Source organism: Flammeovirga sp. EKP202 (genome assembly GCF_014534745.1).
In the GTDB taxonomy this organism is placed as follows: domain Bacteria; phylum Bacteroidota; class Bacteroidia; order Cytophagales; family Flammeovirgaceae; genus Flammeovirga.
This window is the reverse complement of the sequence record NZ_JACVVP010000042.1, coordinates 1-57,671: the sequence shown is the minus strand read 5'-3', so window position 1 is coordinate 57,671 and position 57,671 is coordinate 1. Positions and strand designations below refer to the sequence as shown.

The 57,671-nt window shown below is 34.7% G+C and carries 48 protein-coding genes, 2 tRNA genes and 1 riboswitch; of the genes, 20 read left to right on the top strand and 30 right to left on the bottom strand.

Features of this window, described 5'->3' with window-relative positions; translation table 11 throughout:
• Nucleotides 1-316: 316 nt before the first annotated feature.
• Nucleotides 317-721: a methylmalonyl-CoA epimerase gene (mce, locus tag IC221_RS21475; protein ID WP_062621209.1), complete on the bottom strand. Its 405-nt coding sequence runs from the start codon at nucleotides 719-721 to the stop codon at nucleotides 317-319.
• Nucleotides 722-1,171: 450 nt separating this feature from the next.
• Between mce and meaB the strand changes: the two genes are divergently transcribed.
• The gene (meaB, locus tag IC221_RS21470) at nucleotides 1,172-2,197 is read left to right on the top strand and encodes a methylmalonyl Co-A mutase-associated GTPase MeaB (RefSeq protein WP_188170927.1); all 1,026 of its coding nucleotides are present in this window, start codon (nucleotides 1,172-1,174) and stop codon (nucleotides 2,195-2,197) included.
• Nucleotides 2,178-2,516 carry an arsenate reductase (glutaredoxin) gene (arsC, locus tag IC221_RS21465; RefSeq protein WP_188170926.1) on the top strand — a complete coding sequence of 113 codons (339 nt, stop codon included), beginning with the start codon at nucleotides 2,178-2,180 and terminating at the stop codon, nucleotides 2,514-2,516. The genes meaB and arsC overlap by 20 nt, the downstream gene beginning before the upstream one ends.
• 148 nt (nucleotides 2,517-2,664) lie before the next feature.
• Here arsC and IC221_RS21460 read toward each other — a convergent pair whose 3' ends face one another.
• The gene (locus IC221_RS21460) at nucleotides 2,665-3,906 is read right to left on the bottom strand and encodes a hypothetical protein (RefSeq protein ID WP_188170925.1); all 1,242 of its coding nucleotides are present in this window, start codon (nucleotides 3,904-3,906) and stop codon (nucleotides 2,665-2,667) included.
• Nucleotides 3,907-3,981: 75 nt separating this feature from the next.
• Between IC221_RS21460 and IC221_RS21455 the strand changes: the two genes are divergently transcribed.
• The 4 genes from IC221_RS21455 (at nucleotide 3,982) to IC221_RS21440 (ending at nucleotide 9,263) form a co-directional block, all read left to right on the top strand.
• Nucleotides 3,982-4,839: an N-acetylmuramoyl-L-alanine amidase-like domain-containing protein gene (locus IC221_RS21455; RefSeq protein WP_188170924.1), complete on the top strand. Its 858-nt coding sequence runs from the start codon at nucleotides 3,982-3,984 to the stop codon at nucleotides 4,837-4,839.
• A 64-nt stretch (nucleotides 4,840-4,903) separates the two neighbouring features.
• Nucleotides 4,904-5,101, top strand: a riboswitch (cobalamin riboswitch).
• 19 nt (nucleotides 5,102-5,120) lie between these two features.
• The gene (locus IC221_RS21450; RefSeq protein WP_188170923.1) at nucleotides 5,121-6,287 is read left to right on the top strand and encodes an ABC transporter substrate-binding protein; all 1,167 of its coding nucleotides are present in this window, start codon (nucleotides 5,121-5,123) and stop codon (nucleotides 6,285-6,287) included.
• A 3-nt stretch (nucleotides 6,288-6,290) separates the two neighbouring features.
• Nucleotides 6,291-8,162 (top strand): TonB-dependent siderophore receptor, encoded by a 1,872-nt coding sequence (locus IC221_RS21445; RefSeq protein WP_188170922.1) that lies wholly within the window; start codon nucleotides 6,291-6,293, stop codon nucleotides 8,160-8,162.
• Nucleotides 8,163-8,174: 12 nt separating this feature from the next.
• Nucleotides 8,175-9,263, top strand: a complete 1,089-nt coding sequence (locus IC221_RS21440) for a DUF5074 domain-containing protein (protein WP_188170921.1) — start codon at nucleotides 8,175-8,177, stop codon at nucleotides 9,261-9,263.
• Between the two features lie 275 nt (nucleotides 9,264-9,538).
• Here IC221_RS21440 and IC221_RS21435 read toward each other — a convergent pair whose 3' ends face one another.
• The gene (locus IC221_RS21435) at nucleotides 9,539-9,997 is read right to left on the bottom strand and encodes a T9SS type A sorting domain-containing protein (protein WP_188170920.1); all 459 of its coding nucleotides are present in this window, start codon (nucleotides 9,995-9,997) and stop codon (nucleotides 9,539-9,541) included.
• 12 nt (nucleotides 9,998-10,009) lie between these two features.
• Nucleotides 10,010-14,482 carry a di-heme oxidoredictase family protein gene (locus IC221_RS21430; RefSeq protein WP_188170919.1) on the bottom strand — a complete coding sequence of 1,491 codons (4,473 nt, stop codon included), beginning with the start codon at nucleotides 14,480-14,482 and terminating at the stop codon, nucleotides 10,010-10,012.
• 464 nt (nucleotides 14,483-14,946) lie between these two features.
• On the opposite strand from IC221_RS21430, the gene IC221_RS21425 reads away from it, so the two are divergent.
• Nucleotides 14,947-15,888, top strand: a complete 942-nt coding sequence (locus IC221_RS21425; RefSeq protein WP_188170918.1) for a nitronate monooxygenase family protein — start codon at nucleotides 14,947-14,949, stop codon at nucleotides 15,886-15,888.
• Nucleotides 15,889-15,985: 97 nt separating this feature from the next.
• Nucleotides 15,986-17,491: an NAD(P)H-hydrate dehydratase gene (locus tag IC221_RS21420; RefSeq protein ID WP_188170917.1), complete on the top strand. Its 1,506-nt coding sequence runs from the start codon at nucleotides 15,986-15,988 to the stop codon at nucleotides 17,489-17,491.
• Between the two features lie 247 nt (nucleotides 17,492-17,738).
• On the opposite strand, the gene IC221_RS21415 is transcribed toward IC221_RS21420, so the two are convergent.
• Nucleotides 17,739-18,395, bottom strand: a complete 657-nt coding sequence (locus tag IC221_RS21415; protein ID WP_188170916.1) for a hypothetical protein — start codon at nucleotides 18,393-18,395, stop codon at nucleotides 17,739-17,741.
• A 110-nt stretch (nucleotides 18,396-18,505) separates the two neighbouring features.
• Between IC221_RS21415 and IC221_RS21410 the strand changes: the two genes are divergently transcribed.
• A complete protein-coding gene (locus IC221_RS21410; RefSeq protein WP_188170915.1) occupies nucleotides 18,506-19,381 on the top strand; it encodes a hypothetical protein in 876 nt (291 codons plus the stop codon).
• Nucleotides 19,382-19,455: 74 nt separating this feature from the next.
• On the opposite strand, the gene IC221_RS21405 is transcribed toward IC221_RS21410, so the two are convergent.
• The 7 genes from IC221_RS21405 to IC221_RS21375 form a co-directional block, all read right to left on the bottom strand.
• Nucleotides 19,456-20,472 (bottom strand): pirin family protein, encoded by a 1,017-nt coding sequence (locus IC221_RS21405; RefSeq protein WP_188170914.1) that lies wholly within the window; start codon nucleotides 20,470-20,472, stop codon nucleotides 19,456-19,458.
• 176 nt (nucleotides 20,473-20,648) lie between these two features.
• Nucleotides 20,649-22,067 carry a TrkH family potassium uptake protein gene (locus IC221_RS21400; RefSeq protein WP_188170913.1) on the bottom strand — a complete coding sequence of 473 codons (1,419 nt, stop codon included), beginning with the start codon at nucleotides 22,065-22,067 and terminating at the stop codon, nucleotides 20,649-20,651.
• 521 nt (nucleotides 22,068-22,588) lie between these two features.
• Nucleotides 22,589-23,233, bottom strand: a complete 645-nt coding sequence (locus IC221_RS21395) for a 7-carboxy-7-deazaguanine synthase QueE (RefSeq protein ID WP_188170912.1) — start codon at nucleotides 23,231-23,233, stop codon at nucleotides 22,589-22,591.
• A 107-nt stretch (nucleotides 23,234-23,340) separates the two neighbouring features.
• Nucleotides 23,341-24,231 (bottom strand): bifunctional methylenetetrahydrofolate dehydrogenase/methenyltetrahydrofolate cyclohydrolase FolD, encoded by an 891-nt coding sequence (gene folD, locus IC221_RS21390; protein WP_188170911.1) that lies wholly within the window; start codon nucleotides 24,229-24,231, stop codon nucleotides 23,341-23,343.
• Between the two features lie 127 nt (nucleotides 24,232-24,358).
• A complete protein-coding gene (locus tag IC221_RS21385; protein ID WP_044200525.1) occupies nucleotides 24,359-24,664 on the bottom strand; it encodes a hypothetical protein in 306 nt (101 codons plus the stop codon).
• 345 nt (nucleotides 24,665-25,009) lie between these two features.
• Nucleotides 25,010-25,609 carry a YdeI family protein gene (locus IC221_RS21380; protein WP_188170910.1) on the bottom strand — a complete coding sequence of 200 codons (600 nt, stop codon included), beginning with the start codon at nucleotides 25,607-25,609 and terminating at the stop codon, nucleotides 25,010-25,012.
• 107 nt (nucleotides 25,610-25,716) lie between these two features.
• A complete protein-coding gene (locus tag IC221_RS21375) occupies nucleotides 25,717-26,811 on the bottom strand; it encodes a serpin family protein (protein ID WP_188170909.1) in 1,095 nt (364 codons plus the stop codon).
• A gap of 340 nt (nucleotides 26,812-27,151) precedes the next feature.
• On the opposite strand from IC221_RS21375, the gene lysA reads away from it, so the two are divergent.
• Nucleotides 27,152-28,417 carry a diaminopimelate decarboxylase gene (gene lysA / locus IC221_RS21370; protein WP_188170908.1) on the top strand — a complete coding sequence of 422 codons (1,266 nt, stop codon included), beginning with the start codon at nucleotides 27,152-27,154 and terminating at the stop codon, nucleotides 28,415-28,417.
• 66 nt (nucleotides 28,418-28,483) lie between these two features.
• Here lysA and IC221_RS21365 read toward each other — a convergent pair whose 3' ends face one another.
• Nucleotides 28,484-29,077, bottom strand: coding sequence for a hypothetical protein (locus tag IC221_RS21365; protein ID WP_188170907.1), 594 nt, complete (start codon nucleotides 29,075-29,077; stop codon nucleotides 28,484-28,486).
• Between the two features lie 195 nt (nucleotides 29,078-29,272).
• Here IC221_RS21365 and IC221_RS21360 point away from each other — a divergent pair, with 195 nt between their 5' ends.
• The 3 genes from IC221_RS21360 (at nucleotide 29,273) to IC221_RS21350 (ending at nucleotide 33,221) form a co-directional block, all read left to right on the top strand.
• On the top strand, nucleotides 29,273-29,617 hold the full coding sequence (locus tag IC221_RS21360; protein ID WP_044200536.1) for a CidA/LrgA family protein: 345 nt from the start codon (nucleotides 29,273-29,275) through the stop codon (nucleotides 29,615-29,617).
• A complete protein-coding gene (locus IC221_RS21355; protein ID WP_223241453.1) occupies nucleotides 29,617-30,315 on the top strand; it encodes an LrgB family protein in 699 nt (232 codons plus the stop codon). The genes IC221_RS21360 and IC221_RS21355 overlap by 1 nt, the downstream gene beginning before the upstream one ends.
• 257 nt (nucleotides 30,316-30,572) lie before the next feature.
• Nucleotides 30,573-33,221, top strand: coding sequence for a carboxypeptidase-like regulatory domain-containing protein (locus tag IC221_RS21350; protein ID WP_188170906.1), 2,649 nt, complete (start codon nucleotides 30,573-30,575; stop codon nucleotides 33,219-33,221).
• A gap of 51 nt (nucleotides 33,222-33,272) precedes the next feature.
• Here IC221_RS21350 and IC221_RS21345 read toward each other — a convergent pair whose 3' ends face one another.
• The 5 genes from IC221_RS21345 to IC221_RS21325 all read right to left on the bottom strand — a co-directional run bounded on the left by IC221_RS21345 (nucleotide 33,273) and on the right by IC221_RS21325 (nucleotide 39,084).
• Nucleotides 33,273-33,854: a CPBP family intramembrane glutamic endopeptidase gene (locus IC221_RS21345; RefSeq protein ID WP_188170905.1), complete on the bottom strand. Its 582-nt coding sequence runs from the start codon at nucleotides 33,852-33,854 to the stop codon at nucleotides 33,273-33,275.
• Between the two features lie 75 nt (nucleotides 33,855-33,929).
• Complete coding sequence (locus tag IC221_RS21340; RefSeq protein ID WP_188170904.1) at nucleotides 33,930-35,336, bottom strand: hypothetical protein; 1,407 nt, start codon at nucleotides 35,334-35,336, stop codon at nucleotides 33,930-33,932.
• A 143-nt stretch (nucleotides 35,337-35,479) separates the two neighbouring features.
• Nucleotides 35,480-36,640, bottom strand: a complete 1,161-nt coding sequence (locus IC221_RS21335) for an ABC transporter permease (RefSeq protein ID WP_188170903.1) — start codon at nucleotides 36,638-36,640, stop codon at nucleotides 35,480-35,482.
• Between the two features lie 7 nt (nucleotides 36,641-36,647).
• Entirely contained in the window at nucleotides 36,648-37,604 is a 957-nt protein-coding gene (locus IC221_RS21330) for an HlyD family secretion protein (protein ID WP_188170902.1), read from the bottom strand.
• 4 nt (nucleotides 37,605-37,608) lie between these two features.
• Nucleotides 37,609-39,084, bottom strand: a complete 1,476-nt coding sequence (locus IC221_RS21325) for a TolC family protein (protein ID WP_188170901.1) — start codon at nucleotides 39,082-39,084, stop codon at nucleotides 37,609-37,611.
• A 346-nt stretch (nucleotides 39,085-39,430) separates the two neighbouring features.
• On the opposite strand from IC221_RS21325, the gene IC221_RS21320 reads away from it, so the two are divergent.
• Nucleotides 39,431-40,627, top strand: coding sequence for a DUF819 domain-containing protein (locus tag IC221_RS21320; RefSeq protein WP_188170934.1), 1,197 nt, complete (start codon nucleotides 39,431-39,433; stop codon nucleotides 40,625-40,627).
• 444 nt (nucleotides 40,628-41,071) lie between these two features.
• On the opposite strand, the gene IC221_RS21315 is transcribed toward IC221_RS21320, so the two are convergent.
• A complete protein-coding gene (locus IC221_RS21315) occupies nucleotides 41,072-42,130 on the bottom strand; it encodes an AI-2E family transporter (protein WP_188170900.1) in 1,059 nt (352 codons plus the stop codon).
• Between the two features lie 196 nt (nucleotides 42,131-42,326).
• On the opposite strand from IC221_RS21315, the gene IC221_RS21310 reads away from it, so the two are divergent.
• Complete coding sequence (locus tag IC221_RS21310) at nucleotides 42,327-42,734, top strand: hypothetical protein (protein WP_188170899.1); 408 nt, start codon at nucleotides 42,327-42,329, stop codon at nucleotides 42,732-42,734.
• A gap of 50 nt (nucleotides 42,735-42,784) precedes the next feature.
• On the opposite strand, the gene IC221_RS21305 is transcribed toward IC221_RS21310, so the two are convergent.
• The gene (locus IC221_RS21305; RefSeq protein WP_188170898.1) at nucleotides 42,785-43,645 is read right to left on the bottom strand and encodes a hypothetical protein; all 861 of its coding nucleotides are present in this window, start codon (nucleotides 43,643-43,645) and stop codon (nucleotides 42,785-42,787) included.
• 131 nt (nucleotides 43,646-43,776) lie between these two features.
• On the opposite strand from IC221_RS21305, the gene IC221_RS21300 reads away from it, so the two are divergent.
• Nucleotides 43,777-45,036, top strand: a complete 1,260-nt coding sequence (locus IC221_RS21300; protein ID WP_188170897.1) for a DUF418 domain-containing protein — start codon at nucleotides 43,777-43,779, stop codon at nucleotides 45,034-45,036.
• A 68-nt stretch (nucleotides 45,037-45,104) separates the two neighbouring features.
• On the opposite strand, the gene IC221_RS21295 is transcribed toward IC221_RS21300, so the two are convergent.
• The 7 genes from IC221_RS21295 to IC221_RS21265 all read right to left on the bottom strand — a co-directional run bounded on the left by IC221_RS21295 (nucleotide 45,105) and on the right by IC221_RS21265 (nucleotide 50,138).
• Entirely contained in the window at nucleotides 45,105-45,926 is an 822-nt protein-coding gene (locus IC221_RS21295) for a maleylpyruvate isomerase N-terminal domain-containing protein (protein ID WP_188170896.1), read from the bottom strand.
• 111 nt (nucleotides 45,927-46,037) lie between these two features.
• Nucleotides 46,038-46,892 carry a DUF4437 domain-containing protein gene (locus IC221_RS21290; RefSeq protein WP_188170895.1) on the bottom strand — a complete coding sequence of 285 codons (855 nt, stop codon included), beginning with the start codon at nucleotides 46,890-46,892 and terminating at the stop codon, nucleotides 46,038-46,040.
• A 68-nt stretch (nucleotides 46,893-46,960) separates the two neighbouring features.
• Nucleotides 46,961-47,725, bottom strand: a complete 765-nt coding sequence (gene map / locus IC221_RS21285; RefSeq protein ID WP_188170894.1) for a type I methionyl aminopeptidase — start codon at nucleotides 47,723-47,725, stop codon at nucleotides 46,961-46,963.
• Nucleotides 47,726-47,957: 232 nt separating this feature from the next.
• Nucleotides 47,958-48,401 carry a 50S ribosomal protein L9 gene (gene rplI, locus IC221_RS21280; protein WP_188170893.1) on the bottom strand — a complete coding sequence of 148 codons (444 nt, stop codon included), beginning with the start codon at nucleotides 48,399-48,401 and terminating at the stop codon, nucleotides 47,958-47,960.
• A 31-nt stretch (nucleotides 48,402-48,432) separates the two neighbouring features.
• Nucleotides 48,433-48,687, bottom strand: coding sequence for a 30S ribosomal protein S18 (gene rpsR, locus IC221_RS21275; RefSeq protein WP_169659400.1), 255 nt, complete (start codon nucleotides 48,685-48,687; stop codon nucleotides 48,433-48,435).
• The gene (gene rpsF, locus IC221_RS21270) at nucleotides 48,687-49,055 is read right to left on the bottom strand and encodes a 30S ribosomal protein S6 (protein WP_188170892.1); all 369 of its coding nucleotides are present in this window, start codon (nucleotides 49,053-49,055) and stop codon (nucleotides 48,687-48,689) included. The genes rpsR and rpsF overlap by 1 nt, the downstream gene beginning before the upstream one ends.
• A gap of 135 nt (nucleotides 49,056-49,190) precedes the next feature.
• Nucleotides 49,191-50,138 (bottom strand): GTP-binding protein, encoded by a 948-nt coding sequence (locus IC221_RS21265; RefSeq protein WP_188170891.1) that lies wholly within the window; start codon nucleotides 50,136-50,138, stop codon nucleotides 49,191-49,193.
• A gap of 193 nt (nucleotides 50,139-50,331) precedes the next feature.
• On the opposite strand from IC221_RS21265, the gene IC221_RS21260 reads away from it, so the two are divergent.
• A complete protein-coding gene (locus tag IC221_RS21260) occupies nucleotides 50,332-51,366 on the top strand; it encodes a guanosine monophosphate reductase (protein ID WP_188170890.1) in 1,035 nt (344 codons plus the stop codon).
• Nucleotides 51,367-51,451: 85 nt separating this feature from the next.
• Here IC221_RS21260 and IC221_RS21255 read toward each other — a convergent pair whose 3' ends face one another.
• The 3 genes from IC221_RS21255 to IC221_RS21245 all read right to left on the bottom strand — a co-directional run bounded on the left by IC221_RS21255 (nucleotide 51,452) and on the right by IC221_RS21245 (nucleotide 56,679).
• On the bottom strand, nucleotides 51,452-52,645 hold the full coding sequence (locus IC221_RS21255; RefSeq protein ID WP_188170889.1) for a thioredoxin family protein: 1,194 nt from the start codon (nucleotides 52,643-52,645) through the stop codon (nucleotides 51,452-51,454).
• Nucleotides 52,646-53,003: 358 nt separating this feature from the next.
• Nucleotides 53,004-54,206: a thioredoxin family protein gene (locus tag IC221_RS21250; protein ID WP_188170888.1), complete on the bottom strand. Its 1,203-nt coding sequence runs from the start codon at nucleotides 54,204-54,206 to the stop codon at nucleotides 53,004-53,006.
• A gap of 133 nt (nucleotides 54,207-54,339) precedes the next feature.
• A complete protein-coding gene (locus IC221_RS21245; protein WP_188170887.1) occupies nucleotides 54,340-56,679 on the bottom strand; it encodes a TonB-dependent receptor in 2,340 nt (779 codons plus the stop codon).
• 147 nt (nucleotides 56,680-56,826) lie between these two features.
• Between IC221_RS21245 and IC221_RS21240 the strand changes: the two genes are divergently transcribed.
• The 3 genes from IC221_RS21240 (at nucleotide 56,827) to IC221_RS21230 (ending at nucleotide 57,669) form a co-directional block, all read left to right on the top strand.
• Nucleotides 56,827-57,288: a DoxX family protein gene (locus tag IC221_RS21240; RefSeq protein ID WP_188170886.1), complete on the top strand. Its 462-nt coding sequence runs from the start codon at nucleotides 56,827-56,829 to the stop codon at nucleotides 57,286-57,288.
• Nucleotides 57,289-57,484: 196 nt separating this feature from the next.
• A tRNA-Met gene (locus IC221_RS21235) sits at nucleotides 57,485-57,558 on the top strand.
• Nucleotides 57,559-57,595: 37 nt separating this feature from the next.
• Nucleotides 57,596-57,669, top strand: a tRNA-Met gene (locus IC221_RS21230).
• Nucleotides 57,670-57,671 lie beyond the last annotated feature (2 nt).

Genomic DNA, 57,671 nt, shown 5'->3' with positions numbered 1-57,671 from the left:
TTGTCAAATATTTAACTACACTTTTTACAGTGTATCTAATTCATTTTACTGTGATGTAAGAAAGTCAAGGCAATAACCGTCCAGCCCTGTATTTCTACAGGTTTAAAAAAATCAATTTTAATCTACTGTTAAGATAGCATCGTTAAGCCTTTATGGGAGAACGATTACTGCTCATGACGTGCCTTAGCCTCTTTTTCTTACTTTTAGTAGTTGTGTCATTTAACTACTGAGGTTTGGGTAACTTTCTTTTATTCTAAGAGGTCACCCATTTGGTTACACTACTTTATGTACTTGGTAGGTATTCAAAAGTAATAGCTTATTTCTTCTCGCAAAGTTCAGTAAGAACTCCATGAGTTGATTTTGGATGCAAGAAAGCAATATCTAATCCCTCTGCTCCTTTTCTTGGTGTTTTATCTAATAAACGAACGCCTTTTCCTTCAGCATCTTCAAGATTCTTTTCGATATCTTTTACTGCAAATGCTAAGTGGTGCATACCTGGTCCTTTTTTAGCGACGAATTTTCCGATTGGACCATCTTCTGATGTAGACTCTAAAAGCTCAATTTTAGTATCCCCTACTTTAAAGAAAGCAGTTTTCACTTTTTGCTCTTCTACTTCTTCAATAGCATAACATTTAAGCCCTAATACTTCTTCGTAATACTTAATTGACTCTTCTAAGTTTTCTACTGCTACACCAATGTGCTCAATGTGTGATATATTCATTTCTTGTTGCTTTTAATAGTAAGTAATAAAAAAGGCGTGATAAGCTTGTTGACCTTTATTATGTATCGTAAAAGTCATACAAAAAGAAATTGTTTGTGATAACATTCATCATCTAAATAAAGATTAAAATCATAAAAACTGTTTCACTTCAAAAAAACAAAGGATTTAAATATATTTATTAATCTGAATATCAGCTGTTTATATTAGAGATAAATATCATCTTTCGCCTTATTTAGAAATAGTAAAAAAAATTAAAAAATATTAGAAATTGTATTATGAACACAATTAATACCTTTTTAGAAGAATTGTATGTAGCTTTGTAAAGGTAAAAACAGTGATAGGCTTCTTCTCATTTATTATAATATACACAAATACCCAGTTCCTAATTTATAGCATATAAATAGATTGGGCTAAATGAATTATTCAACATAAAACCGTTCTTCTTTTACCATGAGATATAAAAGAAAAAAAAGACTTAGTGCACAGGAATATGCTGATGGCATTATAAGTGGTAACAGAATAATATTAAGTAGAGCCATTACAATTATAGAAAGTAAACTCCCTGCCGACGTTATTTTGGCAGAAGAAATACTTGAACTTATTCTTCCGCATACTGGTAATACACTTAGAGTGGGTATTACAGGGGTTCCTGGTGTTGGTAAAAGTACCTTTATTGAATCTTTTGGGAAATATATCACTTCAAAAAACATGCAATTGGCGGTATTGACCATTGACCCAAGTTCACAAATCAGTGGTGGTAGTATTTTGGGGGATAAAACCCGAATGGAAGAATTATCCAATGATCCATTAGCATATGTTCGTCCTTCTGCAGCAGGAAGTGCTTTAGGAGGTGTAAATCATAAAACAAGAGAAACTATGTTGCTTTGTGAAGCGGCAGGTTTTGATGTTATTTTAATAGAAACAGTAGGTGTTGGTCAGTCAGAAACTACCGTGAAAGGTATAGTTGACTTCTTCTTACTATTGATGCTTGCTGGTGCAGGTGATGAACTCCAAGGTATCAAAAGAGGTATTATGGAAATGGCCGACGCAATTGCAATTACAAAATGTGATGGTGATAATGTACATCGTGGCAAAATGGCAAGAGCAAGTTATCAGAATGCATTGCACTTGTTCCCTCCTGCTGAATCAGGCTGGGCTCCAAAAGTAATGACCTGTTCTTCTGTACAGAATGAAGGCTTGGATGAAATATTGGAGAATATCTTGAAGTTCGAGAAAGAAATGAAAGAGAAAGGCTTCTTCCAATCCAACCGTCAGAGTCAGAACTTACACTGGATGCACGAAACTATCGACAACCACCTCAAAAGAGCGTTCTATACCAATGAGTCAGTAGAAGGAAATCTAAATCATTTGGAGAATCAAGTAATTCAAAATAAATTGCCGGCGATTGCAGGTGCAAGAAAGTTATTGGAATTATTTAACCAAACGAGAACAGAAAATGATAAAAATATGGCATAATCCAAGATGCTCGAAAAGTAGGGAATCTTTGAATTTATTGATGGAAAATGGCGAAGAGGTTGAAGTGAGAGAATATTTGAAAGATGCTCCTTCGAAAGCTGAAATTGAAGAAATTCTTTCGATGCTAAACATCGCACCTCTGGCCCTTATCCGTAAAGGAGAAGCCATTTATAAAGAAAATTTCAAAGGCAAAGAACTTACCGACGAAGAATACATCAATGCCATGGTAGAATATCCAAAATTGATCGAAAGACCTATCGTTATTAAGGATAACAAAGCTGTTATCGGTAGACCACCTTCATTGGTATTGGATTTATAAAATATTTCAAGGGAAAAGGTTCAAGGGATTACTCTTGAGCCTTTTTTGATGGCTATATTTTGAGATTTAAGACTCTAATTGTTTAACAAGAGCATAAAAAAGCCAGTCCTTTTTCAGAACTGGCCTCAATATTAAAAAGAAAAACTTCTTAGTCTTCCTCTACATAATTGTAAGATGGTGTTGATGGTGCAGTCATTTGCTCTTTTTTAAGCAATTCTAATTTCTCCTTCTCTTCTTCAAGCTGATAACGAATTTCACTCTTCTGTTTCGCTAATTCTGCATCTCTTTTCTTCTTCTCCTCACATGTACCTGCATACCAATGTCCCACTCCTGCTTTATAAGCATTGTAAGGGTTTTTGTAATCTTCTCCATCACAACCACAAACTGGGTCTTCAGAGAAGTTATAAGTCACTTTTCTATCTTCACCTTCTGGTATTTTACAACTAAAGGATCTCAATGTCTCAATGTCTTTCTGGGCTAAAGGAAGAGACGTTTTCATTGTACGAGTACACTTCGTTGGAAAATAAACTGTTTTATCAAATTGATAAGCATGGGCGTAAACCAGGAACTCATCACCCTCAAAATAAACAAAATCACATGAAGAATAATCAGCCCTTAAATATACTTTTCTTGAAGGATACAAAGAGCCTTTCCAATATTCTGAAACGACCATACCTATTCGATCGTAACCTTCTTCCATGGCTTGTACTTCAAATACTTTTCCTACAAAAACAGCTTCAGATTCCTTGTAGGCTTGCTCAATTGAAACACTTTCTCTTATACAATCACAAGGAATAAATTTATCATCCACCCATTGTCCTTGTTCAGTATCACCATTGATGTAAAGCATGATCCCTTTTCCGTTTCGTTTTCCTTTGGACCAGTTTCCTATGTATTGAGAACCATTGGCGTAGTAGTGAATACCTTCACCACTCACTTCATTTTGGATCCAAGTCCCTTCGTGTCTTTCACCTGATTTGGTAACTAAAACACCTCTACCATGCATTTTTCCATCTAAGAAACCACCTTGATAGATATCTCCATTTGCCCAATGGTAAATACCCAATCCATACGGTACTCCTTTATCAAAATTACCTTCATAACTATTACCGTTCGCAAAAACAAGTTTTCCTTTCCCCTCCATCATGTCATTTCTCCACTTTCCTTGATAGACAGTACCGTCTTCCCATGTATATGTACCGTATCCGTGTCTCTTACCATCACCATTAAACTGCCCCACATACTTATCTTTATCTGGATTCTCGCTAATCTGAGCTTCAACATAAGAGAATTGTAGCGTAAATAATATTGATAGAAGTAAAGGGAAAATCGATTTTCTATTTGTAAAAATAAAATCTAAAGAGGTTCTTTGTTTATTAAAGATTGTCATAATTTAGTATTGATCGATATTTAATGACGATTGAAATCAAAATATTTCATTCTGCTAAAATGCTAAAAAAATAATATGTTCAGATATTTCTTCTCCTTTATTATTACATTATTTATCACTTTTTCACTTCAAGCTCAAATTGTTTGCTCAAATGCCAGCAAAATCGCTTTGGATAAAAAAATTGAGGAACTTAATAAAATGAAAGTAGACACTTTTAATATTCCTCTAAGGGAAGGTAATATTGCCCGTATTTTTTTAGACACTCCTTATTTAGAAAAGACACTCGAAATAGGAAAAAAGGAGGAATTAGTGATCAATTTTGTAGGTTTTGATTGTACAACTTTTGTTGAAAGTGTCACAGCAATGAACTTACTTTTTAATCATGCCCCTTCATTAAGAAACTTAAATCATTATGCTACTATCCTAGAACGTTTAAGGTATAGAAATGGTCAATTGACAGGATATGGCAGTCGATTGCATTACTTTACAGAATGGGTATTAAACAATCAGAAAAAAGGAATTTTGAAGGATATGACACTAGAGATTGGTGGTCAAATGTACAATAAAAAGATCAATTTTATGAGTACGCATATATCCTCTTATAAACGATTAATTGATAATGACTCTGCCGTCAATACTATAAGAGTCGCAGAAACTACGATTAATCAGCAACCACTGTCGCAAATTTACATCAAAGATATTGCGGCTTATGAAGATAAAATTCAAGAAGGTGATATCATTGCTTTAGTCACTAAAATTAATGGTTTGGATGTCTCTCATGTTGGAATTGCCGTGAAAAAATTGGATAGAATTCATCTTCTTCATGCTTCACAATCCTCTGGTAAAGTAGTCATTACCAACAAACCATTGGCAGAATGGTTAAAAAATAGTAAACTAAATACGGGTATCACTGTAGCTAGGCTTAACCCCTAATTTAATATTCATTAATATATTTTTATTAATAATTATTGATCAAAATCACTCCAAATAATAATAGTTACAGATAGGAAACTAAAAATCTATCTTTCATATTTGCACATGTAAACAAAGGGAATTTGGTGTAAATCCAAGACAGTCCCCGCTACTGTAATTCTCACCTATTGGGTTAGGTTGATGATTGGCCACTTTCATTTTTGATGGGAAGGCACATTGTAAAAGAAGAGTCAGGATACCTTTTTTACTGTTTTATCTTCGGGTGCAAAGTATTTTTTACAATGAGTCAGTTATCCAATAAATTAGTTGTTATAATCGCCTTACTATTTACATTAAGTTGTAATACCACCGAACAAGGCAACACTAATTCTGCTAAGCAGCAACAAGAGACAGCGTCTACTATCAGTAGTCCTGTACAATATGCAAAAACATTCAACTTAGAATATAAAGAAGGTTACAAACTCCTTCATCTCATTGACCCTTTCTCTGAATATAAAAAAACAAGTACGTTTGTTTTGCTTCCTCACGGTGCAAAAACTCCACAAGGATTTAAGAAAAATCAAATCATAAGAATTCCTGTCAAGAAGGTAATCACGACTACCACTGCTCAAACCTCAATGATGGAAGAGTTAGGTAGTATTGACTGCATCAAAGGTTACATTTCAAAAGACTACATGTATAGTCAAACCGTTGTAGACCGTATGGAAAGTGGAGAAATCATAACAGTTGGCTACGACATTGCGAATAACACCGAGAAAATCATTGCTTCAAGTGCTGATTTGGTAATGGTAGTAGGCAGTAGCACTACTAATTCTTCTTCTTTCCCTATCCTCAATAAAGTCAATATTCCAGTATTAGCCAATACGGACTGGCAGGAAAACCATTTATTGGGCAGAGCAGAATGGATTAAGGTATTTGGTGCACTTTTGAATAAAGAAAAAGAGGCCAATGCGATTTTTGAAAAAGTAGAACGTCAGTACAAATCCTATATAGAAGTTGCTAAAACGGCTAAAACACATCCTTCTGTTATTTCTGGCTTACCTTACAAAGGGATGTGGTCAGTGCCTGGTGGAAAATCTTATTTAGCCATTGCTTTTGATCAGGCTTCAGCAGATTACCCTTGGGCTGCAACTACACAAACAGGAAGTATTCAACTTGATTTAGAAGGTGTTTATGCCAAAGGCGGACATGCCGATTATTGGTTAAATGTAGGTCAACTCACTACGTTAGAAGCACTTCAAAATAGTGACTCAAGGTATTTGAAATTTAATGCCTTTAAAGAGAAAAATGTTTATAATAACAATAAAAGGTTAAGAAACGGAATGGCTAACGATTATTGGGGAACAGGTATGGTACATCCCGAATTGATCATTGCCGACCTTATTAAAATCCTCCATCCTGATCTTCTCCCGGATCACCAACTTTTCTTCTATCATAAATTAAAGTAGAAAATGAAATTCTATATTTTCATGACATTCCTTCTACTATGCTTTTCTCAAAGCTATAGTCAGACCTATAAATTGCCAGATAGGGAGTTAAAAGAAGTTGAAATTGTATCGAAATCCATGAAATATTACAGTCAGGGTTCGAATATTCAAACCATTGATAGTACAGAAATTCAATTTCACAATGAAGGAACTCTTGCTGCTTTATTGAGAGATAAAGCTTCAGTATATATCAGAGAATATGGTGCACCTGGGCAATTGACAACAATCTCAATGCGTGGTATGTCTCCCACAAATACTGCAATAATGTGGAATGGTATCAATTTAAATTCCATGACATTGGGGCAAACAGACATGTCAACAATCAATACATTCTACTTTGATAATGTTGATCTTCAATACGGTGCTAGTTCTGCTCAATATGGTACTGGAGCAGTCGGTGGTTCTATTATTTTAAAAGATAACATACATTGGGACGCTCAAAAAAATCATTTTGAGATACAAACAGCTTACGGAAGTTTTAATCAACAATTTTATGGTTTTAAAGGAGAATACGGAGGGAAAAAGTGGCGACACAAAACTGTAGGACTCTACCAAAAATCAGACAATGATTACCGTTTTTATAATGAATATCATAAAGAATATCAAAACGTAAACAATGCTGATTTTGAACATTACGGTATCTTACATGAAACACATTTTAAGCCGACTGAAAATCAAGAATGGTCTATAAACCTTTGGTATACCAAAGATGATAGAAGTATTCAACCTATAATGATTGAGAATATGCTGCCTAATGATGGTTTTATGGAAAACACGGCATTTAGAGGGCTCATCAACCATCAATTACATACTAAAAAGTGGACTCATGTAAGTAGTGTAGCCTATATAAAAGATGAGCTTTTCAGCGGAGGTGATGATATCATAGCAACAGAACGTATACAGGCAGATTATAGAGGAGAAACATCATTGAGTAATTCTATTTCATTGCAAACAGGCTTTTATGTGATGAATATATGGCCCAATGTACACGCATATGATTCAAAGACTGAAGAATTCAGAGCTTCAGTATTTTTAGCCTTGCGTTATGACATCACTAATCGATTTACAGTATCTACAGTCTTAAGGCAAACATTCGTTTCAAGTTTAACTCCTCCATTTACGCCATCTCTTGACCTTTCGTATTCGTTCTTGAATGAATACGGTAAATCTCTAACACTAAAGAGTTCTGTAGGTCGAAGTTATAGAGTACCAACCATGAACGAGAGATATTGGGGAGAAAAGTCTAATCCTGACATTGAACCTGAGGATGGTTTTAATGTTGACTTAGGTCTTGATTATTCTCAAGATTTCTCTGGAATTACGATGAATGCTAATGTTACTGGTTTTTATCTGAGAACTTATAATAAAATTCTTTGGGTACCGGGTAATCCTGCCTATGCCAAGAATATTAAAAATACAAGGTCATTTGGTATAGAATCTAATGTAAATGTAAGTAATCAAAATACAGATGAATTGTTAAAATGGAAAGCCGGAATAGCTTATACGTTTACGGATGCTCAGAATACTGATAAAAACAAGCAATTAATCTATGTCCCTAAACACCTTTTTAAAGCCTTTGTTAGCCTAAATTATCATGGATGGGGATTAAATGTTGATCACAATTATGTTGGAAAAAGAACGACATCAAGTGATTTCCATAATTTAGATGCCTATCACCTTATCAACCTTGGATTCAGCAAGTTAATTCAACTACAAGAAAATAATTTAATGTTGACATTAAAGGTCAACAATCTCATGAACGAGACTTATCAGAATTACGAAGAATACCCAATGCCGGGGATCAATTATATGTTAAAAGCAAATATCACTTTTTAATAAAGAAAGAATATGAAAAACAATTACAAATTTCAACTCGTCTTTGCGTTTATCGCTATACTGTTCACATCATGTATTGATGATAAAGAAACTACTCCTTATGTACCTGGTTCAGAAGGATTCCATGTAGGGCACTCAGGTGCTTTTGGTAAACCAAAAACATCATCAGTATCTGCAGTTTCAATGAGTGATAGTGATACGACATTTTCACACTTAGCCTATATGAGTGCAAATGGTGAAGAACTAGGCGGTAACATTGAAGGTTTTGATTCAAATGGTCAACTTACAGTGATCACAACTGCTTCAACAAGTCAAATCATTGTATGCGACACGAAAACTTTAGAAAAGAAATTTGTTGTAACAGATAGTGTTGACAACCCAAGATATACTGCATTTGATGGTAATAGAGCTTATGTTACAGTTTGGGGGCCTATTCAACCAGACTACAGCTATATTAGACCAAAAGTATTGGTTATCAATCTTACTACTGGTGAACTAGAAGACTGGTTCTCTGTAGGTTCAAATCCTGAAGGTATTGCTATTAAAGATGGAAAAATCTATGTAGCTGCTTCTTACACTCCAAATGTAGAAGTTTATAACCTTTCTGATTTAACTGCAGCTCCTGAATTAATCACTATTGATGCATCTCCTCAACACTTTGCATTTGATGCGGATAATAACTTATGGGTATCAGCAGTAAGTGCTTGGAGCTTTCCTGTTGAGAGTGAAGACATTGGTTTAGCTAAATTGAACACAACTGATAATTCTTTAGAAACTTTAATCAACTACACTGGTATTGGTGGAGAAGGTTACATCAAAGCCTCTACTGACGGATCAACAATCTTTGGTATTGGTGCAGAACCATGGCCATCTTCAACAACAGAAGTTGTTGAGTTTGATTTATCAGGTAAAAAATATGATACAATTATTTCAGGTGAAGGCTTTAAAGGAGTGGGACAAAACCCTGCGTCGAAAGACATTTATGTTGCTGTCACGCCTGATTATGAAAATAGTGGTTTAGTGAAAGTATATTCTGAAACTGGATCTGAGAAAGCATCAATGGAAGTTGGTCTTGCTCCTTTCCACTTTATTTTCTACTAAAAAGATATTTTGTCAAATATTAAGTGTATAAGAGCCTAGGGGTTTTATTCCTAGGCTCTTTTTATTACCCCACCTTTCAAACTCCCACCACTTATAAAGTGATGAGAGTAAAAGATGAAACTTATTGATTTGTTATATCAAAATTCTGTTTAACGTAACTGTTCTACTGTTTAGAATAATTGATACGTCACAAGCTAAATTATTGTCAACTTTCAATCACCCTTTCGAAGTAGAGCAAATCTTCTGATCCCTAAATAATTTAGTTGACAATAGGACTAATAGCTCACTATTAACCTTTTGGTGATTGTCTTGCCTGTTTTACTGGTGAAGGTCATGACATAAACACCGGAAGGCAATGTCATTTTATCCCCAATCATAAAACTTCTCTTTTCATTGATTTCAAAAGTTGAAATTAACGTTCCCAAAGGAGAATAAAGTTTTACATTTCCACTCAATGCGGACAATGATTCTACATTAAACTTACCAAATCGATTGGGATTAGGGTAAATATTTAAATCAAAAGCATTTAGGTCTTCTGATTCAGCACTACTCTTTATTCGAGCAGAGGAAGAGGTACAAGCTAAATCAGCTTCCGCTTGTGTCTCAAAACATTGATCACACCCTTGTATTGGTCTACAAGGAGGACATTTCACCGTGATTGAAGCAACATCTTGGGCAACAACTGTCCCAATAGTGCTCATCAAAAAAATGGAGAGATATATTATTATTTTCATTATTGATATCGATTAAAGAGATTCTACAAATTTTACTACCGCTTGTTTTTCTTCAGTTGTCAAAGCCTCATAAGCTGCTCTTGCTCCTGCTGCTTCACCTCCATGTTGCATAATTGCTTGATCTGTTGTAGTGGCTGATCCATTGTGCATAAACAAGAGGTTTCTACCATTTCGTTCTAGAAGTTGTAAGTTGTAATACAATCCCCAAAGAGCAGGAGTTCTGTAAGATCCGCCTGTACCAACATCGTGTAATTTCATATCAGTGTAAGGGCGAATCACTAAATCTCTAAACTCTTTTGGAGCATCATTTCTCGTTTTCTGAGTTTCAGTATGACAGCCTGCACAACCCGCTTCTAAGAATTTAATATGACCTAACCCTACTGCAGGATCATCATAAACACCTTTAGACCTTGTCGGTACCGTTAAGAATTTCGTGTAGGCCACAATTAAATCGACATCCTCTTGTGTAATCTGATTTGGATCACTTGCGTCAATACCATGATCATTTAATAATGCTGCTACTGTCTGACTTTCTACCGTAGGTTGAGAACCTTCCCAAGTTAATCCCACTTCTGCCCCTGCAATCCATTGGAGTAAACCAACCCCATACACTGGTGGAGGAAGTAACATTCCTTTCGGTGTACTAACTAATTCTGATCCTCTACCATCTCTAAAGTGACATGTTCCACAAGTTGTAGATCCAATTTTCACCTCTCCCAGTACTCTATTGTCTTGCTGACCATCACCTTGTCCTCTATGTCGTACTCCATGGAATAAGTGATGTCCTTCTAAGAAATCATCTACATCATCATCGTCCTCTAAAGTGATCAGGTGCTGTGTGAAGACTGCATCTTGTTCCTCTTTCGTGAACTGTCCAGAACCTGATAAAATCATATTACTAGAGGCTTTCCCTGCCATGGATAAACGTGGATCACCAAATGTATTGAAACCTTGTCCTACCACATAGTTCTGGAATGTATTGTAGTGTTGCGCTCCTTTGCTCCATGGCACTCCGTCTACCAAAGCAGTAACGGCGGTAATTTCATAAGAAATGATATTACCATAATTCACGGTATTAATATCTGACCAAGGGTAAAGGTCTCCTCCTTCATCCAAAGTTGGACCACCTGGTGCTATATATGCGGAATATGAAGGTGTTGAAGCACCGCCTTTCGCCAAAAACTCCATTCTTCGGACAGGGATTCTGTTTCCTCCTTCCCAAATCAGTTTATCTTTATCAGGTAGGTTGTCTTGATCTTTGTGACGTATGGTGTAATCTTTTGTAGAATATAAGAACTGCTCAAAACGGACATTATCTGAACCATCTGTTACCACTGTTTCGTATCGATCCAATGTTCTTAATAATGAGCCATTGTGTGAGGCATCGAATATAGCCTCTGTAATACCATCCTGAGGATGAGGGTGTCTGAAACGCATCCAACTTGCTCCTTTTGAAGTGATTGTTGGTCGATTATCTGGGTCTACTCTTTCTCCTTTAGTTGTAAATAGACCTGAGTAATGCCAAATATCAGCCGGATCATAGGTATTCATCTGCGTATTACGCTTATAACGGAAGAAGTAGTAATAATCTCCTGCTCCTACACATTCTTCTGGTACTTTTGCTTGGAAATTATCTCCTAATTCAGCAGTATAAAATGTTACTTGGTTACATGAGCAATGCATTTCGAAAGAACCTGCATTGGTTTGCATCTGATCCAAAACACCTGGACCAACATTTACTGAAACCTCTGTTAAATCTTCACTCAAATCAAAAGACCATCCATGCTCCCTAGCCGGGCTTCCAATAGTTGGTGTTGGTAATGCTGGTGCCGGATAAACTACCAATGGTATGTCTCCACAAGGATCTTCCTCACAAGGTGCACAAGGCCCTCCACAATCCACTCTTGTTTCTCCTTGATTTCTAATACCATCATAACAAGTTGGTAAAGGTCCTCCTTCTTTGATGGTAACTTCTCCCAAGTTAATTGGGCATTCTCCACCATCACCCCAACGTACAACTATATCATAGGTACCTGGCGTCATATCTGCTAAAGTGAACCATTGAGAATCATCTTGTTTCACGTAAGGATATGTTTCACCACCATCTAAAGAGAATTCCAATATAGCTCTTCCTTCTACATCATCATAAGCAAAAGTAATGGTACCGTCATTCTCGTTTTCAAATGACTCATTTGTACTTGAAATAGTAGCATTTGGATTGGGTGTGCCATTACAGACGAGATCACATGAGATACATTCACTACCACCACAATCAACGCCCGTCTCATCTCCATTCTGAATACCGTCGTCACAAGTTGGGCATGGTGCACAACTCGATCCACCACAGTCAACACCCGTCTCGTCTCCATTCTGAATGCCATCATTACAGGTTGGAACAAAATAACATTGTGTTACTTGAGCTACTTTTTCTTGCTCATTACTACCTTGTACTTTAATAGTATAGTCTACTCCTGCACTTATAGTAACATTTCTTTTATAATATCCATCTTCTTGAGCATCTGGAGGGTAACAACCTCCATTCAAACACAAGTACAACGCAGTTCCTGCCTCTTCACTAAAATATAAAATGCCTTGTCCATCCACAATTGTAAGACCAAATTCACTACATGTTCCTTCCCCTGTTCCACCTGATTGACAAGGTGTACATGAACCACCACAATCTATTCCTGTTTCATCGCCATTTTGAATACCATCCGAACAAGTATCCACTACTTCCTCTTTCACTATCCACCAAGAACCATTGGCTCCTTCACCATTGATGTCTCCTTCGTTATTATCTCCTGAATAATAATAAAGAGGTTGACCATTGAGTGTTAATTGTAATTGACCATCACAAGTACCACTTAAACCAAATTCTCCTGTTACACCATTCGGTAAACGAGATGGCAAGTTTAGATTCAGTTTAGCATCTGTAACTACATAAGGCCAGCTCTGAGCACACCCTCCTGTACAGTTTGTAAATTCACTATTATCGCTTGTCCATGTATAAATCGTCTTGGCAGGCTGATCATCATATTTGGCAATTAAATATTCACCGTATTCAGGTGAAGTTGCAATAGAAATGACAAGGTCTTTTGTCGGTTCAGGGTTTTCACATTCCAAACAAACTCCACCACAATCAATACCAACTTCATTTCCATCTTTCAAACCATTTTCACATGATCCTACGGTAACTGTACCCAATTGGATTTCACATTCATCATTGGACCAACGTGCTGTCAAGTTATAAGCACCAGATGCTTTATTATTAATTGTCAAAGATTGTTCCGTCAAAGCCACAGTATAATCTGTATTATCCAAATTAAATGTAATGGAGTCATAATCATTATTTACATTATCAAAATTGATGGTTACACTGCCATCCAAAGCTCCATTAGAAGTTTCATTAATCGTAGATACACCCCTAAAAACATTCGAAAGATCATTTAAACCTGTACAAGGTTGGGGTTCCCCTCCTACAAACTTCACTTGATCAATATTAAGTGCATTATCTCCTGTCTGATATACAATAGAGAAATCATCACCAGCATTCATCACCTCTTGGATCACAATACTCTGATAACTATTGACCCATGCTCCTGTCGCAGTAAAAGTTGCATTCCCTTTGTCAACACCATTGATAAAATAAGAAATTGCTCCGCTTTGTTCTGAAGCATAAACGATTTCTACTGAAATAGCATTGGGTATATTTTTAATTTCAAAACCAGCTCCTTGTGATGAAATATAAGCTACACCTTGACCTCCTGATGCTGATAAGTCACTATATAAACTTGCTCCACCTAAAACTGTCGCTGCTTCAGCTTCAATAATCACCTCAGTACCTGAATCAATCTGACAAGGTGTACAAGACCCACCACAATCTACACCTGTTTCATCACCATTCTGAATACCATCATCACAAGTCGGTAAAGGTTCAGTTTGGCAAGGTGTACATGATCCGCCACAATCAATTCCCGTTTCATCACCATTTTGAATGCCATCATCACAAGTTGGTAAAGGTTCGGTTTGACAAGGTGTACAAGATCCACCACAATCCACACCTGTTTCATCACCATTTTGAATGCCATCATCACAAGTTGGTGTAGAAGTACCCTCTTCTGTAGCAACCGCAGTATAGACAGGAGAGATGAATTGACCGTTAGACGCTGCAATTTTGATTTGAATATCATACGTATTACCTGCTGTAATATTGGAAGTGGGCCTTTCCCATCTATTTCCAATTTTTTCGCCGCTCCTACAATCTGCCCCCAAGCAAATGTAATTCCACCCACCGGTCCATTCGGGTTGATGTTCAAAATAGATTACGGCATCACCAGATGCTTTCACTTCTATTCCATAACCTTGGGCAAAGCTTGAGATGTTGAAAGAGAGTAATAGTAAAACAGTGCAAAGAGAAAACTGCTTTAAAAGTTTGAGTAAAGAATATTGAACCAACATGGAACAATATCCTGTAAAGTTTTTCATCAACATAACTGATTTTTAATTCATTAAAAAAGATTCCATACCACTATTCATAGTTAAGTGTTGCTGAAAGGTAGCATACGAGAATCCTTTTCGAATTATGTTGATGTACTACAAATCTACTGATAATAATACGTTAATAGTACACTTGAAAAAACACGTCCTTTTTACACAACGTCACTTAAAAATTTTAATTACTTCAAATCAGATTGAGTAGTTTAAAAATAGAGCTACATGAGAAAAAGGGCATTTTTAGACGTATATAATACGTTTTAATCAAATATCCAGAGTATTTGACGTAGTTATACAATTACTTCTATACCAAAAAAGAGAGGGAATTATCAATAAAAAATTACTTCTTTGATGACGTTTGTTCCCAAATTATTTACACTATTTTAATTACTTTCACCTCCAAAGAAATCAAAGAACATGTTAAAAACATGTATCACTAAAATCATAAACATCAAATGAAAAACAGAATTTGTGAACTTTTTGATATTCAATATCCAATTATTTCTGGTGGAATGGTATGGTGTAGTGGCTGGAAATTAGCTTCTGCAGTGAGTAATGCAGGTGGCCTAGGATTAATTGGAGCAGGATCAATGCATCCTGAAACTTTTTTGGAGCACGTTCAACAATGTAAAAAAGCAACTGATAAACCTTACGGTGTAAATATTCCTTTATTCTATCCTGAAGTGGATAAACTAATGGAAATTATTATTGATGAGAAAGTACCTATTGTATTTACATCAGCAGGAAGCCCTAAAAAATATACAGCATTTTTAAAGTCGCATGGCATCAAAGTAGTGCAAGTTGTGTCATCACTGAAGTTTGCCTTGAAATCTCAGGATGCAGGCGTAGATGCTATTGTAGCAGAAGGATTTGAGGCAGGAGGTCACAACGGTAAAGAAGAAACGACAACACTTTGTCTGATTCCACCTATCGCTGAACAATTGGATATACCTGTCATTGCAGCAGGCGGTATTGGTTCTGGAAAAGCAATGTTGGCTTGTTTTGCTTTAGGTTCTGAAGGCGTACAAGTGGGATCTCGATTTGCGATTACCAAAGAATCATCTGCTCATGATAACTTTAAAAATAAAGTAGTGGAAGCAGGTGAAGGTGATACAGTCTTAACATTAAAAGACTTAACCGCTGTAAGATTAATCAAAAATAAATTCTATGAGAGAGTGGCGGAAGCAGAAGCAAGAGGTGCCTCGAAAGATGAGTTAGTCGAAATTCTTGGTAAAAGAAGATCGAAAAAAGGTATTTTTGAAGGAGATTTAGATGAAGGCGAAATTGAAATTGGACAAGTTTCCTCACAGATTGATTCTATTAAGTCCGCAGGTGAAGTGGTCTCTGAAATGATGGAAGAATTTAATACAGCCAAAAATCAATTAATAAATGGGTAATTAATCCATTTATGTTGTAAATTAATATTCTAAGCATGTTTTGAGTATTCTCTTAAAACATGCTTTTAAGTATAACACAACACTGTTACTCATAAATATGAAACTTTTTACAGCTGAACAAATCAGAGCTTGGGATAAATACACTATTGAAAATGAGCCTATATCAAGCCTCAACCTTATGGAAAGAGCGGCCACAAAACTGACAGACTGGTATTTGGAAAACTGTAGTAACTTCAAGGACGTTACTCTCTTTTGCGGTGTGGGAAACAATGGTGGCGATGGTCTCGTGATGGCTCGATTGCTCAGTAACGAAGGTTTCAATGTCACTTGTTATATCGTCCATTTTTCTGATAATCCTTCGAAAGATTTCAGTGAAAATTTAGAGCGATTACCTCAAAGAGTAGCATGCTATTCCATAAAAACTGAAGATGATGTACCTTCTCTTTCGAAAGACACAGTAATTATTGATTGTATTTTTGGTTCTGGTTTATCAAGAGCACCAAAAGGAATCACCCAAAAAACAATTATCACAATAAATCAATCTAATTCGCCTGTCATATCTATTGATATTGCCTCAGGTTTGTATGCGGATCACTACTCTAGCCACTTTCAAGGAATCATAGAAGCAGATATTACGCTCACTTTAGAAACACCTAAGCTTTCTATGCTTTTTGTAGAAAATGCTAAAAATGTAGGTGAAATGATCGTAATTCCAATTCATCTTAATCAGGAATACCTTAACGATACAAATTCAAATCATTTCTTTTCAACGGATGATGTCATTAAACAAATCTACAAACCAAGAAATAAATTTGATCATAAAGGAAAATTTGGAAGTACTCTATTAGTCGGTGGTTCAAAAGGAATGATTGGTGCTATTCAATTAGCAACAAGAGCAGCATTAAGATCAGGCACTGGAAAAACCACTTCCCTAGTTCCGTCTTGCGGTTACGAAATTATGCAAGCGACCCTCCCAGAAGCAATGTGTATAGCAGATCCTTCAAAAAATCATATTGTTGCTTCTACGCTACTCAAAAATTTCACGGCAATAGGGATTGGACCTGGCCTAGGTCAGCATGATCAAACTAGAATAGCCATTCGATCTATTATTGAAGATTTTGAAAAACCAATTGTGCTAGATGCAGATGCATTAAATCTTCTAGCTCAAAACGAAGAATGGTGGGATTTTATTCCTGAAAATTCTATCCTTACTCCTCACGTTGGTGAATTTGAAAGACTAACAGGAGTACATTATGTTCAGTCTTTTGACCGAGTTGAAGCAGCACGTAAAATGGCAATACATCGTCAAATTATTATTGTTTTGAAGGGAGCTAATACTGCTGTTTGTCTTCCTAATGGAGATGTTCATTTTAATTCATCTGGGAATCCAGGGTTAGCAAAAGGAGGAAGTGGAGATGCACTTTTGGGGATCATTACAGGTTTACTCTCTCAGAAATATTCGCCAAAAGAAGCTGCATTACTTGGCGTCTATTTACATGGTAAAGCTGCTGACATTGCAGTTCAAGAAAAAGGTTATGAAAGTTTGATCACTTCAGATGTGATTGATGCCCTCGGAAAGGCTTTCATCAGTTTATTGGAGTAAATCATAAAAATAGTTCGACATAAAAAAGCCACATTTTCAAAAGAAATTGAAAATGTGGCTTTATAATTTTATATGCAGTTGCACATTTAAAATTGGGATAAGTTGGATTATTATTTTTTTAGTCTAATCAAGGCAGAATAGAAAAACATAGCCGAAGCTACGTGATGATATTCTAACGAAGAGTAGGCTAAAAAAGAAAATCCAAAACTTCCGATTTTAATTGTACTACTGCTTAAGTATATTTTGCTTAACGAATATCTAATAAACCATTGATCTCATCCTGATTCATATCCGCTTTACTCGCTAATTCTTTTCTTAAGTCTTCTTTTACAATTCTTTCAGCCTCTGCAATTGGATATTTGATTGACATTGTGATATACGTCAAACCGTCTACCTTTTTCAACATTACAATTGGAGTTGTTCTACCTAAACGTGCTGAAACATTGTTTTGATAAGCACCGATCACCTCAGTTACAGAAGCTGCATCAGACATTCCTTCTGAGTTCGCTACGTTTGATTTGATTCTACCTACAATCTCAGATCCTATTTGTGAAGCAATATCTGTTAAACATAATTGCATTGCTGCTTGTTTTGCTGCAGCAAATGATTCTGCTTTAGACTCCTGAGTGGTCACAAAGAATTTTGGATTCCCCATATCGTCAGTTGACAAACGTGCTAAATATGAATTTTCAATTTGCATATCCATTGGTAAGTCTCCAGGAATTTCAGAATATCCTTGTTTCTTAAGATCTTTTGCAGCTTTTCTAGCATCTTTAACTGCTTTGCCTTTTAATTCTTTAAGAGTAGCTTTTTTTTCTTTTTTGGTTTGGGCATGATTCTCATTTGCAATAAAAAACATTGAAGCTAAAACAAGTAAAAAACTTAAAGTGAATTTATTTCTCATAGTTTAATAAATTAAAAAAGTAATTGTCAGTTACGAACTTAAATATATAAATAATATAATTTAAATTGACAGATCAAATTAAAAAGAACAACTAATACTAGTAAATTAATATGAAAAAGATTGTTTTCATTACCTTTTTTATTAGCCTAACAATGTACAGTTATGCCCAAAAAGCAAAAAAGATAAAAGGCAAAGTCACTGAACAATTGGAAGATACGCATACCGTTGGTGAATTTAAAGAAACGTTATTACGAAAAGCTCAAATTATGGCTTTGGCAGATGCATTTGGCACCAACCTCTCTTCTGCGTCTGATTTACGGCTAGGTAATACTGAGATGGAACTTCAATCTCTTAATACCGCTACAGTGAAAGGAGAATGGATTAAAACAGAAGATGTAGAATACACGTGGCACCTTACCACTGAAAACGACAAACAAGTCATTTATTTAGAGTGCGAAGTGGAAGGAAAAGGCAGAGCGATTGATTCTCCAGAATTGAACTTTAAGGCATCAACCTTAAATTGTTCAGGGGCCAACTGTGAAACAACTATGTTTAAAGAAATGTCTCATTTTTATACTTACTTTCAATCTCCTAAAAGTGGGTTTGTGAGTATTTATATGAGAGAAAACGATAAGGTATACCGATTGTTTCCTTATTCTACTATGCATGGAGATCACGCTAATCCTTATGAAGTAAAGGCAGATCAAGAATATATATTCTTTGATCCTAAAAAAGCCGAAAGTTTTGAAGGAATCAGTAGCAGACAAGTTGACGAATTAGTGCTTTCTACCATGGGGCCTAAAAGAATCTTTAATCGTTTATATGTTATTTATTGTCCTACAGAATACGACAAACCTATATTAAAAACAGAGGAAGGTGGAATCAAAACAATCTCCCCTGAAGGTTTTCAAGAATGGCTTTCTTTGCAAAAAACAAATAAGAAAGGGTTTCAGGAAAAAGTGATATACTTTTCAATCGAACAATAAATTATAGACAAGAAAAAACAGACAATCTAATTGATTAAGATTGTCTGTTTTTTATAATTCATAAAAGGTACTCTTTACTTCTCCTCTAATACTCCATCTGCGTGTAGAGCAAAACGACCTTTACCTTTATCATGGACCATCTCTTTTTTATCCCAAGGCCAACCTCCAAATTCAGTTCTTTGGTAATCAGCAAAAGCTTCTTGTAATTCTTCTTTTGTATTCATTACAAATGGACCGTGTTGCGCTACAGGTTCATTGATCGGTACTCCCTGTAAAAGAAGAACATACGCATCTGTATCACCGGCCTTTACTGATATACTTTCTGTTGGATTGATATGAAAAAGGCTATTTTTATCAACGCTTCTGTCCTCCACCTCAATCGAATCCCCTCTGTAAAAATAAATAACTCTATTTACCTCTGCTGAATCTTGAGGAATATTCCAAACTGCATTAGGAGAAAGCTTTACTCTCCAAATCGCTACTTTATTTGATACCTCCGAAGCCCAAGAGTCAGGCGTTGGAGACAATGGTTGCTGTTTTAAATAATCTCCAGCAATCACTTTAACATTAATTTCATTCCCTTCCTCATCTTTTTCATTGACGATGGGTATGTCCTCATGCCAAAGCATTTTATAACTCGGTGCCGCCATTTTATCCTTTCGTGGAAGGTTTAACCAAATTTGAAATAACTCTAATGGATTCTCCTCTTCAGTGTTTAATAAAGGAAACATCTCCGAGTGTTGCACTCCAGCTCCCGCAGTCATCCATTGTACATCACCTTCTCCAAATCTACCTGCCGAACCTAATGAATCAGAATGATCTGCTAAACCTTCCTCCACAATCGTCACTGTTTCAAAACCTCTATGTGGATGGTATGGAAAACCCGGAATCTTTCTTCCATGATACATACTAAAACCATCTTTCCCCGAAAAATCAGATCCAATATTTCTTCCCTCTAAAGGTACAGAAATACTCATATCTTCATTTCCTTTGGGATATATTTCTTTATGATGCGCTGTAAATAAAAAAGGGTCTAATGTGGGCCATTGATTACCTATTGATTGCACTGAATATATTTTTTGATCTTTCATATTTCTCTATATATTGTTTATACATTATTTGTTTAAACAAATTAAATGAAAATATAATTAAATACCAAATTGTAATCAGGTTAAAAAAGTAAACCTCCTTGCGACTTCTCTCAAAATAGAAAGTACAAGGAGGTTTGAATATATGATTTGATGATATATAAATGATTCTTTGTCCTTTACCCTACCATCACATGGGCCTCAGGATATTGATATTTGTTGGTTTGAACTGTTGAGCTCAGTGCTAAAGCTAAAGTTAGCGTTCCTACCCTTCCAATATACATGGACAGAATAATAACTACTTTACCAAATGAAGAAAGTTCACCCGTAATCCCCATACTCAAACCTGCTGTTCCAAAAGCTGAGATCTGCTCAAAAACTAAGGGTAGTATATCTATATTAGGATTATCTAATTCTGTGATGGTTAGCACAAAGATGGCGACTAGATTATAAATCGCAGCAAACATAAAGATGGAATAGGATCGTTTGATATTATCATCACTGATTGTTCTTTTACGAACGACAATTCTTTCTTGACCTCTGATAATTCCAATCGACGAAAGCAATAATACATAAAAAGTACTACTCTTAATACCACCACCTGTAGAGCCTGGAGCTGCTCCAATGAACATTAGAAAAATCATAACAATGATAGTAGATGGTTTCATACTACCAAAATCCATTGAATTAAAACCAGCGGTTCTTGTTGTGACAGATTGGAAAAATGAAGCCACCAATGATTCGTATAAAGTTCTATCTTCTCTTAATTCATCTATTTCTAAAAAGAAAACTGCCACCATACCAATCAATATTAGTATTACAGTAGAATAAAGAGAAATGGACGTACCAATCGAATATTTTTTCCAAGGATTTCTAAATCTATCCGCAATTTTCTTTGGTGAAAAAATCTCTTCAATCGTAGTAAAACCAAAACTTCCGAAGATGATAATAAAACCAATCACAATATGTAATCCATACATATGTCTTAGGTCAATGACCATTCCTGAAGCATTAAACTCCGTCGTTTCATCAGAGACGATATAGGTATTTAAACTATCCGGAAATAAACTAAAACCTGCGTTACAAAAGGCCGAAATAGAGTGAAAGATGGAATAGAATATTTTCTGAAAGAGATTATTAAAAACAAGATTGCTATCCCATGAAAAGAATATAAAAATAGAACCTAACGCTTCAATCAATAAAGTCAAAAAGATTACTTTCCTTAAAAGACCTGTTGCTGATGATAAATCCTCACTACTTAATACGTCTTGAATAATAGTTTTATGTTTTAAACTTACGCCCTTTGATAAGAATGTAGCAAAGAAAGTTGCAAAAGACACGATACCTATACCTCCAAGCTGAGCGAGTAAAAGGATCACAATTTTTCCTTTGAATGTAAAAAACTGACCTGTATCAACCACTGCTAATCCTGTTACACATGATGCACTAACGGAAGTAAAAAGTGCATCTAGAAATGACATACTTTCATCAACCCCTACCGAACATGCGGGAAGCATTAAACCAAACGTCCCTAACAAAATCAATAATATAAAACTGAAAATGAATGTAGTGGAAGGTTTAATTTTAAATTCTGACAATGCAGATGAGCTTTTTGTGATCTCAATGCAAATCAGAATGAATAAACAGAAAAACAGGTAATTAACGTATTGTAAAAACGGATTTTCAATCCAGAAACTCTTTAAAAGCTCTTCTACTAATCGTACTCCAAAAAAATAGTGAAAGAGGCCATTGAAGGCGATATACAAAAGAAAAGTGCCTTCTATGAAGGTTGACTTAAAAAACTTAAAACGATTGGTGGAAAAAATGATTCGTAGTAAGTAAGAAATACAGTATACAAAGACGATGACATCAAGAACAGAAAGTAATAGTCTTATGTCATCCTCAGATAGATAAAACCCATAATTGTAAATCAGTATAACTACAGCAACAAATGTATTAATAACAGAAGCTATTCGTTCGTATTTAAAGACTGGTAGTTGATACTTAAGCAACCATTGATTTATGAAGTCATTTGTGTTTGAACCCATAGAAGATTAATAGTTATAGAGGTCAAATATAATAACATTCATTCAATGTTAAATTGAAATACCAAAAATTTCTAAGGAATATCGATATACTTATGTGTTTGTAACGACAAATGCCACTCAGGATTGCTCTTTACAAACTCTACTAATAAAGGTGTGATTTTATCTCTTTTCGACCATTCAGGCTGAATGTATAGTTTACAATCATCTGATAATTTTTCAGATAACTCAACAGCCCATTTCAAATCGGCTTTGTTGTAAACAACTACTTTAAATTCACTGGCTTTTTGATAGACTTCTTCTACAGGTTGCTTAAATTTTTTAGGAGATAAAGTGATATAATCCAATTCTCCACTTAACGGATGCGCTCCTGAAGTTTCAATATTGATATGGAAGCCTTCTTCTTTCAATTTCTCAGTCAGTGGACCAAGATCATGCATTAATGGTTCTCCTCCAGTGATGATGGCTAAACGCCCTGGGTATTTTTTTGCATTTTGAACAATTTCCTCTACTGCTAAAACGGGATGTTTGTCTTGTTCCCAAGATTCTTTAACATCACACCAAACACATCCAACATCACAACCTGCTAATCTGATAAAATAGGCTGCTTGCCCTGTATATGCTCCTTCTCCTTGAATTGTGTAAAATGCTTCCATAACTGGAAGCGAAAGGCCCAACTGCACGCGTTCCTTCGTAGTATATTCTAAATGCTTAACCATTAAAAGTCCTTTTTATTTATGTGAGATTAAAAAGCCCTTCAAGGGGTGAGGGAACCCTTGAAGGACTCAGATCGCAAATTTCGTAAAAAAATGCGATTTATTATAACTTATATTGTTTCCTTAACAGATTTTCTTTTTACTGACTCCAAAGTGTTCATCAATAAAGAAACTACTGTCATTGGTCCAACTCCACCTGGTACTGGAGTGATCCAACTTACTTTTTCGCTTACTTCATCAAATTTCACGTCACCTTTTAGAGAGAAACCTGATTTTTTTGAAGGGTCTTCAATTCTTGTAATACCAACATCGATTACAGTAGCTCCTTCTTTGACCATATCAGCAGTCACAAACTCTGCTCTTCCTAATGCTACGATCAAGATATCAGCTGAAAGACACTCTTCTTTTAAGTTTTGTGTTCTACTATGTGTCAAAGTCACGGTACAGTTTCCTACTTTACTGTTACGAGACATAAGTAAACTCATTGGTGTACCTACAATATGAGAACGACCAACAATCACACATTTCTTTCCTGAAGTTTCAATGTTGTATCTATCTAACAATTGAACGATACCGTAAGGTGTTGCGGGAAGGAATGTTGGTAAACCTAACATCATTTTACCTAGGTTTGCCGGGTGAAAACCATCCACATCTTTTTTAGGATCAATTGCTTCAGTTACTTTAGTCTCATCGATGTGTTTTGGTAGTGGAAGTTGAACAATAAATCCGTCAATATCATCATTATTGTTAAGATCTTCGATGGCTTGAAGTAATTTCTCTTCTGTTATATCGGCGTCGAATTTACATAACGTTGAATCAAATCCTACTTGCTCGCAAGATTTTACTTTATGATTCACATACGTTCTACTTGCACCGTCTTCACCAACTAAAATAGCGGCTAAATGTGGTTTCTTGCCTCCTGCGGCAGTCAGTTTTCTTACTTCCTCAGCAATTTCTTGCTTGATTGCATTTGAAGTCGCTTTTCCGTCAATTAGTTGCATGGAATATCTGTGGTTATCCTAAAAAATTTATCGAAGCACAAAAGTAATGACTTTCGTCTCTTTTTTCTAAAAAATGTATTTTTTTTTAATTGTGAACTTCATTTTTAGAATAACCACAGCGTTACACTCATGGAGAATTATTCACTCTATAGATTGACATATAGGTGTTTTCTTTTTCTCCTTTTTCCAACAATGTTGTTTTTACAGAATTGATATTTCGTTTCAACATTGGGTGAGGCACGTCTTTGTTTGTATTTTCATTGGTTTTCTTTTCTCCTTTGAAAAGGAAAAAGGGCATTAACACAAAAAATGTGGTACCTCCTAAGTATAAAGCTGTTTTAGCTAAGGCAACAAACATTGCTAGGTTTATTGCACATGTCGATCCGATCACGATCAGAGTGATCAATCCAAAAAATAGTGTGTTCTTTTTCATTGTTTTAATTTTTGATGTCTTTGTTTTTGAAATTTTTTCTTGATTAAAAATTGAGACCAATCCTTCCCATAGGCAAGGAAATTTTGTTTTGGAATTGAAGTCATATCAACTCGTGATTTAAAAAGTGAAACATAAAAAAAGGTCCTGACACCGAAGCATCAGGACCTATTTCATAAATATATAGATATTCCTACATCGCTTCATATAGCATCTCCCTCACTCTGCTTTCGCAAAGAGAAAATCCTTGAGGTGTGTCGATATGTAAGCTGATGTATTTCATATTTTTTTAAATTTTACGCAACAAAAGTATTTAACATATTTTTAAGAATGAATATAAATAAGCATTTATTTGTATTTGTCATTGAGACCTATTCCATCTTTAATCATCGGAATTACTTTTTCAAGTCGCGAAAGTTTGGTAGCCTCTCTTTTAGCAGATGCTATGTACTCTCCATATTCTCTTTTCTTCGAGAGAGAAAGACTTTTAAAACTGGACTCTAAATCCTTATCTTTTGTAAAAGCATCTACCAGTTCATTCGGTAATATCAATGGTTTTGGAGTACGATCCGTTTCTACTACTTTTCCTGCTTTCTGATTCTCGATAGCTTCTTTAATATATATTTTCAGTAAATCAGTATGCTCTCTCAGTTCTTCAAAAGAATTAAATCTCCACTGTCTTAACGCTTTTGTCTTGTTTTCTTGAGCATTGATGAGCTGTTGACCTTCATCCTTCAATAATGCACCTTGGTGAAACCATAAACCAACATAGTTTTTAAAAGCTGCAATACCTACCACATTTTTACCTTTAACCATATAAATAGGTGCTCCCCATTTCATCCCTTCTTCCAACTCCGTTTCATTTAGTATTGATCTAAGGTAAATCAATTCTTCTTTCCATGTTTCTGAAGATGCTATATAATCTTCAACAGTTGCATACCTTTTCATAGTTGTAATGGTTCGTTTATTCTAGCAAAATAGACTATTCCTTCTCTAATGATGTCAATTAAAATAATGAAAAAATCGTGATTTACTAATTTTAGTTTCTTCTTCCATCAATTCAATGTGGGGTTATTCATTTTACCAATAAACAATGGCTCCTTTGTCTCTTTGTGGCGAATAATAAAGTAAAAAGAACTGTTAAAAATATATTCTTCATAATCTTCCATATCTAAGCTTCGAGATACTTTTGCTACAGACGCAGCTATTGCTACTGTACCTATCTCATCCACTTTCAAATAAGACTTTTGGAACATCTTACTTACAAATAAATCGTTCTCTGATTGTTTGAAAAGCATTGAAAAATCTGCTCCACTTTGAAAAGGGGAAGTCACATTCATAGATTGCATTAATGGTATACAATCTAAAGAAGAACTCAACACAAACTTTGGAAACTCAAAGTGGATTTTCTTCTTTTTCAAGTGCTTCTCAAGATCTGTAATAACATCGTATGAAAATATCGGAGTTTGAACCAATAACAATTCATAATCTCCTCGGTAAGGAAGCACTAAAGCTTTTACATCGTTAGATGAAAAACATCTAACAGCTTCCGTTTTTGAAAGAAAGTCAACTTCAACAGGTTGATCTCCCTCCAACTCAAAAGCACTTTTATACGTCTTTTTCTCATCAAAAGGACTCTCCCATTCAGCCTTAAAATAAAGTGCATTCATCAGAATTAATTTGTCCATTGGAGATACAGACTCTATCATATCCTTTATTTTAAAATCTGTATTTTGATAAAACCAATTATTGATCTCCAACTTCACCCGCTCTCCTTTTCTTACAAAATCACCTGACTTTATTTCACCACTATAATCTTCAGCTAAAATCTTCTTAAAGGCATTATTCAATGAATACCCTTTAGGATACCTAAGTGCATTCTTCAAAATACACATACCTCCTAACCTTTTTTGTAAATCAATTATATAAGAATTTAATAGGACAATTTCATCCTTAGAATAACCCAAATGATGCATTAATTCTTTTTTCGTCTCATGCTTAGCCATGTTTGCCAACATACTATTGAGCATATATAGACTGACTGGAGAGTAGAATACATTCTTCTGTTCCTCTTGGCTTAGCTTTTCCGCTTCCTTTAACCCAACTTCAACTAACGGGTATTGTTTCTGAGCATATAGGTGAGGCTGCAAAAAAAAGGTAAAAATAAATAGTAATATTAATCTGTACATAAAAAAGTGTTTTCCACATTAGAGCAAGATTGTTACCATTTCTTCATAAATTTATAAAAAAGTTAACCTCAAATATTTTCTTTTATAAAACCTATAAACCCAAACCAAGAATTTTATTTAGAATATATTTCAGATGAAGAGGAGTTGACGCTTTATTTAAAATCATAATTATATAACACAAAGTTTTATCTAAAACACTTATTGTTATTTTTGTAAATAAAAGATATTTGTATGGACTATCTTCTTTTTTAAATTACTTTTGTCTCATAGTAAAATTATCAATTATAATCTTCTTCCGAGAATGGAATTAAAAAATTCAGAATATCAGATCCAAGGTGTACCGGTAACGGATATTGCAAACGAGTTTCAAACTCCTTTATATGTATATGATGCGGATAAGATCATTAGTCAGATCTCTTCTTTAAGAAATGCATTTAATGGTGTAAACTTAAGAATAAAATATGCAATGAAATCTTTATCTAACTTGAGTATTTTGAAGTTAGTGAAAGAGCACGGTGTGGATTTAGATTGTGTTTCTATCCAAGAAGTACTATTAGGTATTCAAGCTGGGTTTCCAAAAGAAAGAATATTATTCACCCCTAATTCGGTTTCTTTTGAAGAAATCCAAGAAGCTGTCGCTTTAGGTGTAGTGATCAATATTGATAACATTGCTATTCTTGAGCAATTTGGTGATGTTTACCAAGATACAGTGCCTTGTGCTATTAGAATCAACCCACATATCACTGCAGGTGGTAATGCAAAAATTCAAGTAGGACATATTGGGTCTAAATTTGGCATCTCTATCTTCCAAATGTCTCATGTAAAGAAAGTTGTAGAAAGTCACAACATCAACGTTGTTGGTCTTCATATGCACTCAGGTTCAGATATTCTAGATTCTGAAGTATTCTTGATGGCTGCCAACGTAATGTTTGATTGTGCAAAAGACTTCCCGAATCTACAATTCATTGACTTAGGTTCTGGATTCAAAGTGGCTTATAAAGAAGAAGACATCGTTACAAACATTCCTGAATTAGGCAAGAAAATGTCTAAAGCATTCCAAGATTTCTGTGCTTCTTACGGCAGAGACTTAGAACTATGGTTTGAACCAGGAAAATATTTAGTGTCTGAATCTGGTCATTTATTGACAAAAGTAAATGTGTTAAAGCATAGCCCTGCCGCTGTATTTGTTGGTGTGGACTCTGGCTTAAATCACCTTATTCGTCCAATGATGTACGATGCATATCATCATATCAAAAACGTTTCGAATCCTGAAGGACCAAAACGAGTGTATGATGTAGTGGGTTACATTTGTGAAACAGATACATTTGGTTATGATAGAAAACTGAATGAAGTTCGAGTTGGTGATTTATTATCTATCGAAAATGCCGGTGCTTATTCTTATTCTATGAGTTCTAATTACAACTCAAGATTACGTCCGGCAGAGGTCTTGGTATTCAATGGAGTACCTCATTTAATTAGACAAAGAGAAACGTTGGAAGATCTTACTAGAGGGCAAGTGGATATATTCTCCTCTATCCCTGTAAAAGAAGAAGCTTCACTAGACTAAAATATAGACAACTCACATTGTTTAACGCCTTTCTTACGGTTTGTAGAAAGGCGTTTATTTTTTATTCTAATGAATGGTGTTATTTCTGATGGATCTGATGTAAGCATATCTACCATCATAGACCTTGGAGGAGGAAATATAGTAGTAGATGATTGCATCTAAAATTGCATTTTTTTGATTAGAGGTTAATACTAATTGATTGTCTAAATTGAAAAAAATATCCTCTGATAATTTTCCTAGCCAAAGTTTCTTTATGCTATGATGTTTCGTTACTCTTAATATATCTTCTAAATAAGCGACTAAAACGTCTTCAACATTATTCTCTACTAAAGCGTGCATGGTCTCAATTAGAAAGTCAATGTCCTCCGATTCTTCAATACCTGATTTTAATTGAAGAATGGCTTGAAAAACTCTATCCTGCAAAACAGTCAGTCGTTCAAACTCCGTATCTAACTGAAGATCATTGATCTCTTCAATATAACAAAGCGACAAAATATACAATGCAGACTCAAAATCACCTTGATTTTCATAGCACTTTGACCATAACAAAAATTCATCTAATGAAAGATGCTCGAAAGTATCAATTCTTTGATTAAAAAAGCTGATAATTTCGTCGTATTTTTTGTCATCAAATAGGTTTCCTAGGTCTTTTATTGACATAATTAAAGATCAAATATAATAACAGAATTAAAGTAACAATGTGCTCAAGCGGTACAATAAGCTTCTACTACAATATACAAAATTTTGAAGTGTTATTTTGTCACTATTTAAATAAATCTTATCTCTTTCCTAAGGCTATTAATACTCATTCAATCATGTATTATCTTTATATCACAAACTACTATATAACCGAATATGATACGAGGATTTATGTTAATTCTAGCGATGCTGTCGTTAGGAACCTTTATTAATGAAATTATAGACTTGCCCATCCCTGGCAATGTAATCGGGATGATTATCTTATTCTTATGTCTTTATTTTAAAATTATTCCATACGAGTGGGTCAAAGATGCTGCTCAATCTTTAACTAGAAGAATGTCATTGTTCTTTATTCCTGCAGGTGTAGGCATGATGGAGTATTTAGATATGATTCAAAATAACTGGTTAATGATAGGTGTAACCATTGTAGGTTCAATGTTTGCCGTGATGTTATCTGCTGGTTTTGCGGGAGAATTTTTAGGTAAAAAAGAAGACAAGTAATGGAAGTAATTAATCATTTATTCGAAAGCGAAACGTTTGCATTAGCTGCAACTTTGGGATTATTCTTAATTTTTGAAGCAATCTATCAAAAAGTTAAAACACCACTTCTTAATCCGGTATTGATGACCATCATTACACTGATTGTTATTTTAAAATTATCGGATGTTCAATACGAAACTTATCAAACCAATACACGAATGATTCATTTTATGCTTGGACCATCTGTTGTGGCTTTGGGTGTATTATTATATGAACAATTAAAAACAATTGGTAAAAATGCAGTTGCTATTCTTTCAGCTACATTCTTAGGTAGTGTGATGGGCGTTGTATCTGTCATTTTAATTGGTAAGTTATTTGGTGGCGGTGAAGATCTTATTATCTCAATGGTACCAAAATCGGTTACTACTCCTATTGCTATGGCCGTCTCTGCTCAAAACGGAGGTATTCCATCTATGACCGCTGTTTTTGTAATTATTGTTGGAGTCCTTGGTGCATCAATTGGACCATTGATTGTTCCAAGAGTCTTTAAAACTGCCATAGCAAAAGGTCTGGCTATGGGAAGTTGTGCACATGGTATCGGAACGGCACAAGCTATTCAGATGGGAATGGTAGAAGGTGCGATCAGTGGTTTATCCATTGGTTTAATGGGGGTATTCACTACTTTGGTGACTCCAGGTATTCTTGCACTTTTCTATTAATTAGAAATAAATAAACTATTGAAACCCCATTGTAATATTCGTATTTTCAATGGGGTTTTCTTTTTCAGTTATGGTTTCCAACAATAAATATTTGAACTACATCCATTTCTATTGTAATACAATTTGAGCTATATTTAACCCAACTATAAATATTCATTGGTAGTAATGAGATTCTTTTTGGTGATCAAACTAACTTATTTTTAATCTATTAAAACTCATTACTACTCTGCTGGTCAATAAATAAAAACTATTTGAAAATGAAAAAACTGACTTTTATAGTACTTCTCTTACTTCATGCTTCACTATTGTTTGCTCAAAACTTCATCAAGGGGTATTTGAGAAATGCCGAGACACAAGAGGCTATCCCCTATGCAAACATAGTGGTCAAAGGAAAAACAATTGGGGGTACAACCAATTCAAATGGTTACTTTAATATTCCCATAAAATCTTCATTCCATTCTGATACACTGGGTATCTCTTCAATTGGATTTACAAAACTTGAAGTTCCTATTCGAAAACTTTCTAAGTACCTCGAAAATGAATTGGTACTACTTCCTGCTACTGAAGAGCTTGATATGCTTACCATCAAGGCAAAAATGCCTACACTCAAAGAAATTGTAAAATACAGCAGTCAATCATTCAAAAAGGATATCCGAAAGAAACAGTATTTAGGTGAGTTTTATTATGCGGAAGCGAAATATACCAATGATGATTTCCAAGGAGGTATGGAGTCAACGGGAGAAATCTATTTCGAAAATTACAATCAGATAAAAGCTGACGATGCACACAAATGGAGCTATCACATTTTGATGTTTGACCATATTAAAAGAAATAAAGACTATAATTGGAACTATAACAATTGGGATCATCAAGAAAGCAAATCAGAAAATAGACTTAATAATAAATATGCTGAAGGTCATAATATTGTAGAAAGAAACCTTCGTAACCTCAACTTTATGGGTAATCAAAATATCTTTCATTACCAGCAAGCATTTATAAAAAATGGCCCTTTGGTCAATCCTTCCAATTATAAGTTTGAGCTAGAAGAAATGCTTGTCAATGATGATCAACTCGTTTATGTTTTAAGTTTCTTAGATCAAAAGAAAAACGGTGGTAAAGGCTTACTTTATCTTACAGAAGAATATGACCTTTTAAAGGTCACTTCTGAAGATTTAAGACCAATTCAAAAATATGGAAACTTCACTTATGATAATGTACCAATTTTCAAAAACCGTCTCTATTCTAAAGGTGAAATCACTTTTACAAAAGTTGGAGAAACGCTTTATACGGATCATATTGATTTTGAAATGACGTATAAAGATACTATTGATGTAATCAAATATGTTGGAAAACTAAATATCCCGAACTTCAGTACTATCGAATGCTATAATCTAAGAAACGCTACTATTTTCAGATTTTCCGACAAAGGGTTTTTACTTCAGGCTGAAAATTTCCCTTATGTTGGATATAGCTGTTCATATTGGGGATATAATACAAACATTTCATCGGAGCTATCGAATATCATTGACTCCAAAAATATTCTGATGGACTCTACACTTTATCAAAAAGAACAGAAAATCAGGAAGGGTTTAACACGATATGGTTATGACAAAAAAAGGCATCAACAATTGACACCTGAAATGGAGAAACAAATTGAAGATCAGAAATTGTTTCATTACTATACTTCCAGAAATCTATTGCATAGAAGTGCTTATGATGATCTGATAATTACCGAAAATAAAGAGAATAAGGTTGTTTTGAAAGATGAATTCAACAAAATGACCAAATTGTCTGAATATGATCAAAGGAAGGTAACAAAAGAGGTTATGGATAGTTTAAGGTATTCTATTTCTTTTCATACTCAACTCAATAGAATGTCTAAAGACTTTCATCATCAAAAAGAAGGGTTATCTCTTCAAGGGTTTCAAGAGTTAAGTACGAACTACATGAAACAATTTGTGGATACCTTAATGGTTTATAAGCCTCTTTTATCTGATCAATATGCTAAAACAATGAAAGGAAATATATTGGGTTTATGGCTTAATATAAATGCAATTTATGCGGAAGCCAACCCAGAAATTGTAAAAACACAAGCTCCTCACCTATTGTTAAACGCTTTGAATTATTTTGATTTGGACGATCCCGAAATGAATAAAAGTGACTTACACTATCTTATTGCAGAACATATAAATATTCACCTTACTTTTATTGAGAATGACAACCGTTTGTTTGCCGATGAAGCCCCTTTTAATGAAAACAAAAATACAGTGGAACGTTTTCAAGATATTAATAATAAATACATCAAAAATAAAGCACTGAATGAAAAGGTTTTGAGTACTTACTTAAAGGAGTATTATTTTTATAACGATACCGTTCAAAATGCTACATTTTCTAATTCAGTCACTTACTTTCAATCTCAATTCCCTCAATCCGAATATCAAGCGGACCTAGATCAACTTATTGCACAAAGAGGAGGTTTTAATCAAAATGAGAAAGTGAAGTCGATAGAAGGGCTTGATGTTCAATTTAATTCAACCCCTATTGATTGTACTGAAGGGGTACACGTGATAGACATTTGGGCTTCATGGTGTGGACCTTGTGTGATTTCGATAAGGGATCATTACCCTGTTATGCTTCAAAAATATGAAAAAGAAGGCGTTAAATTTCATTTTGTATCACTTGACAAAGGCAATAACAAATGGCTGAAATCAGTAGAAAAATTTGCTACAGATTACAAAAACCATCACATCAAAATAAATGATCAAGAGATCAATCATTTTAAAAAGAAGTTTGGTGTGAGAGGTATCCCACTTGTTCTGATCATCAAAGACGGTAAGCTCATCAAAAGAATGTCTGGCTTTAGAGAAGAAGTATTGATTAAAGAACTAGATTTCATCAAACAATAATAGATTGCTCCCACTTCAACATGTAAAGTTGAAGTGGGAGTTTTTATTTTATTACAATAAGTGAAGAAGATTGTAGAAAGCATGAAAGAATATACAATAAAAAAGGTTTCTTTCCTTCTCATAAATTAATGCTGATATTAAACCCATCACGAAAAAATGAATATCTCCTATCTTAGTAAAAGGTGTATGCACTAGCCCAAAGCAAATGGAAGTAAAAATCACTCTTGTAATCTTACTATGCCCTTTCTCCTTTAAGTATTCAATCCCTGCCCCTCTAAATATAATTTCTTCAAAAACATGAGCTAATAGCACTGCTCCAATAAATCGAGAAAATCTATTTTCAAAGTTGAAAATATTGAAGTTGCCGTAAGACAAAAAATGAGATGATAACACATAAATAAGTGTTAGGAGTCCGTAGAAAAATAGTTTCTTAAAGTTGACATTCTCGATAAAAATATACTTTTGCCATTGGTTCTTAATAAGAATTAGGATCGTTAAAATCGTAACTATCAATTGAGTAATAGTAAATGACAAATCAAAGTTTTTGAAAAGAGATAGAACTGGTATTAGAATTACTTGTTGACATACAAGCAATAGCAAAATAGTTATAAAGTAAAATAGTAAGCTTTTCATGGTTTGTTATTTTTAGTTTATTTGAAAAAAATTAAGGGAATACTTTTTATTGTATTCCCTTAATTTCATAGTTCTTTAATTTTTGCATCTGACTACCGCACCGCCTAAATCAGGGTAGGCATATGCTCCTACTTCTCTGTAATTGGGATTGAGTAGGAAAACTCTATTATCATATTTCCCTCCTTTTGAAGGGGCATTTTCTTCATCTAAAATCCACTGTCTTAAAGCATCAATAGGCACTGAATAACTACTATTTTTAGGCGTACTGATCTCCGCGTTACCTTTTTGGCCACTAGTACTTAATTCAAAACCTAAAACATCTTCAAAATCTCCATGAAGACTTAATGAGTCTTCTACTGTAAACGGTCCGCCTAACTTTGTAGCATAAACTTCATCTGTACTTAAAGCATTGACATGAGATAAATAGAAAATACTCCATTTATAGGCTCCTATATTTAAAGAATCACTATTTGCCATGGGTTCTGGATTAACCGTAGAACCGGTAACATCTGTAATCTGCTGTTTCACCTTTTCATACTCTAACTCTTGGGCTGTAATTTGTGCCGCTTGAAGACCTAATGTGTTTAATAGATAGTTGCTCCACGAAACCTCTCCACCACTAAATGCGAACCTTGCACTATTTAGATTTTCGGTAAATGTAAGCCCCCACGCAGTTGACTCAACATCCAACTCCTTCAAGTTCGTCAAAATATGCAATTGTTGATTTGTCAAAAGTGGTGCCCCTGAAGGTTGGTCAACATGTCTAAACCCGGCTACACCCGTACTTGAAATTGGTCCATTTTCAAAACCAGGAATTTCAAACGTAGTCACTAATGACAATTTGTATTCACCTGTAGCACTAGTCGCATCTTCCACAATGATCTGCACAAAGCCATAATCTTTTGCGAAGCAGATTTCTTTGAAACCTGTGAAATCATAGCCTTTCTCTGTAGCATCGTCAGGAGTAAAAACATAGACGTTATTGTAAACTATTTCATGAACTGTCCCCTCGTTAACCGTTTTAGACTGTAAAGTCGTAAACTGAGAATAGTGTTTATTATAAAGTCCATTTAAATTAACATAAAAAGAGGCATCTCCTGATGTTGTTACTGAAAACTCCGCTTGAGGAATAATGGCATCGCCTTGCATCATTACCGTTGCTTCTTGAAGTATAGATCTTCCTGATAGATCAATTTGTGAAGTTCCGGCTATATCGGTTTGGTTTTGGGGACGGTATCTATTATCTCCTTCCGCACTGGTTGAAGAATTAACCGTGAGCGTAATATCATTTGTACCGTTCTCTTTGTATATTAAATCGGTCGTGAAAGTCTCCGGGAAACTGTATTCATAAGAAATATCAATACCCACCAAATGCCTTAATTGGTCTTGGGTCAGCTGATTGGTTCCTTCGTTTTCTGAATCACATGAGGTTAAAAAAAAGAGGATAATAAATAGTAAGTGGTATGATAAACGGTATTTCATGAAGATCATATTTAAAAAATATATTGAAGACACAAACTTCGTTAGATATTTAGTTTAAACAAATCATTTATCTCAATTTTTAAAATAAAAAAACACCTTGATAAGAAGCTTACCAAGGTGTCATACATCATAAAAGTATCATTCTAATTTTCTTCTACTCTTATTTTTTGGAAAATTAAAATTAAACTGGCCAAACATGTGATGAACGAAATGATGAACAAGGGCTGTAATTCAGTTGAAATAGCACCTAGATTGGCCTCAAAATGTAATACTTTTCGTATTGCTTTTAAGAAATGGGTCAATGGAATACAACTTGCAATATTTTGAATCCATGTAGGCATCGCTTCTAAAGGCCATGTAAAACCTGATAAAATGAAGCTTGGGGTTGAAACAACCATCAAAACTTCAGTGGCCTTGAGCTGAGAGGGTAAAAGCCAACTCACCATTATGCCTAAACCTGTTAAGGCAAGAATAAATGCACACGTCAACAAGAAGACAGTTCCTTGATGAATTGGAATGTCAATCTTGAAGAATGGGAGCAAGATAAACTGAATACCGGCCCATAATCCTACTCCAATCACCCAATAAGGAATTGATTTTGAGAGAAAAATTATTAGAGGATTCTTGGTGATCGCTTTTATCTCATGGAAAGTGTTTTTCTCATGCTCAGCACTAAAAGTCAATGCCATCGCCAAAAGATAAACTTGTTGCATCACTGCTCCTAAAATACCTGGTAACATAAACAGCAGATAATTAGAAGTGGCATTGAAGTATCTTGTATCATCAATCGCAAATGCTTCCCATTGCTCTTTGGCTACTTCTATGGGAATCCCTTTTTTCTGAAGGCCGATAATCTCAATTCCTGCATTCAAAGTTCCCAAAACAGTACGGATACCTATATTGGCGTAATTACCAGTGATCATATTCGCACCATTCACTTCCACTTGTATATGTGGATGCCTTTTATAATTAATGTCTCCCTCAAAACCAGCAGGTATTCTAACAATAGCCTCATAATCATATATTTCCTGCTGAATATCTGCATCTTTTGAAGTTACTTTTTTCACCGACAGATAAAAGTTTTCATCCAATGCATCAATTATTTTATGGCTCAATGGTGTGCCATCTTGATCAATAACAGCAATAGACAGGTCTTTTACACTCGCTTGCTGATAGGTAAAACCGATAAGTACTCCAAAGAAAATAGGCGCTCCAAAGAAAACAGCAATCAAGACGTCATTGGAGAAAAAGAGCTTCAATTCTCTTTTTGATAATGCAATAAATGCTTTTATTCCTTCTTTCATGACTACACTATTTTTTGATCACTAGTGTTGTATTTGTCAACAAGCCTTCCGCCTTTGATGCGTTTAGAGGTTTCACTTTTAATACATATAGTGATTGATCAATTTTATAATTAGGATTCATGCTTTTTCTATTGGCATAAGACAATTCTTCTTTGATCGATAGAATCTTCCCTTCTAACTGAATACTTTCATCAAAAGGTGAGGTCACTTGTACTTTTTGATTGACCTTGTAATTCAATACATCTTCTTCTGACAAGACAAATCTGAAATAAGTAGAGTTGGTCTCATAACCAGAGAAAATATTATAGCCAGGTAATGCTAACTCACCTTCTTGCAAAGCAATTGATGTAATACTCATGTCCTTTGGAGCAATTAAAAATTGTTCTCCCATGGCAATTTCAACTTCCTTCATTGCGCCTTTGGCTCTTTCAAGTTGCCCAAGTGCCATTCTTTGTTTCTCATTTCTGACGCCTTTCTCTACCTCTCTTTTCTTTGCTTCAGTACCTTCATATTTAGCTTTTGCCATCTGATACTTTGTAAAAACCTCATCGTATCTCTGATCGGAAATTAGTTCTTCATCATGCATTGCTTTGATACGTTGATAACTTTTTTCTGCAAAAGTATATTGCTCTTTCGCTGCATTATAAGCGGCTGTCACTTGATCCAATTGGTCAGAAGTAGCACCATTAAAAGCCATTTCGTATTGAGCTTTCGCTGCTTTAATTGCACCTTTAGCTTGCATTTCTTTTGCTCCCAACTCCGGCATATCTATTGTAGCCAAAGTATCACCCTTTTGTACTTTCTCACCTTCTTCTACATAAAGTTGATTGATTCTCCCAGGTATCTTTGAAGAAACATAAACCACTTCACGTTTTACTTTCCCTTTTAATAATTCAGTTTGTTGAGCTTCTTCACATGAAAATAGAAGAGCAATTAAGGCGATAAATATATATTGATTTTTCATGATTCTAATTTTGGATATGTTCGATTGTTAAAGCTCCCATGGCATCTAAAAAAGCAACCGCTTCATGTCTTTGAGAGGCAATTTTTTGGATATAGTCTAATTGAAGCATTTCATAATCTGAGATCTCCTTTAATAATTCGGGAATATCAGCAAGACCATTTTTCACTTCCTCTGCTTTAATTCTTAAACCCTCTTTTGCATCTTCAACTTTTTCTTCAGCAACAGTGACTAATTGAGTGGAAACTTCCCATTCCATTTTTTTCTTTTCAAATTCTAAAGAAATGAGTTCCTCAGCATACGCTCTTTTTTCTCTCATTGATTCAACTTGTAAAGCTGATTTTTGAACTTCCCTTTTACGTTGTAAACCATCAAAAATTTCCCATTGTACACCAACTCCTACAAAAGGAACAGGGTCAACATTAGTCAAGTTTGATCCACCTTGAATTACATGAGCAAATGCTTTCGCTTTGGGTAAGGCTCCATATTGTTCTGCTTTATGCTTATATTCTAACGCTTCAATGGAAGAACCTAACGCCTTTAATTCTGCTCTGTTTTGTAAGTTAATTTCTCCGTCATCAACCATCCACAAGTCAAGGCTAGGGTTAATTTGTGCAAGTGTAGATTTCTCCATACCAGTTAATTGATGAAGTTTTTGTATGACTAACTGTTTACTACTTTCCAGTTCAATTCTTTTTGCCTTAATGTCTTTTTCAGCAATTCTGATTTTATTCAAATCATATTCAGTTGCCAAACCAACTTCCTTCGCCTTTAGACCAAATTCTTTTTGCTTGTCCAACCTTTTCTGACTTTCTGCTAAAACTTTCAAAGATTGGTTGACAACTGCAATCTTATCATAATAGTCCAACACCTCAATGATCAACTGATGCTCTTCCTTTTCTACCATAGCCATTTGTGCTTCAGCTTTTGACGCCGCTGCTTTTGCATAACTAGGTGCTTGAAGGCCTGAGAAAATGACCATTTCTACGTAGGCATCATAAAACCACAGGTTATTATCCTCTAATGTAATGGAAGCATTATTGGGCACTTGATTGACCATCCCGCTTACATTATTATAAACACCTTCAATCAATGGTGTACCAATTGCAATCATTTCAGGAGGCATGCCTGAATTCATCAGATTACTCAAACTCTGTTGTTTGCTTTGTTCTAACCCATGTAACAATGAGTTTTTCTCAGTGGAAATATCTCTGCTGATGGTCAAATCATTCAGCAAATGAGCATAACCCGCTCTTACCCCTACTTTAGGAATATAGGTGTATAATGCCCTTTGGCGATCCAATTGGGACGCCGAAACTTCATTTCTTTTAATTTTCAAGCTATGCGAGTTTTCAATAGCTTGATGAATAAGTTCTTTCCTAGTAATTGTCAATGCATCCTCTTGAGCATAACCCAATGAAGCACTTAAGCCAAAAATACTTATCAGTAAGTATTTCCAACTATTTATTGATGTGGTCAGCATTTCTTTTTTTACCCAGATTGGTATGAATTATTAGAATGATATTTATTATGAATGAATCTTCATTCACTTATTATTTAACGCAAATGTAAAGTCAATAGGTTTAAGTTCCAACTTCTAAATGATTAATAAATTCAAATACTATTTTATGTTTCATTAAGATTAAGAATCAAAAAACTACACAAACCTTATGAAGTTTTAATAAACAGGTAAATCAATCTAAGATTTTTTGTAAAACCTTCATTTTTGATGATCTTGCAATTCGTAATTTATTAACTATATAAACATAGATTTGGAACCACAAGTCACTCCCCTATTTACCAATGATGCCATAGTATTTGGATTACTTATGTCCTCATTGGCCTTTGTTTTTTACACTTCAAACTTGAAGGAAGGATTTTTTGTCAAGTTTTATAAGATATTCCCACCTCTTTTGATGTGTTATCTTATTCCCTCTTTGCTTTCGACATTCAATGTCATTTCTCCAGAGCATTCTCAATTATATACCATGGCAAAGAATTACCTGTTGCCAGCCAGTTTGATTTTGATGACCATTTCTGTGGATATGAAAGGCATTGTAAACTTAGGATCAAAAAGTATTATCATGTTCCTTTCTGGTACAGTAGGAATTATCATCGGTGGTCCTATTGCCATTTTGATCGTCTCTGCAATTTCTCCAGAAACATTTAATGGTGTTGGCTTTCAGGAAGTATGGAGAGGTTTAGCCACATTAGCAGGAAGTTGGATTGGTGGAGGTGCCAATCAAGCAGCAATGTTAGAGATTTACCAATATGATCAATCCTTGTATTCAGGTATGGTAGCTGTTGATATTATTGTAGCCAATGTTTGGATGGCTATATTATTAATGGGTATAGGTAAAACTAAGGCGATTGATAAATGGCTAAAAGCAGATGTAACTGCGATTGAAGATTTAAAAGAAAAGGTTGCTGCCTTTCAAAATAGTGTCACTAAAAACCCTTCTCTTACGGAATTGATGATTGTTCTTGGTGTTGCTTTTGGAATTGTAGGTTTCTCCCACTTTTCCGCTTCTACACTAAGTTCAACGATCTCTAACATGGTTGAAGATCCTTCTACAAGTGTGATGAGTAGTAAGTTTTTCTGGTTGGTCTTAATTGCAACAACGGTGGGTGTTGTGCTAAGCTTTACAAAGGCAAGACAACTAGAAGGATATGGAGCTTCAAAATTCGGTAGTGTTTGTATTTATATTCTCGTGGCAACAATAGGTATGAAGATGGATGTGACCAAAACAATGGATAATCCCGGATTATTGGCTGTAGGTGGCGTGTGGATGTTTATTCATGTCGTAATCATGATTGTTACGGCTAAAATTATCCGAGCACCTTTCTTCTTTTTAGCCGTGGGAAGTAAAGCCAATGTTGGTGGTGCCGCTTCTGCTCCAGTGATTGCTTCGGCATTTCATCCTTCTTTAGCTCCGGTGGGTGTTTTATTAGCTGTTCTTGGATACGCTTTAGGAACTTATGGTGCAATGTTCTGTGCTTATTTGATGCAGATTGCCTCTCAGTAAGAATTAATACATTGTAAACGAGGTTTTCTTTATTTATGGTTCTTAGAAATCAGGAGATTTCTGATGATCTGTAAGGCACGAATTCCACTAACGCTTAACATTCGCGTCAGTGGAATTTCTACTCAATTCTATTGGTAGTGCTTCTCCTCGGCCTTGAAGAGAAAAGCGTTAAAAATTTCATGAAGTGAGCCGTTAAAAATGATTTTCTTGTTTGAGCTTTAGCGAGTTTAAAATCATTTAGGCGAGAGAAATGGAATTTAGCTTTTGGCTTCTAAGCCTTGAATTTTTTGCTTCGTTTTTGTTTCAAGACAAAATGAAGAAGAAAGAAGCTTGAAAGCATACCCTATAAGTACTTGTGGAAAAATGGATTGAAAGTTGACGGTAATTTCGTTTACAGTGTAATAAAAAAGTGTGATCATTTTGTACATGGTCACACTTTTTTGATTAACAATCTTTCTGCTTCGTTTCAACTATTCCATTTTCAGAAAGCAATATTGCTACTGCCCTAGTAGAATCAAACTCTGCAAATATTATAATCATCAGAACAGTAATAGGAACGCTAAGGATCATTCCCCAAACTCCCCATATTGATCCCCAAAACGATAAAGCGAGCAGCACAACCAAACCACTGATGTTTAAGGTATTCCCCATTATCTTTGGTTCAATGATATTTCCAACAATTACTTGTATTGTTCCTACAGCTACTAATACAATTAAACCTGCCGAAAAATCTCCAAATTGAATAATGGTAAAAAAGGCGGGAAAAAGCGTGGCAATCAATGAACCAATTGTAGGTATAAAATTGAGGTAAATGATGATTGATGCCCAGAAGAAAGGTGCCTCTACTCCCATTATCAATAATACGACATAACTTAAACCTCCCGTCAGAATACTTACCATTGTTTTTAATGTAAGATAACTACTCACTGTCTTCCCTATTCTAGTGATCATCTTCATTGCATTATTGTATTCCTCCTTGTTCGGATAGATCTGCTCAATCTTTTTTCCAAAAGCAGCCTCTTCAAACAATATAAAAATCATATAAAGGACGATTGTGAAAGTATTTCCAAATAAACCTGTTATAGAGGAAAGAACATTTTTGAGAAGCGTGGTAAAATTAAAATCGCCTATCATCTTATTAAAATGAGAAGTAATATCAATATTAAAGAAATTATTGATTTGCTGTTCTATCATCATGAGGTTGTCATCATATTTCACCATAGACGATGAAAGATTCTGCATACTCACACTTAGCACTTTTACTTCAAGAAAAATGAAAACAAAAATTGTGATCGATGCTAAGATATTTTGTAACCACATCGGAATTTTATGTTTCTTGGAATTAATTACTCCGCCTATTGCTGTTCGTACTTCCACAACGATAAGCCATGCTATTACAGCTAATACAAAAGGAACCAAGATACTTTTTAAGAAAATTAAGGAAGCAATAATAATCAGTATTAATATTGCCACATAAGTGAGCTTGTCTAATCTCAACATCATTTTTATAGTTTTGAGTTTTCTCTAAAATACGAACAAAGATGAACAAAGCGTTCGTCTTTGAACATTATTTACAAATGTTATTTTACATTTTTAACATTTAAATTATTAATAATCAGCGATTTAAGTTTTTTAGGCATAAATATAGAATTAAAGATAGTGTGTCAAATTAATTTACTATCATCTAAATAACATAACAATGAAAAAGCAGTTTGTTACTCTCTTGGTTTCTCTAGCTACTCTATTTTCAACATTCGCTTATGCTGGCGTTTTAAGCCCTGCAAATGAAAAGAACTCTAAATTAATTCGAATGGTGAATAATGCAGACAAAAACGATTGGCAAACACTCAATAAAGCAGCTCGTTTGTCTATCAACTGGAATGCAGATCTTGAACTTGCAAAGCAATGGCTCAAAGCATCAATAGATATTAGTGAAAATGCAGAAGCTTTTGAAATTTTAGGTGATTATTACCTAAGAAAAGGAGATGTACAAAAGGCTTATGATCATTATTATAAAGCGTTTGAAATAGGCTTATTTAAATTAGAAAAGGCTGATCTTGAACGAATACAACGTAAAGTACTTTGTTTCGGAAGATCATTACAATAAAAATACTAGTTCAAATTAATTATCAATTTAACTATGACGTTAGAATTTTTCTAACGTCTTTTTTTTCTTCTTTTTTCCCCTGGACAGTTGCACTCTTCTTTTTGTCTGATACTGTATTTGAAAGTCAACCCATAGGTTGGGGTAATTTTATTCAAATTATGTTCAGGAACGCCCTCAGAAATGAGGTTACCGTCGCCATCAAAGCTAGGTCCAGACGCAATACGATAAACAAATACAGTATTTCTCATTGCAAAAAGTCCCAATCTTATCCTCTCAGAAGCTAGCCAATACAAATCAAATCTTAATCTTGTAAGATCTACCAGCCTATCATTTTCGTTTTCATTATCTTGATTGATAAATAGTTCATAAGAGAATTCACCTCTAAGTTTTGCCTTTGAAACATTAAAGTTTTTCCCTAGCATTAACCACAAACCAAACCTACCAACATCATCACGGCTACCTGGTGTGTCGACCGTTTTATTATAAGTGATGTATTCATATGAAAGACGTTTTTGAAATTCTAGAAGATTATCTCCAATAATTCCATTATGTTGAAAAAAAGCTCTCCAATACCAAATATTCCAATTTTGTTCAAAAACCGAACGAATGGAGGCCCCTATCATTAATTTTGGATCTTTGAATTTGTGAGCATACCCCACCATAAAGTGAGCTCTATTCATACTTAAATCTTCAATGATGTAGTCATTAAAAGAAGAAGACCTTGTGTTGATTTCAAAAAAAAGACTATCGCTGTTTGGCAATTCATAGTCTATATTCCAAAAAGTCCAGTAAGACGTATCTTCATATCTTTTTCTGGTTTCTTGTGCATTAACTAGATTATTTTGAGATAAAATGTAAAAAATTATTATACCTTTAAAAAATAAAATTGAAGGTTTCCAAATAGGTTTCATTAAGATCGGAAAGATTTATTAACATCGTGTTATGTAACCAATAACGGCAACTTTGGGTAAACTAACAAAGAGTTCTTTAAAAAGAAAAACAAAAACTCTGCTAAATTGATACATCATTAACTAAAGCATATATGAGTAATAGCACAACATCTACTATCGGACCTGCTACTGGAAAACAACGACTGGGTGTCATTGACGCCTTGAGAGGTTTTGCAATATTAGGTATCTTATTCGCAAACATATTGAGTTGGAGTTTATTTAAGTTTACTCCTTTTACAACTCTTGAACAACTTCCTTACTATGAGTTAAATGACACTTTATATTCGCTTTTAAGTTTCTTTATAGATACTAAATTCTACAGTATCTTCTCAATTCTATTCGGAGTGGGATTTTTCATCCAATACGATAGACAAAGAAATAATCAAGAAGCTTTTCTTAAAGTATATAAAAGAAGATTATCCTTCCTGATATTATTTGGTTTTATCCATATGATCATCTGGTCAGGTGATATTTTGATGCTCTATGGTATGATGGCATTTATCTTCATTGAGTTCAGAAACCTTCCTCCAAAAAAGATCTTAAACTGGGCCGTAATTTTATTGGCGTTCCCATTAATTACTGATTTAATTGTAATGCTTGTGTCTCCAGGCTGGATGTCTCCAGAAGTTTCACTTGCAAAGAAAACATATATCGATCAAGATCCTGCATCAGTGGTTGCAGCGTTTGAAAGTGGTAACTTACTGGTTACTATCAAACAAAACCTACACAATGTAATGTGGAGATGGTTTGATTTCCTTCCTTCAGGAAGACCGTTTAAAGTTTTAGGTTTATTCCTACTTGGTTTCTACTTACAATCTCAAAATTTCTTTACAGATAAAGGTAGATCATGGAAAGTATTTGGTGGTTTCTTTACAGTAGGCGCTTTGGCCCACTTTATTGGGTACCAAATTGGAGGTTCGATGGCCTTGTTTGCCTCAACTCCAAGCGATTTAGCTTATAAAGGAATCATGGTATTTGGTCAAATCTGTTTGGCATTATCGTATGCCTCACTACTATCAATTATCTATTACACTAAATGGGGTGAGACTATTTTCTTCCCATTGACAGCAGTAGGTAAAATGTCATTCACCAATTACCTTTCACATACATTCTTCGGTATTGTGTTATTCTACGGAATAGGATTCGGATTAGGAGGTCAATTGAACCTTGCTCCAATCTTCATCATCGCCGTCTTAATGTATGCTTTCCAAGTGGCCTATAGCTACTTCTGGCTGAAGTACTTCAAGTTCGGCCCGCTAGAATGGGGTTGGAAGTGTCTTACTTATAAGAAGAAATTCCCGCTAAGAAATAGCACTTACGAGAAATTAAAAGCGGCGAAAAAAGCGGCTTAGTAATATAAAATTGAAGCCGTCAGTTCTTTCCAACTGACGGCTTTTTTATGTATAAAATTTAAAAAGTACTACGCCATAAATGAAACCATTCCTAAGGCTACTTCTGCTATTTCCTTATCACCTTCCACTGTAATTTTATCTCTTAAATCATCTGCTCTCAAGCTCTTTGAAAATAACTTCCATGAAGCGTCAGCATCAATAGTTATTGTAGAAATGATGTTTCCTTCTGGAAGTTTTTTTGACAGCTCCCAAACCTTCCCATCATATCTGACAAACCACTCTCCTTTCACCTCCCCAATGACAGTAAACTGTAAAATGTTTCCTTCCTCAGTGGTTGTCTCTCTTAATGTAAAAGGTAATGCAAACATACAAGTATCTAAAAAAGGAATGTAAAACTCCTGCGTTATAATACCTTGTTTTCCTACAGCATCACGGATTTGTTGCTGATGTAAAAACTTTTCAGTGTATTCCCTTGCAATATGCATCCAGTTTTTACTTTCATTCTCACCAGCCCAAGCAACTGAGTACTCCGCTTTTCCATTAGGATCAATAGAAGCGTAATACTTATAAAAAGGTTCCCCTGTAAATTTTAGTAATTCAATTAAAAACTGAGGACTAACACGTTGCATTGCTTGTACCCAATCTGCATTGAGTTGATTTAAAAAGTCTAAGAGATCTTGATAAGAGTTAATTGGAGAAGCTTCCGATTTATGTCCATCCCTTAAGCCTGATAAGGTTCTAATATTACCATCTAACAAATGTGCCACTACATCTTTCACTTTCCATTTCTTCGCTATAGTCTGTTTAGTCCATTCCTCTTTTGTCAAGCTAGATAACAATTCTATTAATTTCTGATCTAACTGTGGTAAATGATGCACTAATTCAATCATGGTTTTGTCATTTATATCAATGGAAAATTAAGTTAGAACAAAATTAGACCATAAAAAGAGATAGTTTCGAGTTATTCAATCTTATTAATGATCAAAACTAACCTACATGTTTCAAATCCCCTCTATAAACATCTTATCATTGGTCTTAATATAAAGTACAACCTCTTTATCTTTTTTATTTTCTAATTGATGGAATGTATTCAATTGTGAAGTAAAGTAGCTTCCTGCTACTAGGGTTTCCATTTTATTTTTAATTAAATAGTTTACTTCACCCTTTATCACTACCGAATGAAATACCTCTCCCATAGACATTAGCTTTATTTTAGCTCTAGGGGGCAATTTTATAAAACAACCAAAAGATTTACCCTCTTTCTTCTCCCATAAAAAACTCATTAATGCTTTGCTGTTCTTAGATATCCAATTGGTTTGATCATAACCTAACCATACAACGTTAGTGTAGTCTATATTTATAGGTCGTTCATAGGTTGATTTTGCTTCACTCAATGGCTTGACTAAATAAGGCCCTTTATCGATTTCCACCAACGCTATGTTTACATTTCCTTTCGCCGCTGTGATATGTGGCTCTCCAACAGGTTGTGTCCAAAAACTCCCTGGTTTCATCCACATAAATTCTGCTTTAGGATCATCATTATGAATCATTCCTTTGATGACCACTGCTCTATACGTTACATTATGGATATGTGGAGGAGATGAAAAACCGTCTTTAAACTTTGCTAAGAAGCCTGTAGGAACCTCTGCATTTCTATCTCCCCAAAGTGTTGCTGCTAAAGGGCTATTATCACCTCTCGCTGGGTTTAATTTTCCCCATTGAATATCTTTATACAAGAGTACATTTTTGGTAGGGTTTTCAGTTAGTATTGAAGCTTTCTTTACTTCCTTGTTTTTTTGGGCACATGAAATTAACAAACCTAGTAACAGGATCAGAATAGTTTCTTTTATTCTCATTTTTATGTGTAGTTTTTGGTGGTTATGATAATGGGAGTATAGTTTCTAGGTTGAAGATAAATGGAGTATTAAAATACTCCATTCATTTCGGTCAAAATTTCGGGTTTATCTTCGGTAATTAATATAGTATGTTCATGTTGTGCTACAAAACCACCTCTATTACCTACGAGTGTCCAACCATCATCACCTCTTTCAACTGCAAGGTTAGATTGTGTTGAAATAAAAGTTTCAATGGCTACGGTAGTATTTGCTTTGAAACGGTTTTTATTTGTTTTCACTTGATAGTTTAAAATATCGTCTGGAGCTTCATGAAGACTTTTCCCAACTCCATGCCCTGCTAAATTTTTGATGACTTTAAACCCTCTCTTTCTAGACTCCGATTCAATAATTCTACCTACTTCAGAAACCTTCACTCCTTTCTTGATTCTGTAAATGACATCTTTCAGAATTTCCGTCGAGGCATCCACTAAAGATTGTAATCCTTGTGTGTCTTGCCCTACTATAAATGATTTACCATTATCAGCCCAATAGCCATCCAATTCTGCTGATACATCGATGTTAATTAAATCTCCTTCTTTAATGATTACGTCTTCAGAGGGGATACCATGAGCAGCCACTTCATTTATACCAATACACGTAAAACCTGGAAACTTATACGTTTCATAAGGAGCTGACTTCGCTCCATATTTTTTAAGAATTTCAGCACCGAAGTCATCAATCTCTTTTGTAGACTTACCAACAGCAGTAAACTCTACCATTTGTCTTAAAGTCTCTGCTACTGCTTCACTGACTTTTTTCATTCCTGCTAAGTCAGCATCATTTTTAATTAACATATGATTCTAATAATATATAAGTACTAGGAGAAAAAGTTATAAATTGTTTTTCAGTAGTTAGCCCCAATACTTCAAATTTAAAATGAGAAATTAATTGCAAACTTTAATATTACTACATTTTTTTCTAAACCACCAAAAAAGGCTTTCCTAATCGAAATTAGAAAAGCCTTTTAAGGAAAAAACTCAAAGTGATAAGATTGCTGCCTAACGGCAGTAAATTCTTAAACTTTAATTATGCAGAAACTACTTCTAATGTAATTTCGTGCTGAACTTCTTTATGAAGATCAAGGACAGCTTTGTACTCCCCTAACATACGGATCTCAGAAGAGAAACCGATACGCTTACGGTCAATATCAAAACCTTGCTCTTTTAAAGCGTCAGCCACCTGTAAAGGTGTTACTGCACCGAATATTTTACCACTCTCACCAGCTTTAGCAGTAAGAGAAAGTGTCAATTCACCAATTTTAGCAGCTAAATCTTCAGCATCTTGCTTCACTTTTTCAAGTTTGTGAGCTGCTTGCTTGATCTCTTCATTTCTCATGCTGATGTTAGCTGCAGTAGCTAATTTAGCAAAGTTTTGAGGGATCAAGTAGTTTCTACCGTATCCAGGCTTAACGTTTACAATATCGTTTTTGTAACCTAAACCTTTGATATCTGTTTTTAAAATTACTTCCATTTTAGAAAAATTTTTTAATATCTAATTAAGATTACTTTAAACCGTCTGCTACGTAAGGTAGAAGAGCTAATTGACGAGCACGCTTAACTGATGTAGCAATTTTCTTTTGGAACTTTTGCGAGTTACCAGTAAGACGACGAGGTAAAATTTTACCTTGCTCGTTTAAGAATTTTAATAAGAATTCAGGATCCTTATAGTCGATGTATTTCACACCGTACTTTGTGAAGCGGCAGTACTTTTTAGTACGCTCTTGCTTTCTGTGTAGAGGTTCGTTTTGGAGACTCATTATGCTGTTTTTTCTTCAGTTTCAGATTTTTTTGTCCATTCGCCGTTTCTTCTTCTTTCGTTGAAGTTAACACCGTGCTTGTCTAAAGACACAGTTAAGAAACGTAAGATGTTTTCGTCACGCTTTAATTCTAATTCGAATTTAGCGATGATCGAAGGATCTGCTTTGAATTCAAACAAGTGGTAGTGCCCAGAAGTTTTCTTTGCAATTGGGTACGCCAACTTTTTAAGTCCCATGTCCTCTGATGAGTACACGTCTGCACCTGCCTCTTTCAGATGACTTTCGAATTTAGCAATAGCCTCCGTGGTTTCGGAATCGGACAACACTGGTGTCACGATGAAGACTACTTCGTAATGCTTTAATGCCATTTTTAAAAATAAATTTTGAAATAATCAAAAATTTCAATCCCCGAACATAATTCGGGTGTGCAAAAGTAATAATTAATTATTTCAATGCCAATATTTTTTCAAAAGGTATTGTATGCTTAACAAGAATTTACAGATTTAGCGTAGTAAAGACTTGATTTTCTTCTCAATCGGTGCTCTTTTGATACCTTTACCAATAATCACCATCTTATTCTCACGCTTCTCTCCTTCTTTCCAAGGAGAACCTATATTAACTTTTGATTCATTTCGAACTCCTTGGATAACTACCCTATTTTCCTCTCCTTTGATATTAAAAATACCCTTAAATCTGAAAATCACCTCAAACTGTAATTGAAATAATATTGATACCCACATTTCCAATTTTACAGGATCAACTTCTCCTTCAAAAGTAAACGCATGAGAAACCACCTCTCCATGGGCATGTTCATGAGCACCGCCAATAAAACTAGCTCTTTCTTCTACCTTGTCTACATTAAAAGAATTAAGATTTAGAATATCTTTTTCAATAACTTCTCCATTGTAATTTTTCTCAACCAAAGCTAAAGGATTCATGAGTTTCAGGTAGAAAGCCATTTTCTTTACTTGTTCCTCTGTTGAAAGGTCGCATTTCGATAAAACAATGTAATCACTGAAAGCAATTTGTTTTGAAGCTACTTCATGATCTTTTAATGACTGTTCGAAGTTTAGAGTATCAGCGATACAAATACAGGCATTTAACTCAAATAAATTTGAAATCGCAGGATCTCCTACAAAGGCTGCTGCGATTGATGAAGGTTCTGCTATGCCCGTTGTTTCTACCAACAGATGGTCTATTTCTTTACCTGACTTAAGTAAATTTCTCAGGACCTCTCTTAGTTCACCATTTAAACTACAGCAAATACATCCATTCGACAATTCAAAAACATCTTGTTCAGTATCCACCACTAAACAACCATCGATCCCTACTTCACCAAATTCATTCTCGATAATGGCAAATTTTGTATCAGGATATTTTTGAATTAGATTATTTAAAAATGTTGTTTTCCCTGCTCCTAAGAAGCCTGTTATTAATGTAACTTTTATCATAGTATTTTTTCCAGAAAATTTTGAGAATGCAAAGTTAGTAAGCATTCATTCAAATTGAAATTATTCTCTATAACTCCCTTCATAACATTATGTTTTCTTCACAAAAAAAGCGATTCGAGTTTCGTCATAAAATAAATCGATTCCGTATATTTGTATGTTTTGTGAATGTAAAACCAGAGTAGAATCTTCCATTATGAAAATCAGAAAAGCATATAGTTTTGATGACGTATTAATCGTACCAAAATACAATAAAATCAAATCTAGAAGAGATGTTAGCTTTAAGACTAAAGTCACTAAAAATCATACTATTGACATACCTGTTTTAATTGCAAATATGGACACAGTATGTGAAAGCGAAATGTGCATTGCAGTCGGTAGATTAGGTGGTTTAGGTGTACTTCACCGCTTCTTAACGATTGAGGAACAAGCTGACGAAGTAAGAAAAGTGAAAGGTGAAAATTTACTTTGTGCTGCCGCTTTAGGAATTAAAGATTATGAGGAGAGATTAGCTGCTCTTGCTGAAGCAAAAGTTGACATTATCGTTCTTGACATTGCACATGGTCACTCTGAAATGACAAAGGAAACATTGCTTTTCATTAAGAAAAACTACCCTCAAATTGACGTAATGGTCGGTAATATTGCCACTAGAGATGCTGCGGTAGATTTCTTAGAATGGGGTGCTGATGCTTTAAAAGTCGGTATCGGTCCTGGTTCAATGTGTACAACTCGCATCATGACAGGTTCTGGTGTACCTCAATTAACTGCAATTGACGATGTGTACCAAGCGGTAGGTAACCGTATTCCGATTTGTGCTGACGGTGGTATCAAACAACCTGGCGATGTAGTAAAAGCAATTGGTGTTGGTGCTGATAACGTAATGGTTGGTTCGATAGTTTCAGGTACTGATGAAGCTCCTGGTGAATTGATTACAACAACTGAAGGAAAATTCAAAACTTACAGAGGTATGGCTTCTTTTGATGCTGCGATCAGTAAGTTGAAAAAAGATAATAAAAAATCAAGAGAAGTAATTTCTGTTGAAGGTGAAAAAACGCTAGTTCCTTATAAAGGACCAGTAGAGCCTATCATCAAAAAATATTTAGGTGGTTTAGCGTCTGGCATGACTTATCAGGGTGCTACTGCTATTGATCAAATGAAAGGTGAAGTGGAGTTTGTTGAAATGACCACTTCAGGACTTTATGAGTCAAAAGCGCATGGTGTTCGTAACTAATTGATCAATATAGATTAAAAAAATAGCCTTGTAGTTATGAATACTGCAAGGCTATTTTTTTAAGTACTAAGGCGCTCTATTAAATCTAAATTGATTTAGTAATTTTATCTAAAAGCTTTTGAGTGCCAGTAGGATTCCTTCCTCTACTTTTAGCTAACTCAATAGACTTTTCTGCCGCAACCTTGGCCTCTTCGTACATTTTTAGCTTATAGAGTATGTTCGCTTGAGTGTCTAAATTAAAAGCTTGCTCTTGAAGTTCTACCGACCTATTAGCCCAAAGTAATGCTTTATTTAGATACTTTTTACTGACATCTGCCCTGTAAAAACTCCAAGCAAATTTATTTAATTCAATAAATACTTTTCTTTTGTTTTTAACTTCACAAAGAGCAATAAATTTGTCGGCACTGTAGGACGCCGTTTTCCAATTTTCCCTGCTAAGGTAATACTGAACATCAAGTGACAAATAATAATACTCTGCCTTATCTTTGCCTAACATTTTTTCTATGACACTCTTTTGTGCCTCCCAATCACTCGTTGATCCTCTTCTAAATAATGGATACAAGGTATTCGAGACAATTGAATTGTATATTTTATCAACCTCATTAACGCTATGAGATTGTAAGTAATAGTCTTCTAGGTTAGAAAACATCAACACATATTTTGAAGTAATACTTTGTTGAGATGCCACATGTCCGATAGCCCCTAAAACATTCTTTTCTTTAAAGTCCGACTCGTCCAATTTCGAAAACCATAGGTTAAGCATTTCCTCATCTGAAGAATTTCCTTTGTAAACTAGAGATACATATTTTGTCAGAAGTTCCTTTGAGTAATTTGTCTTTTTCAACTCACTTTTCAGCGTAATAATTTCCTCTGATAAATTCACCACTTTTTTACTCTGATCAATAAATCTTTTGAGATTAGGAGCTCCTGATTTTCTGTAAACTAACTTACCATCAGGCAAAAAATACATTAATGTTGGGTAAGAGGTAATTGTAAATTCGTTTTTAAAGTCCATCCCTCTAGAGCTTTCCATGTCCAGTGCCACTGAGATAAAATTTTCATTGTATAGATCTCCCACTTCTTTTTTAGGAAAAACATCTCTTTTCAACATCTTGCACGGACCACACCATGTAGTATAAGCATCTACAAAAATTAGTTTATTGGTTCTTTTAGCTTCCGCTTTAGCTTGCTCCCAGCTGCCTTCAAAAAAGTTAATCCCTTGTGCATTTGTTGTGAGAGCAATAACACTAATAATTAGTGTTAGAATAGTTTTTTTCATTTCTTACTTTTTTAGAGAACGTAAAATAGTTTGTTAAAATAGGCATACTAATGAATAGTAGTCAGCTTTCCATTGCTGCTTTAATTGCCGTAAAAATAAAATAAAAAGTGGAGCCCTGTTTCATAAAAACCAAATTTTATTCTGCAATAAAACATTAACACCCACAAAAAATATAAATTTGCTACTCTAACTCTATACTTTAATTACAAAACCCATTATTAAATTCAATAAGACCTTATTCATATTTCTTTTCAGACTTTCCCTCTCAAAAATATCATACAAAAAAACTCATTGATACTGATATCTTCAGTACCAATGAGCTTTGTAAATTCATCATGAGTTTTTATTATAGTAACACCTACAACATCGCATTAATCCTATCTAATAATTGTTGGGTTGAGGTGTAATTTTGTCCATTCCCTTTTGCATATTCAATAGATTTTTCAGCTGAGAATTTTGCTTGATCATACTTTTTCAACTTATAAAATAAGTGTGCTTGAGTATCCAAATTAGCATACCCTTCCTTTAATTCTACAGATCGATTGGCCCAAGTCAGTGCTTTTTTCAAATATTTCTCCCCAACTTTCGATTTAAAAAATTCCCATGCATAGGTATTTAATCGCTGAGACAAATAAGGATCATTTGCTTGTTCATAAATCATGATCACTTTATCAATACTTAAACTAGCATTTTGCCAATCTTTTTTAGAGATATAAAACACTGCATCTAATGAGGGAAAAACCTCTTCTACATTTTCATTACCTAAGGCTTTAACCAATCGATTTTTCTCTGAATTCCATTCGGATAATGACGCAGTTTCTTGAATATCATAAAGCGTATTACTTGCTATTTCTTGATACATATCCTTTGCAGTGAAATTATCAAACTGAGACATGATCTTCTCTTCATTTTTCCGAAAAACTTTCACTACTTCATCAGAAACTTCTGCAACTGAAGTGGCATGAGCAATTAATTTTAAATTCTCTTTATCATTAAAATCTTCCTCCTTTAACATTGCTAACCACTTATCCAGTAACGTTTTTTCTGATGAGGCTGCAGCATAAGCTAATTGTAAATAACTTCTTAACTCTTCTTTGGATGGATTAGGGGTAGATTTAACCTTTCGCTCTAAAGTATAAAACTGTTTCGAAGGATCTAAAGCATCCGCTCCATACCGAATAAAGTCTTTTGGCTCAGCTGCTCCCACCATCTTGTGTACTAATTCACCTTCAGGATTAAAATACAACAAGGTTGGAAATGCCTTTACTTCAACCTTTTTTGCAAATTCAATTCCTTCTCCCTTTTCCATATCAATAGCTACAGAAATGTATTGAGCATTGTAAAACTCCCCAACATTCTTATCTGTAAAAACATTCTTTTTAAGGTATTTACAAGGGCCACACCAGGTCGTATAGGCATCAACAAAAATATATTTATTTGTCTTTTTTGCTTCAATTTTTGCGTCTTTCCATGAACCTTCAAAAAATTCAATTCCTTGATCTTGAGCGAAGAGAAAAGAGGTCAGTAAAGAAAATAGAAATGTTAGCGTAATTTTTTTCATAGGTAAGTATAGTTTGATTCCAAGAATGTATTTTTTAGACAAAACAAAACCCAAAGCTTCAACTTTGGGTCAAGATTATTTCTGAAATACTTTGATAATTTGACTCATACAATATAGTCAAAATAATTCATGATTAAAACCAAGCACTAAGACTTACAGAGAAGTTCCTACCAGGTTCTGGTATGTTCAAAATTCTGTATCGAGAAAGATGCCTCATATAAACATTGTCGGTCAAATTATCTATTTTAAATAATAAATTACCATAAACATTATTGATTGAAAAACCTGTCCCCATTTTGAAACCAAATGCAGCATATCCTTCCGTTCTTTTCTCGTTTCTGTCTACCCTATTTTGGGCTTGAACTAATTCAGCATTGAAAGCTACAAAAGGTTTTGAGAAGAAGCTATGATTGATATTCGCAGTATAAGTAATTTCATTTAAGGTCGCTAATGGCGGTATGAATGGAAAGGATCTATTTAAATCAGTATTTACAGCATATACATATTCGGTTGCATTTGAAAATTTAAATGATGGAGAAATTTCCCAATCCAACATAAACTCATGACCAAAGAAATAACCTGCACTTTCAGTATAACGATAAATTTGCCCTGCATCTGGAAGTGTTGACGCATCTCCACTAGCGGCTAAGTAGATATAATTTGTATAATAGTTAAAATAAGGGCTAAAAGAAACATTTAACTTTTTAGAAGAATAAGAAAGGTTAATATCCCACTGATACCCTTCTTCAGGGTTTAGATTCGGATCTCCTTGTTCATGCCTGAAAGTACCGTGATGCACACCATTTGCCGCTAACTCGTTTGCCGTTGGTGCTCTAAACGTCTTGGCTACATTGGTATTGGCATTGATTACCTTAAACATCGTCCATTGTAAACCAAAAGACCCTGCAAAGTTAAAATAGTCTTTGTTGATAGCTTCTGCTCTTACCCAAGGATTATCACTACCGGGAGGATCCTTGAAGAATGTATCTGTAAATTGTTCTGATGCAAAAGAAATATAATCAAATCTTACACCACCAATTAAATCTAAATTTGATCCTAATTTATAACCTACGATACCGTAAGCACCAAACGTATTTTGAAGGTAATCTGGTATTAGAAAGTCATAGCCACTTCTTGTATTTTCTTGAAGTTCATAAGCGACACCTACCTCCCATTTTTTCTTCTTATTTTCTTTGTCAAAATGAATGTTCGTTGAAACGGTTTGAAGATCTAATCCATTCGCTGTAAAACCATCGTCACCTAAAGGTCTTCCGTGACGAGTCGGGTCTGAAAGCTCTCTCCTATCATTGTTTTGATAACCTAAATCCATCCAAAGTACACCTCCCCATGTATCCACATGAGAATTTATAGTAACCATCTGATGGATGATTTCTTGTCTTGGAATTTCAGGGTTCCTTGCATTTCCAAAGCTATCAATCCATGATTGCGTTGGTATACCTGTTGCACCTGGGAATAGGCCCACCATTTGATCAAACATACTATAAGATACGCTTGTCACCCATTTTTTACCACTGAAACCAACTGTTCCTTTAATAGAGCCAATATTACCTCCTGTATTTGCTAAGAAACCATTCGTTATTTGGTAGATTCCTCCTAAATAATCGAATCGTGTTGCTGGAACTTGGTAATTGCCAAAGTCTTCATATCCTCCAGAAAGTTGATAAAAAACTTTATTCTTTTGTGCATTGACTTTAAACTCTCCACCGAAATAATCATTATTACTTTTGTAATTTAAAATAGCACTTCCTTCAACTTTATCTTCACCAAGAGGTTCAGGTGATTTCATTCTAATTACGCCTCCAAGTCCATCTGATCCATATTTTAAGGTTGCAGCACCTTTGGCAATTTCTACTTCATCTACCGTTGATTGCCCAACAGACAAACCATGATCCATACCCCATTGTTGGTCTTCAAGTTTCACACCGTCCACACTCACAACAACTCTTGACCCTGCCATTCCTCTCACTGTAGGTTTAGAAATACCCACACCTGTACTGATATAAGAAACACCTGCTGTTTTTGAAAGGGTTTCAGAAATTGTTGTCGCTCTTTGTACCTCTAAATCATATGAACTTACACTTGTAGTATTAAGTCCGGAAAGAGACAACTCATCATGACCGTGACTATGTACATCTACCTCATCTAACTCCTGTAGAGAGGGTTCTAATGAGATGATTATTTTTTTTCCTACACTCACTTTCACTTCTTTTTCATCGAAACCTAAAAAGTGGAAATTCAAGACTAGGCTTTTCTTTTGTCTTGTAAAACTAAATTTACCGCCTTTATCCGTCAAGGCTAGTATTTCCTCATTTTCAACATCTTTAATTGAAACCCCTTCTAATGGAGTCCTTGATTCTGAATCGATTACAACCCCGTTGTAGTTATTATTTTGAGCTGAAATTATTAAAGAAATTAAAAGAAATGAGATGGTTAAAAAGTATTTTTGCAACATGCTTGCAAAAATAGAAAAAATAAGAAGATTTAAAAACTCAAATCTACCGCTTTAAATTCTATTTAATTTTCAAATAGACCATTCATTACTAAACTTGCTAATGTATTTTTGCTATTTCTTAAAATCAATTATTTAAATACATCCGAAATGTTATCGAAATTCAATCAAACGACTTCCAATCCATCATTTATATTAATCCGCATCATGCTGGGAGTTGTTTTTCTTTCAGAAGGAATTCAAAAATTTTTATATCCCGCTATAAGAGGTGCAGGTCGCTTTGAAAAAATTGGACTTCCATATCCTGAGTTTTTAGGTTCATTTGTTGGTACATCGGAAATTATATGTGGTGTGTTACTTCTTCTTGGATTATTTACTCGTCTTAGTAGCTTAGTCACCACTATTATTATGATCACCGCAATTCTCACTACCAAATTTATCATTTTAAACAACGATGGCTTTTGGAGTATGATGCATGCAAGTAGAACGGATTGGGCAATGTTATTAGGTAGTATTTTTCTTTTGATCAATGGAGGAGGGAAATGGTCACTGGATATAATCTATCAAAATCGACAAAAAAAACCTTTAATGGTTTCAAAAGAAATGAAGTAAAAAACGTTCTACCCTTCATGAAATGATGGTTTATGATGGGGATTTAAAATTAAATTTTGAATTATACATTAAAAAACTAGGCTTTTTATTTCATTCAATAATAAAGACTTACTCTCTCCTTTACATTTTTTTACGAAAATTACTTCTATAGGATTTGCACTTTAGGAGCATACACCCCATATTTGCACTCCGAAATGGCGAGGTAGCTCAGTTGGTTAGAGCGTCGGATTCATAACCCGGAGGTCACGAGTTCAACTCTCGTTCTCGCTACTAATAAACCCGTAAGTATTGTCCGCTTACAAAACCTGGCGAGGTAGCTCAGTTGGTTAGAGCGTCGGATTCATAACCCGGAGGTCACGAGTTCAACTCTCGTTCTCGCTACT

Excerpts from the sequence above, each read along its gene's own strand:
- mce (WP_062621209.1), bottom strand. The coding sequence starts at position 721 with ATGAATATATCACACATTGAGCACATTGGTGTAGCAGTAGAAAACTTA.
- meaB (WP_188170927.1), top strand. The coding sequence starts at position 1,172 with ATGAGATATAAAAGAAAAAAAAGACTTAGTGCACAGGAATATGCTGAT.
- arsC (WP_188170926.1), top strand. The coding sequence starts at position 2,178 with ATGATAAAAATATGGCATAATCCAAGATGCTCGAAAAGTAGGGAATCT.
- IC221_RS21460 (WP_188170925.1), bottom strand. The coding sequence starts at position 3,906 with ATGACAATCTTTAATAAACAAAGAACCTCTTTAGATTTTATTTTTACA.
- IC221_RS21455 (WP_188170924.1), top strand. The coding sequence starts at position 3,982 with ATGTTCAGATATTTCTTCTCCTTTATTATTACATTATTTATCACTTTT.
- IC221_RS21450 (WP_188170923.1), top strand. The coding sequence starts at position 5,121 with ATGAGTCAGTTATCCAATAAATTAGTTGTTATAATCGCCTTACTATTT.
- IC221_RS21445 (WP_188170922.1), top strand. The coding sequence starts at position 6,291 with ATGAAATTCTATATTTTCATGACATTCCTTCTACTATGCTTTTCTCAA.
- IC221_RS21440 (WP_188170921.1), top strand. The coding sequence starts at position 8,175 with ATGAAAAACAATTACAAATTTCAACTCGTCTTTGCGTTTATCGCTATA.
- IC221_RS21435 (WP_188170920.1), bottom strand. The coding sequence starts at position 9,997 with ATGAAAATAATAATATATCTCTCCATTTTTTTGATGAGCACTATTGGG.
- IC221_RS21430 (WP_188170919.1), bottom strand. The coding sequence starts at position 14,482 with ATGAAAAACTTTACAGGATATTGTTCCATGTTGGTTCAATATTCTTTA.
- IC221_RS21425 (WP_188170918.1), top strand. The coding sequence starts at position 14,947 with ATGAAAAACAGAATTTGTGAACTTTTTGATATTCAATATCCAATTATT.
- IC221_RS21420 (WP_188170917.1), top strand. The coding sequence starts at position 15,986 with ATGAAACTTTTTACAGCTGAACAAATCAGAGCTTGGGATAAATACACT.
- IC221_RS21415 (WP_188170916.1), bottom strand. The coding sequence starts at position 18,395 with ATGAGAAATAAATTCACTTTAAGTTTTTTACTTGTTTTAGCTTCAATG.
- IC221_RS21410 (WP_188170915.1), top strand. The coding sequence starts at position 18,506 with ATGAAAAAGATTGTTTTCATTACCTTTTTTATTAGCCTAACAATGTAC.
- IC221_RS21405 (WP_188170914.1), bottom strand. The coding sequence starts at position 20,472 with ATGAAAGATCAAAAAATATATTCAGTGCAATCAATAGGTAATCAATGG.
- IC221_RS21395 (WP_188170912.1), bottom strand. The coding sequence starts at position 23,233 with ATGGTTAAGCATTTAGAATATACTACGAAGGAACGCGTGCAGTTGGGC.
- folD (WP_188170911.1), bottom strand. The coding sequence starts at position 24,231 with ATGCAACTAATTGACGGAAAAGCGACTTCAAATGCAATCAAGCAAGAA.
- IC221_RS21385 (WP_044200525.1), bottom strand. The coding sequence starts at position 24,664 with ATGAAAAAGAACACACTATTTTTTGGATTGATCACTCTGATCGTGATC.
- IC221_RS21380 (WP_188170910.1), bottom strand. The coding sequence starts at position 25,609 with ATGAAAAGGTATGCAACTGTTGAAGATTATATAGCATCTTCAGAAACA.
- lysA (WP_188170908.1), top strand. The coding sequence starts at position 27,152 with ATGGAATTAAAAAATTCAGAATATCAGATCCAAGGTGTACCGGTAACG.
- IC221_RS21365 (WP_188170907.1), bottom strand. The coding sequence starts at position 29,077 with ATGTCAATAAAAGACCTAGGAAACCTATTTGATGACAAAAAATACGAC.
- IC221_RS21360 (WP_044200536.1), top strand. The coding sequence starts at position 29,273 with ATGATACGAGGATTTATGTTAATTCTAGCGATGCTGTCGTTAGGAACC.
- IC221_RS21355 (WP_223241453.1), top strand. The coding sequence starts at position 29,617 with ATGGAAGTAATTAATCATTTATTCGAAAGCGAAACGTTTGCATTAGCT.
- IC221_RS21350 (WP_188170906.1), top strand. The coding sequence starts at position 30,573 with ATGAAAAAACTGACTTTTATAGTACTTCTCTTACTTCATGCTTCACTA.
- IC221_RS21345 (WP_188170905.1), bottom strand. The coding sequence starts at position 33,854 with ATGAAAAGCTTACTATTTTACTTTATAACTATTTTGCTATTGCTTGTA.
- IC221_RS21340 (WP_188170904.1), bottom strand. The coding sequence starts at position 35,336 with ATGAAATACCGTTTATCATACCACTTACTATTTATTATCCTCTTTTTT.
- IC221_RS21335 (WP_188170903.1), bottom strand. The coding sequence starts at position 36,640 with ATGAAAGAAGGAATAAAAGCATTTATTGCATTATCAAAAAGAGAATTG.
- IC221_RS21330 (WP_188170902.1), bottom strand. The coding sequence starts at position 37,604 with ATGAAAAATCAATATATATTTATCGCCTTAATTGCTCTTCTATTTTCA.
- IC221_RS21325 (WP_188170901.1), bottom strand. The coding sequence starts at position 39,084 with ATGCTGACCACATCAATAAATAGTTGGAAATACTTACTGATAAGTATT.
- IC221_RS21320 (WP_188170934.1), top strand. The coding sequence starts at position 39,431 with ATGTCCTCATTGGCCTTTGTTTTTTACACTTCAAACTTGAAGGAAGGA.
- IC221_RS21315 (WP_188170900.1), bottom strand. The coding sequence starts at position 42,130 with ATGATGTTGAGATTAGACAAGCTCACTTATGTGGCAATATTAATACTG.
- IC221_RS21310 (WP_188170899.1), top strand. The coding sequence starts at position 42,327 with ATGAAAAAGCAGTTTGTTACTCTCTTGGTTTCTCTAGCTACTCTATTT.
- IC221_RS21305 (WP_188170898.1), bottom strand. The coding sequence starts at position 43,645 with ATGAAACCTATTTGGAAACCTTCAATTTTATTTTTTAAAGGTATAATA.
- IC221_RS21300 (WP_188170897.1), top strand. The coding sequence starts at position 43,777 with ATGAGTAATAGCACAACATCTACTATCGGACCTGCTACTGGAAAACAA.
- IC221_RS21295 (WP_188170896.1), bottom strand. The coding sequence starts at position 45,926 with ATGATTGAATTAGTGCATCATTTACCACAGTTAGATCAGAAATTAATA.
- IC221_RS21290 (WP_188170895.1), bottom strand. The coding sequence starts at position 46,892 with ATGAGAATAAAAGAAACTATTCTGATCCTGTTACTAGGTTTGTTAATT.
- map (WP_188170894.1), bottom strand. The coding sequence starts at position 47,725 with ATGTTAATTAAAAATGATGCTGACTTAGCAGGAATGAAAAAAGTCAGT.
- rplI (WP_188170893.1), bottom strand. The coding sequence starts at position 48,401 with ATGGAAGTAATTTTAAAAACAGATATCAAAGGTTTAGGTTACAAAAAC.
- rpsR (WP_169659400.1), bottom strand. The coding sequence starts at position 48,687 with ATGAGTCTCCAAAACGAACCTCTACACAGAAAGCAAGAGCGTACTAAA.
- rpsF (WP_188170892.1), bottom strand. The coding sequence starts at position 49,055 with ATGGCATTAAAGCATTACGAAGTAGTCTTCATCGTGACACCAGTGTTG.
- IC221_RS21265 (WP_188170891.1), bottom strand. The coding sequence starts at position 50,138 with ATGATAAAAGTTACATTAATAACAGGCTTCTTAGGAGCAGGGAAAACA.
- IC221_RS21260 (WP_188170890.1), top strand. The coding sequence starts at position 50,332 with ATGAAAATCAGAAAAGCATATAGTTTTGATGACGTATTAATCGTACCA.
- IC221_RS21255 (WP_188170889.1), bottom strand. The coding sequence starts at position 52,645 with ATGAAAAAAACTATTCTAACACTAATTATTAGTGTTATTGCTCTCACA.
- IC221_RS21250 (WP_188170888.1), bottom strand. The coding sequence starts at position 54,206 with ATGAAAAAAATTACGCTAACATTTCTATTTTCTTTACTGACCTCTTTT.
- IC221_RS21245 (WP_188170887.1), bottom strand. The coding sequence starts at position 56,679 with ATGTTGCAAAAATACTTTTTAACCATCTCATTTCTTTTAATTTCTTTA.
- IC221_RS21240 (WP_188170886.1), top strand. The coding sequence starts at position 56,827 with ATGTTATCGAAATTCAATCAAACGACTTCCAATCCATCATTTATATTA.